This window comes from Plantactinospora sp. ZYX-F-223 (assembly GCF_039649625.1).
Lineage (GTDB): Bacteria > Actinomycetota > Actinomycetes > Mycobacteriales > Micromonosporaceae > Plantactinospora.
Genome location: NZ_JBDJAV010000013.1, coordinates 1 through 56,934 on the forward strand (window position 1 = coordinate 1; position 56,934 = coordinate 56,934).

The 56,934-nt window shown below is 72.0% G+C and carries 51 protein-coding genes (1 of these 51 only partly in view); 32 read left to right on the forward strand and 19 right to left on the reverse strand.

The window, feature by feature from the left end; all coding sequences use genetic code 11:
• Nucleotides 1–227: 227 nt before the first annotated feature.
• Nucleotides 228–1,160, forward strand: a complete 933-nt coding sequence (locus tag AAH979_RS14905; protein WP_346258691.1) for an SCO2521 family protein — start codon at nt 228–230, stop codon at nt 1,158–1,160.
• Nucleotides 1,161–1,208: 48 nt separating this feature from the next.
• On the opposite strand, the gene AAH979_RS14910 is transcribed toward AAH979_RS14905, so the two are convergent.
• From AAH979_RS14910 to AAH979_RS14920, 3 genes are all read right to left on the reverse strand, one after another.
• Nucleotides 1,209–1,445, reverse strand: coding sequence for a hypothetical protein (locus AAH979_RS14910; RefSeq protein WP_318402136.1), 237 nt, complete (start codon nt 1,443–1,445; stop codon nt 1,209–1,211).
• 78 nt (nt 1,446–1,523) lie between these two features.
• Entirely contained in the window at nt 1,524–1,985 is a 462-nt protein-coding gene (gene mscL, locus AAH979_RS14915; protein ID WP_346258692.1) for a large conductance mechanosensitive channel protein MscL, read from the reverse strand.
• Between the two features lie 109 nt (nt 1,986–2,094).
• Nucleotides 2,095–2,448, reverse strand: a complete 354-nt coding sequence (locus tag AAH979_RS14920; protein WP_346258693.1) for an STAS domain-containing protein — start codon at nt 2,446–2,448, stop codon at nt 2,095–2,097.
• A gap of 162 nt (nt 2,449–2,610) precedes the next feature.
• Here AAH979_RS14920 and AAH979_RS14925 point away from each other — a divergent pair, with 162 nt between their 5' ends.
• A complete protein-coding gene (locus AAH979_RS14925) occupies nt 2,611–3,603 on the forward strand; it encodes an NAD-dependent epimerase/dehydratase family protein (protein WP_346258694.1) in 993 nt (330 codons plus the stop codon).
• 67 nt (nt 3,604–3,670) lie between these two features.
• On the opposite strand, the gene AAH979_RS14930 is transcribed toward AAH979_RS14925, so the two are convergent.
• The gene (locus AAH979_RS14930; RefSeq protein WP_346258695.1) at nt 3,671–4,699 is read right to left on the reverse strand and encodes a DUF4352 domain-containing protein; all 1,029 of its coding nucleotides are present in this window, start codon (nt 4,697–4,699) and stop codon (nt 3,671–3,673) included.
• A 156-nt stretch (nt 4,700–4,855) separates the two neighbouring features.
• Here AAH979_RS14930 and AAH979_RS14935 point away from each other — a divergent pair, with 156 nt between their 5' ends.
• The 6 genes from AAH979_RS14935 to AAH979_RS14960 all read left to right on the forward strand — a co-directional run bounded on the left by AAH979_RS14935 (nt 4,856) and on the right by AAH979_RS14960 (nt 11,553).
• Nucleotides 4,856–5,812 (forward strand): threonine/serine dehydratase, encoded by a 957-nt coding sequence (locus AAH979_RS14935; protein WP_346258696.1) that lies wholly within the window; start codon nt 4,856–4,858, stop codon nt 5,810–5,812.
• 54 nt (nt 5,813–5,866) lie between these two features.
• On the forward strand, nt 5,867–6,631 hold the full coding sequence (locus AAH979_RS14940; RefSeq protein ID WP_346258697.1) for an IclR family transcriptional regulator: 765 nt from the start codon (nt 5,867–5,869) through the stop codon (nt 6,629–6,631).
• Between the two features lie 207 nt (nt 6,632–6,838).
• Nucleotides 6,839–8,098: an Ldh family oxidoreductase gene (locus tag AAH979_RS14945; RefSeq protein WP_346258698.1), complete on the forward strand. Its 1,260-nt coding sequence runs from the start codon at nt 6,839–6,841 to the stop codon at nt 8,096–8,098.
• Nucleotides 8,064–9,491, forward strand: a complete 1,428-nt coding sequence (locus AAH979_RS14950; RefSeq protein ID WP_346258699.1) for an MFS transporter — start codon at nt 8,064–8,066, stop codon at nt 9,489–9,491. The genes AAH979_RS14945 and AAH979_RS14950 overlap by 35 nt, the downstream gene beginning before the upstream one ends.
• Complete coding sequence (locus tag AAH979_RS14955) at nt 9,488–10,255, forward strand: SDR family oxidoreductase (RefSeq protein WP_346258700.1); 768 nt, start codon at nt 9,488–9,490, stop codon at nt 10,253–10,255. Before AAH979_RS14950 ends, AAH979_RS14955 begins: the two co-directional genes overlap by 4 nt.
• A 95-nt stretch (nt 10,256–10,350) precedes the next feature.
• Entirely contained in the window at nt 10,351–11,553 is a 1,203-nt protein-coding gene (locus AAH979_RS14960) for a DUF418 domain-containing protein (RefSeq protein ID WP_346258701.1), read from the forward strand.
• On the opposite strand, the gene AAH979_RS14965 is transcribed toward AAH979_RS14960, so the two are convergent.
• Nucleotides 11,531–11,884, reverse strand: a complete 354-nt coding sequence (locus tag AAH979_RS14965; protein ID WP_346258839.1) for a helix-turn-helix domain-containing protein — start codon at nt 11,882–11,884, stop codon at nt 11,531–11,533. The two genes, AAH979_RS14960 and AAH979_RS14965, sit on opposite strands and share 23 nt — an antisense overlap.
• A gap of 226 nt (nt 11,885–12,110) precedes the next feature.
• On the opposite strand from AAH979_RS14965, the gene AAH979_RS14970 reads away from it, so the two are divergent.
• On the forward strand, nt 12,111–13,598 hold the full coding sequence (locus AAH979_RS14970; RefSeq protein ID WP_346258702.1) for an MFS transporter: 1,488 nt from the start codon (nt 12,111–12,113) through the stop codon (nt 13,596–13,598).
• A 57-nt stretch (nt 13,599–13,655) separates the two neighbouring features.
• Here AAH979_RS14970 and AAH979_RS14975 read toward each other — a convergent pair whose 3' ends face one another.
• From AAH979_RS14975 to AAH979_RS14990, 4 genes are all read right to left on the reverse strand, one after another.
• Nucleotides 13,656–14,042 carry a nuclear transport factor 2 family protein gene (locus AAH979_RS14975; protein ID WP_346258703.1) on the reverse strand — a complete coding sequence of 129 codons (387 nt, stop codon included), beginning with the start codon at nt 14,040–14,042 and terminating at the stop codon, nt 13,656–13,658.
• 187 nt (nt 14,043–14,229) lie between these two features.
• Nucleotides 14,230–15,447, reverse strand: a complete 1,218-nt coding sequence (locus AAH979_RS14980; protein WP_346258704.1) for a family 16 glycosylhydrolase — start codon at nt 15,445–15,447, stop codon at nt 14,230–14,232.
• A gap of 521 nt (nt 15,448–15,968) precedes the next feature.
• The gene (locus AAH979_RS14985; protein WP_346258705.1) at nt 15,969–16,445 is read right to left on the reverse strand and encodes a DUF488 domain-containing protein; all 477 of its coding nucleotides are present in this window, start codon (nt 16,443–16,445) and stop codon (nt 15,969–15,971) included.
• Nucleotides 16,446–16,473: 28 nt separating this feature from the next.
• Nucleotides 16,474–18,561 carry a S9 family peptidase gene (locus AAH979_RS14990; protein ID WP_346258706.1) on the reverse strand — a complete coding sequence of 696 codons (2,088 nt, stop codon included), beginning with the start codon at nt 18,559–18,561 and terminating at the stop codon, nt 16,474–16,476.
• Between the two features lie 90 nt (nt 18,562–18,651).
• Here AAH979_RS14990 and AAH979_RS14995 point away from each other — a divergent pair, with 90 nt between their 5' ends.
• The 3 genes from AAH979_RS14995 (at nt 18,652) to AAH979_RS15005 (ending at nt 22,176) form a co-directional block, all read left to right on the forward strand.
• A complete protein-coding gene (locus tag AAH979_RS14995) occupies nt 18,652–20,184 on the forward strand; it encodes an FAD-binding oxidoreductase (protein WP_346258707.1) in 1,533 nt (510 codons plus the stop codon).
• 103 nt (nt 20,185–20,287) lie between these two features.
• Nucleotides 20,288–20,977: a methyltransferase domain-containing protein gene (locus AAH979_RS15000; protein ID WP_346258708.1), complete on the forward strand. Its 690-nt coding sequence runs from the start codon at nt 20,288–20,290 to the stop codon at nt 20,975–20,977.
• Nucleotides 20,978–21,021: 44 nt separating this feature from the next.
• A complete protein-coding gene (locus tag AAH979_RS15005; protein WP_346258709.1) occupies nt 21,022–22,176 on the forward strand; it encodes a glycosyltransferase in 1,155 nt (384 codons plus the stop codon).
• A 29-nt stretch (nt 22,177–22,205) separates the two neighbouring features.
• Here the strand turns inward: AAH979_RS15005 and AAH979_RS15010 are convergent, their stop codons facing one another.
• Nucleotides 22,206–24,296 (reverse strand): SpoIIE family protein phosphatase, encoded by a 2,091-nt coding sequence (locus tag AAH979_RS15010; protein ID WP_346258710.1) that lies wholly within the window; start codon nt 24,294–24,296, stop codon nt 22,206–22,208.
• 342 nt (nt 24,297–24,638) lie between these two features.
• Between AAH979_RS15010 and AAH979_RS15015 the strand changes: the two genes are divergently transcribed.
• Together AAH979_RS15015 and AAH979_RS15020 are read left to right on the forward strand one after the other, a co-directional pair.
• Nucleotides 24,639–29,009 (forward strand): HAMP domain-containing protein, encoded by a 4,371-nt coding sequence (locus AAH979_RS15015; RefSeq protein ID WP_346258711.1) that lies wholly within the window; start codon nt 24,639–24,641, stop codon nt 29,007–29,009.
• 43 nt (nt 29,010–29,052) lie between these two features.
• Nucleotides 29,053–29,607: a response regulator gene (locus AAH979_RS15020; protein ID WP_346258712.1), complete on the forward strand. Its 555-nt coding sequence runs from the start codon at nt 29,053–29,055 to the stop codon at nt 29,605–29,607.
• A 188-nt stretch (nt 29,608–29,795) separates the two neighbouring features.
• Here the strand turns inward: AAH979_RS15020 and AAH979_RS15025 are convergent, their stop codons facing one another.
• On the reverse strand, nt 29,796–30,131 hold the full coding sequence (locus AAH979_RS15025) for an STAS domain-containing protein (RefSeq protein ID WP_346258713.1): 336 nt from the start codon (nt 30,129–30,131) through the stop codon (nt 29,796–29,798).
• A gap of 164 nt (nt 30,132–30,295) precedes the next feature.
• On the opposite strand from AAH979_RS15025, the gene hemL reads away from it, so the two are divergent.
• The 7 genes from hemL (at nt 30,296) to AAH979_RS15060 (ending at nt 37,136) form a co-directional block, all read left to right on the forward strand.
• On the forward strand, nt 30,296–31,633 hold the full coding sequence (gene hemL, locus AAH979_RS15030; protein WP_346258714.1) for a glutamate-1-semialdehyde 2,1-aminomutase: 1,338 nt from the start codon (nt 30,296–30,298) through the stop codon (nt 31,631–31,633).
• A gap of 5 nt (nt 31,634–31,638) precedes the next feature.
• Nucleotides 31,639–32,289, forward strand: coding sequence for a histidine phosphatase family protein (locus AAH979_RS15035; RefSeq protein WP_101368544.1), 651 nt, complete (start codon nt 31,639–31,641; stop codon nt 32,287–32,289).
• 1 nt (nt 32,290) lies between these two features.
• Nucleotides 32,291–32,887 (forward strand): TlpA disulfide reductase family protein, encoded by a 597-nt coding sequence (locus tag AAH979_RS15040; RefSeq protein WP_346258715.1) that lies wholly within the window; start codon nt 32,291–32,293, stop codon nt 32,885–32,887.
• Nucleotides 32,888–32,960: 73 nt separating this feature from the next.
• Nucleotides 32,961–33,803 (forward strand): cytochrome c biogenesis protein CcdA, encoded by an 843-nt coding sequence (locus AAH979_RS15045; RefSeq protein WP_346258716.1) that lies wholly within the window; start codon nt 32,961–32,963, stop codon nt 33,801–33,803.
• Nucleotides 33,804–33,976: 173 nt separating this feature from the next.
• The gene (locus AAH979_RS15050; RefSeq protein ID WP_346258840.1) at nt 33,977–35,539 is read left to right on the forward strand and encodes a cytochrome c biogenesis protein ResB; all 1,563 of its coding nucleotides are present in this window, start codon (nt 33,977–33,979) and stop codon (nt 35,537–35,539) included.
• A complete protein-coding gene (gene ccsB / locus AAH979_RS15055; RefSeq protein ID WP_346258717.1) occupies nt 35,539–36,573 on the forward strand; it encodes a c-type cytochrome biogenesis protein CcsB in 1,035 nt (344 codons plus the stop codon). The genes AAH979_RS15050 and ccsB overlap by 1 nt, the downstream gene beginning before the upstream one ends.
• Nucleotides 36,574–36,704: 131 nt before the next feature.
• Nucleotides 36,705–37,136 carry a VOC family protein gene (locus tag AAH979_RS15060; protein ID WP_346258718.1) on the forward strand — a complete coding sequence of 144 codons (432 nt, stop codon included), beginning with the start codon at nt 36,705–36,707 and terminating at the stop codon, nt 37,134–37,136.
• Here the strand turns inward: AAH979_RS15060 and AAH979_RS15065 are convergent.
• Complete coding sequence (locus tag AAH979_RS15065) at nt 37,102–37,473, reverse strand: hypothetical protein (RefSeq protein ID WP_346258719.1); 372 nt, start codon at nt 37,471–37,473, stop codon at nt 37,102–37,104. The two genes, AAH979_RS15060 and AAH979_RS15065, sit on opposite strands and share 35 nt — an antisense overlap.
• Before the next feature lie 672 nt (nt 37,474–38,145).
• Between AAH979_RS15065 and AAH979_RS15070 the strand changes: the two genes are divergently transcribed.
• From AAH979_RS15070 to mqnP, 6 genes are all read left to right on the forward strand, one after another.
• Nucleotides 38,146–39,021, forward strand: coding sequence for a helix-turn-helix transcriptional regulator (locus AAH979_RS15070; protein ID WP_346258720.1), 876 nt, complete (start codon nt 38,146–38,148; stop codon nt 39,019–39,021).
• The gene (locus AAH979_RS15075) at nt 39,014–39,199 is read left to right on the forward strand and encodes a DUF397 domain-containing protein (protein WP_346258721.1); all 186 of its coding nucleotides are present in this window, start codon (nt 39,014–39,016) and stop codon (nt 39,197–39,199) included. The genes AAH979_RS15070 and AAH979_RS15075 overlap by 8 nt, the downstream gene beginning before the upstream one ends.
• A 143-nt stretch (nt 39,200–39,342) precedes the next feature.
• Entirely contained in the window at nt 39,343–39,972 is a 630-nt protein-coding gene (locus AAH979_RS15080; RefSeq protein WP_346258722.1) for a LysE family translocator, read from the forward strand.
• A gap of 158 nt (nt 39,973–40,130) precedes the next feature.
• A complete protein-coding gene (locus tag AAH979_RS15085; RefSeq protein WP_346258724.1) occupies nt 40,131–40,535 on the forward strand; it encodes a hypothetical protein in 405 nt (134 codons plus the stop codon).
• 148 nt (nt 40,536–40,683) lie between these two features.
• Nucleotides 40,684–42,147: a menaquinone biosynthesis decarboxylase gene (locus AAH979_RS15090; RefSeq protein ID WP_346258725.1), complete on the forward strand. Its 1,464-nt coding sequence runs from the start codon at nt 40,684–40,686 to the stop codon at nt 42,145–42,147.
• Nucleotides 42,144–43,046: a menaquinone biosynthesis prenyltransferase MqnP gene (mqnP, locus tag AAH979_RS15095; RefSeq protein ID WP_346258726.1), complete on the forward strand. Its 903-nt coding sequence runs from the start codon at nt 42,144–42,146 to the stop codon at nt 43,044–43,046. The genes AAH979_RS15090 and mqnP overlap by 4 nt, the downstream gene beginning before the upstream one ends.
• 36 nt (nt 43,047–43,082) lie before the next feature.
• On the opposite strand, the gene AAH979_RS15100 is transcribed toward mqnP, so the two are convergent.
• On the reverse strand, nt 43,083–44,369 hold the full coding sequence (locus AAH979_RS15100; protein ID WP_346258727.1) for a terpene synthase: 1,287 nt from the start codon (nt 44,367–44,369) through the stop codon (nt 43,083–43,085).
• Between the two features lie 190 nt (nt 44,370–44,559).
• On the opposite strand from AAH979_RS15100, the gene AAH979_RS15105 reads away from it, so the two are divergent.
• On the forward strand, nt 44,560–45,189 hold the full coding sequence (locus tag AAH979_RS15105; RefSeq protein ID WP_346258728.1) for a UbiX family flavin prenyltransferase: 630 nt from the start codon (nt 44,560–44,562) through the stop codon (nt 45,187–45,189).
• A 151-nt stretch (nt 45,190–45,340) separates the two neighbouring features.
• Here AAH979_RS15105 and AAH979_RS15110 read toward each other — a convergent pair whose 3' ends face one another.
• Nucleotides 45,341–45,622: a BldC family transcriptional regulator gene (locus AAH979_RS15110; protein ID WP_318400883.1), complete on the reverse strand. Its 282-nt coding sequence runs from the start codon at nt 45,620–45,622 to the stop codon at nt 45,341–45,343.
• Between the two features lie 247 nt (nt 45,623–45,869).
• On the opposite strand from AAH979_RS15110, the gene AAH979_RS15115 reads away from it, so the two are divergent.
• Both AAH979_RS15115 and AAH979_RS15120 read left to right on the forward strand, forming a co-directional pair.
• The gene (locus AAH979_RS15115) at nt 45,870–46,322 is read left to right on the forward strand and encodes an Lrp/AsnC family transcriptional regulator (RefSeq protein ID WP_346258729.1); all 453 of its coding nucleotides are present in this window, start codon (nt 45,870–45,872) and stop codon (nt 46,320–46,322) included.
• Nucleotides 46,323–46,361: 39 nt separating this feature from the next.
• Complete coding sequence (locus AAH979_RS15120; protein ID WP_346258730.1) at nt 46,362–47,453, forward strand: PLP-dependent cysteine synthase family protein; 1,092 nt, start codon at nt 46,362–46,364, stop codon at nt 47,451–47,453.
• A 21-nt stretch (nt 47,454–47,474) separates the two neighbouring features.
• Here the strand turns inward: AAH979_RS15120 and AAH979_RS15125 are convergent, their stop codons facing one another.
• The 3 genes from AAH979_RS15125 to AAH979_RS15135 all read right to left on the reverse strand — a co-directional run bounded on the left by AAH979_RS15125 (nt 47,475) and on the right by AAH979_RS15135 (nt 51,569).
• Complete coding sequence (locus tag AAH979_RS15125) at nt 47,475–48,095, reverse strand: putative glycolipid-binding domain-containing protein (RefSeq protein ID WP_346258731.1); 621 nt, start codon at nt 48,093–48,095, stop codon at nt 47,475–47,477.
• Nucleotides 48,096–48,233: 138 nt separating this feature from the next.
• On the reverse strand, nt 48,234–50,123 hold the full coding sequence (locus AAH979_RS15130) for a DEAD/DEAH box helicase (protein ID WP_346258732.1): 1,890 nt from the start codon (nt 50,121–50,123) through the stop codon (nt 48,234–48,236).
• Nucleotides 50,124–50,363: 240 nt separating this feature from the next.
• The gene (locus tag AAH979_RS15135; protein WP_346258733.1) at nt 50,364–51,569 is read right to left on the reverse strand and encodes a hypothetical protein; all 1,206 of its coding nucleotides are present in this window, start codon (nt 51,567–51,569) and stop codon (nt 50,364–50,366) included.
• A gap of 19 nt (nt 51,570–51,588) precedes the next feature.
• Here AAH979_RS15135 and AAH979_RS15140 point away from each other — a divergent pair, with 19 nt between their 5' ends.
• Entirely contained in the window at nt 51,589–52,065 is a 477-nt protein-coding gene (locus AAH979_RS15140) for a hypothetical protein (RefSeq protein WP_346258734.1), read from the forward strand.
• Between the two features lie 780 nt (nt 52,066–52,845).
• Here the strand turns inward: AAH979_RS15140 and AAH979_RS15145 are convergent.
• The gene (locus AAH979_RS15145; protein ID WP_346258735.1) at nt 52,846–54,372 is read right to left on the reverse strand and encodes an NlpC/P60 family protein; all 1,527 of its coding nucleotides are present in this window, start codon (nt 54,370–54,372) and stop codon (nt 52,846–52,848) included.
• Between the two features lie 253 nt (nt 54,373–54,625).
• On the opposite strand from AAH979_RS15145, the gene AAH979_RS15150 reads away from it, so the two are divergent.
• The gene (locus tag AAH979_RS15150; RefSeq protein ID WP_346258736.1) at nt 54,626–55,795 is read left to right on the forward strand and encodes a radical SAM protein; all 1,170 of its coding nucleotides are present in this window, start codon (nt 54,626–54,628) and stop codon (nt 55,793–55,795) included.
• A gap of 21 nt (nt 55,796–55,816) precedes the next feature.
• On the opposite strand, the gene AAH979_RS15155 is transcribed toward AAH979_RS15150, so the two are convergent.
• Nucleotides 55,817–56,934: the 3' portion of an ATP-binding protein gene (locus AAH979_RS15155; RefSeq protein ID WP_346258737.1), read on the reverse strand. Its footprint extends 100 nt past the window's final position; the window shows 1,118 of its 1,218 coding nt (coding positions 101–1,218); its start codon lies off the right edge, out of view; its stop codon occupies nt 55,817–55,819.

Consider the following 56,934-nt stretch of genomic DNA (forward strand, 5'->3'; position numbering starts at 1 on the left):
GCGGCTGAGCGGCGCGTAACGCAACCGTATCAATAGGACGCAAGAACGTGGTTTCCGCTGGTGGGAGGGGCCGATCGCCGTCTACCGGACGTGTCCGGGCGTACCATGGTGAATTGCCGGTCGCCGATCACCGTGCCCGTCGCGGACATCGGTTACGGTGTCGCTGTCACGGCGACGCGGCCCCGGTGATGCCGGTCACGGTGCCCAAGAGGTTGCGGAGGAGCGCAATGCTAACCCTGGGCGAGGTCCACACCGGACTCCTACAGAACTCCAGCTCGCTCTCGCTGGAGAACACCGCCCAACTCCTCGACTTCCTGGTCGGCCAGCGGGTGCGCCGGTCCGAGCGCCCGATCGCGTACGCGGTCTCGCCGGACCAGCTCACCGGGGTGGACTGCCGGCTGCCGACCCGCTCCGGCAGCCGTACCAGGGGCGTCGGGACGGTGGTCTCGCACGCGGCGGTGACCGGCGGGCACGTGTTGCAGGGCTCCACCTACACCCGGCTGGACCGGGCCGCCAGCAACCGCCGGCTGATCTGGTCGCACTACCTGTCCCGGCCCGGCTGGGTGGAGACGATCGGCAAGGTCGACATCCGGGACGTGGCCCAGGGCTTCCTCGGGCCCACCTACCAGCCGCAGACGCTCAACCTGGGCGCGATCAGCGCCCGGCTGATCGACGCGGTGCAGAGCTCGTCCCGGCTGGACCGCCGCCCGCCGTTCCGGACCAAACGCACCCGGCTGCGCTGGGCGGTGCTGCCGGCCGCCGACCCGGGGACCGAGGCGCACGGAAAGTTCCGGATCGAGTCCGACACGCTGCGCACCCTGGAACTGACGGCGCCGCAGGAGACCGTACCGGCGCTGGTGGAGTTCTGCGAGGACCTCGCGCTGCACGACTGGCTGCTCACCACGCTGCTGTCGCTGATCGAGTTCAGCCTCACCGGGCCCGGCACCCGGACGCAGAAGATCGACCGGCTCCGCCCGGCGATCGACTGCCTGCTGCACCTCTGGATGCCGGCCGCCCGGCTGGACGAGTCGGTGCTGCCGGTCTGGCGGGATCTCGAACACCGGCCGGGGTTCACCCGGCAGTGGCAGACCTCGGTGACCCGGATCCGCGACCAGGTCACGCTCAGCACCATCGCCCTACTGGAGGCTTCGCCCCGCTGACCGCCGGGCCACCAGGTTGACCGCCGGCGTCTGCCCGGCGCCGGTCGGTCAATCGGCGCCGGGCGGGCGGGCGGAGAGTTCCCGCCAGGTGTCCGGCCCGGCCAGCAGGGTCCGGACCACGTCGTACGCCGCGTCCTCGCTGTCGAACTCGTAGAACCGGGAGATCCCTTCAGCTCCGCCGGCGCGCTGCTCCACGTGCCACTGGTCGGCATCCGCCCGGAGGTAGACATCGCGCCGTGCCAGGCGCCCCCACTTGCCGTTCCACCAGTGCTTTCGTTGTTCCATGCCGGGACCTTATCGAACGTACGTTCGAGAAGATCGCCGGGTGCCGGACCCGTCATCCGGGCAGGTGACGCCGCGGGCTCAGGGGCGGCGCGGCGCCGGCGGGTACTGCTGGCCGAAGCGCTCGTCCGGGCCCTCGGGGTGCCGGTTCGGCGCCCGGCCGGCGGCGACCAGCGCGTCACGGATCTCGGTGAGCAGCTTGATCTCCTCGCTCGGCGCGGCCGGTGCCGGCTCCTCGCCCCGCCGGCGCCGCTCGGCGAGCTTGTTCATCGGGAAGACCACCAGGAAGTAGAGCACGGCGGCGGTCATCAGGAAGGTGATGACGCCGTTGATGAAGGCCGCCCAGTCGATCACGGCGTCGTTGGGCAACTCCCAGGTGCCCGCCTCGATGCCTTTGCCGTCACCGAACATGCTGATCAGCGGCTTCAGGAACGAGTTGGTGAACTGGTTGACCAGGCTGGTGAAGGCCGCACCGATGACCACGCCGACGGCGAGGTCGACGACGTTGCCCCGCATGATGAAGTCTTTGAAGCCCTTGAGCATTGGCGTCTCCAGGTTGCCGGATTCGTGTCGGTCGACAACCTAGTGCCCAGTGCGGTGCGGACGAAAAGCGGTGGCCGGCGGCCAGCGGAGGACCGGCGGGATGGTGCCGTCAGTCGGTGCCGGCGGGGCCGCCGGCCACCGCCTCGTCCACCGTGGCGTGGGTCTGGAGCACCTCCACCAGGCCACTGACCTCAAGGATGCGCAGCACCCCCCGGCGCGGCGCGGCCAGCCGGACCATGCCGCCGGCCTCGTCGGCGCTGTTGCGGGCGCGAACGAAGACGGAGAGCCCGGTGGAGTCGCAGAACGTCAGTTCGGCCAGGTTGAACACCAGCCGGGTGTGCCCCTTCTCCAGCAGGTCCGTGATCTGGTCCTGAAGTTTCGGCGCGGTGGCCATGTCGAGTTCGCCCGCGACCGACACGACGACGACGTCGGCCCGCTCCTCGGTGTGCACCGTCAGGGACATTCGCGACCTCCTGGGATATCGGTCGAACCGTACTCCACAACCGGCCCGGTACGCATGACGGGCGGCGGAAGTCAGCCGTCGGCCCGATGCGGGAGTCGGACCTGATCCGCTCTGCGCGAACAGGGGTTACCGGATGTCACCCGAGCCGGGCACCATCGCCGGATGCGAACCCTCGTCCTCGGCGGCACCGTGTTCCTCGGTCGGGCCGTCGCCCGGCAGGCCCTCGCCGCCGGCCACGACGTCACCTGCGCTGCCCGGGGCTCGTCCGGGGACCCGGTGGACGGCGTCCGCTTCGTCCGGGTGGACCGCACCGACCCGGCCGGCCTGGCCGCGCTCACCGGCGACTTCGACGCGGTCGTCGACGTGGCCCGGCGCCCCGACCAGGTCCGGCACGCGGTGACCGCGCTCGCCGGTCGGGTGGGGCACTTCACGTTCGTCTCGACCGCCTCGGTGTACGCGGACACCGCCACCGTCGGCCAGCGGGTCGACACCGCCCCGGTACTGGCACCCGCGGCCCGGGACGCGGAGGACCCGGAGCTCTCCGCGGAGTCGTACGGCGCCTGCAAGGTGACCTGTGAGCAGATCGTGACGGAGGCGTTCGGTGCCGACCGGCTCTTCGTCTGCCGGGCCGGGCTGATCGTCGGGCCGGAGGATCCGAGCGGGCGCTTCGCATACTGGGTCCGGCGGGCGGCCCGGGGTGGCGAGGTCCTCGCGCCCGGCTCGCCGGACGACGCGGTGCAGCTCGTGGACGTACGCGACCTGGCCGCCTGGATCGTCCCGGCCGCTGAACGCGGACTCACCGGCACGTACGACGGCACCGGCGCGCCGATGACCCGGGCCGGGTTCCTGGCCGACGTACTCCCCGACGGCGCCGTCCTGAGCTGGGTGGCCCAGGAGTTCCTGGCGGAGCAGGGGGTGCAGCCCTGGTCCGGCCCGCGGTCGCTGCCGCTCTGGCTGCCGGTGCCCGAGTACGCCGGCTTCCTGGCCCGGGACGTGACTCCCAGCCTGGCGGCCGGGCTGCGGACGCGGCCGCTGGCCGAGACGGCTCGGGACACCGCCGCCTGGCTCGCCACGGCCGGCCCGGAGGCGGACCGGCGGATCGGCCTCACCGAGGCCGAGGAGGCCGAGGTACTGGCCGCGTGGCAGGCCCGCTGACCCGGCCCGGCTCACCACTCCGGCCCGCCCGCTGACCCGGTCCGGTCCGCCACGCCGGTCGCCCCGGCTATCCGGTGCGGACCTGGATTCCGGGTGAGGTGGCGGAGGCGCGTAGCCGGAGCCGGACGATCCGGGCGTCGGGCGGAATGTCGTAGACGACCGCCCCGGTGACCCGGTTGCCGGGGTTGATCTCGCTGAGGAAGCCGAGCTGGTCGGCGTTGGCGAGCAGCCCGGCCGAACTGTCCACCCCGAACCGCTGCCCCGCCGGCCCGTACGCGATCTGCAGGCTGTCCTGGAACGTCACCGGTCGCAGGCCCAGGTTGCGCACCGCCAGGCCGACCACGCAGAACTGCCCGATCGCGAGCTGGCTGACCAGCGGGTCGCCGACCTCGGTGAGCCCGCAGCGCACCTCCTGCACCTGGAACTCGAGATCGCCGTCCCGGGCCGGCTGGTTGAGGCCGACGACCCGGGGGCCGCGGTCGCGCAGCCCGGTGTAGAAGTCCGGCCCCCAGGTCAGCGCGACCACGGCGGCGGCCACGCAGCAGCAGGAGAGGACCGCGGCGACGAGGCCGAGGAGGAACCACCACCGCCGGTCGGTCGGGCGCACGAACTCGGGAGCCTTTGCGGTGCCGCCCGGCGGTGGTCGGCCCGCCTCCGGCCCGGCCCCGCCCTCCGGCCCGGTCGGTCGGGGTGCCCAGATCGGCGGCTGCGGCGTCGGCGGCGGGTACCCGCTCAGCGGCGGGGTGCTGACCCGCGTCTCCGGCGTGGACCAGTCCGGCGGTGCCTCGGCGGGCGGCGAGGATTGCGCTGCGGCGGGCCGTTCGGGACGCGGCGGGGAGGGTGGGCCCGCGCCGGGCGCGACCGTGTCCGGGAAGCGACCGGTCAACGGGAGCGGATCCGGTACCTCGTCGCCCGTCGGTCCGGCCGCCGGATCCGGGGTCGGCTCCCGGGTCGGCCCCTCCGGCGGCGGTGGGTCGATCGCCCAGTCCCACGACTGAGGGACCGGCTCGGTTGGCCGGTCCCCGCCCGTTGGCGGATCGCCGGAACCGGCGCCGGGCCGGTACGGCTGCTCGCCGGGCTGGTCGGCGCTGGTCATCACGATCCTCGTATCATCCGGGGCCTCTGGAAAATAGTAGGCTTTAGCCGTATTCATCCCAGTGGGATCGTCATCTTCGTACCCGACGGCGGGGCGGGGGGGGCTCCGGCCGAACCGCTCCGGACCGGGGGGTGAGCGCAGTGGCAGGATGATCCGGTGGATCTCGTTACCGTCGATGACGTACGGGCCGCGGCGGGGGACCTGACCGGTGTGGTGCTGCGTACGCCCCTGCTGCCCTGCCGCTGGGACGACCAGCTCTGGCTGAAGCCGGAGAGCCTGCAACCGGTCGGCTCGTTCAAGCTGCGTGGTGCGATGCACGCGGTGGCCCGGCTCGACGCCGACCGGCGGGCCCGAGGCGTGGTCACGCACTCCTCCGGCAACCATGGGCAGGCGCTCGCCTACGCCGCCCGGGCCCGGGGCGTGTCGTGCACGGTGGTGATTCCCGAGGGTGCTCCGGCGGCAAAGGTCGACCAGGTACGCGCTCTCGGCGCCGAGGTACGCATGGTCGCCCCGGCCGATCGGCTGGCGGTCGCCGAGTCGATCGCCGCCGATCAGGGGCGGACCCTGATCCCGCCCTTCGACGACCGGCGGATCATCGCCGGCCAGGGCACCATCGGGCTGGAGGTGCTCGACGACCTGCCCGAGCTGGACGTGCTGCTGGTGCCGGTCGGCGGCGGCGGGCTCGCCTCCGGGGTCGCCACCGCGGTCAAGGCGCTGCGCCCGGGTGCCCGGGTCATCGGGGTCGAGCCGGCACTCGCCGCCGACGCCGCCGAGTCGCTGCGCGGCGGCGAGCTGCGCCAGTGGGAACCGGCCCGCACCTATCGGACCAGCGCGGACGGGCTGCGGACCAACCTCTCCGCGCTGACCTTCGCACACCTGCGCGCCCGGCTGGACGGCATCGTGACGGTCAGCGAGGAGGAGATCGCCGCCGCGACGACCCGGTTGGTCCGGGGCGCCCGGCTGGTGGTGGAGCCGAGCGGCGCGGTGGCCACCGCCGCCCGGATGTTCCACGCCGCCGAGCTGCCCGCCGGGCGTACGGTGGCGGTGGTCAGCGGCGGCAACGTCGACCCGGCGGTACTGGCGGCCGCCGTCGGCCGCCCCGACGCGGGCTGACGGCGCGGATGCGGCCCGACCGAGCCGACCGGCGGCATTCCCTACATTGGAACCATGGCTGACCGGACCGGTGCGAGCGCCTCGGACAAGACGTTCGCCGTGTTGGAGGCACTGGTCGAGCACAGCCGGCTGACCGACATCGCGGCGGCGACGAACCTGCCGAAGGCGACCGTGCACCGGATTCTCCAGGTGATGGTCGAGCGCGGGCTGGCCCGACCCACCGGCAACGGGGACTACTTCACCGGCCCCCGGATGCTCGCGCTGGCCGGCCGGGTGATGCACCGGCTGGACCTGCCCGCCCGGGTACGCCCCGAGTTGGAGGAGCTGCAACGGCGCACCGGCCGTACGGTGCACCTGGCGCTGCTGCATGGTGACGAGGCGGTCTACGTGGCCAAGGTGGAGGCGGGCAAGCCGTACCAGCTCGCCTCCCGGGTCGGGATGAGCCTCGACCTGCACAGTACGTCGATCGGCAAGGCGGTCCTGGCGACCCTGGACGACGACCGGGTGGTGGCGCTCGCCGAGCGGACCGGGCTGCGCCGGCACACGCCAGGCACGATCGTCGAGGTCGGGCCGCTACTCGCCGAGCTCGCCACGGTCCGGTCCCGGGGCTGGGCCGAGGACCACGAGGAGAACGAGCCCGGGGTCTCCGCGACCGGTGCGGCGGTGTACGACCACGCCGGGCACGTGATCGGCGGGCTGAGCGCGGCGACGCTCAGCTACGAGGCGGCGGACCAGTCGGCGGACGAGGTGGGCCGGCAGGTGGTCGAGGCCGCCGGAGAGGTCTCCCGGGCCCTCGGCGCCCGCACCGTCCCGAGCTGACCTGGCCGATCCGGCCCGGCCCCTGTCCCGGGCCGATCGGGCCCGGCGCCCGCCTCTGGTGACTCGGCGCCCCGGTGCCTGTCTCGGGTCGATCCGAATTGTTTCCATCCGGTTGCGCTGGTCGGTGTTACGGGCCAGACTGTGACGAAGGTTACTGTGGAACGGTGTTCCGTAGGGCGGAACGGCGTGCTCCGGAGGTGACGCCAGATGGCGCGCGGCGAGGACCGGAACCGGATCGACGACAGCGCGGCGGCGCACCGTCCGCCGTCCTGGTCGACCGTGCCGAGCAGCCACGCGCCGGACCACCCCGCACGGCCGGTCGACGACGAGATGCCGCCGGTCGCCGTACCGGCGGACGAACTGGTGGAGATCGCCGCCCGGATCCTCACCACCGCCGGCAGCCCGGAGCCGCCCGCCCGGGCCGTCGCCACCTCGCTGGTCGAGTCCGACCTGGTCGGGCACGACTCGCACGGGGTACGCCGGCTGATCCCGTACGTCGACGCGGTGCGCGGCGGCATGATCGACCCCTCGGCCGACCCCGTCATCCGACGCCGGCACCGAGCCACCGCGGTCGTCGACGGCCGGCGCGGGTTCGGCCAGCTCGCCGCCCGGCTGGCCGTGACCGAGGCCCGCGAACTCGCCCGGGAGTACGGCGTCGGCGTGGTGACGATCGGCAACTGCAACCACATCGGCCGGCTCGGCGAGTACGTGCAACTGCTCGCCGAGACGGACGCGATCGGGCTGGCCTTCTGCAACATCAACCCGACCGTCGCCCCGTACGGCGGCCGGGAGCGCCGGCTCGGCACCAACCCGCTCGCCTGGTCGGCGCCCCGGGCCGAGGGGCGGCCACCGGTGGTGGTCGACTTCGCCACCTCGGCGATCGCCGAGGGCAAGCTCGCGCTCTCGCTGGCCCGGCAGGAACGGGTCGGTGCCGGCCTGCTGGTCGACGCGGAGGGCCGGGATTCCACCGACCCGTCCGACTTCTACGCCGGAGGCGCGCTGCTGCCGTTCGGCCAGCACAAGGGCTACGGCCTCAGCGTGATGATCGAGATCGTCGGCGGGCTGCTCTCCGGCGCCGGAATCTCCAGCCTGCCCGGCTACGACAACACCAACGGCACCGTACTGATCGCCATCGACATCGGGACCTTCCTGCCGGTGTCCGCCTTCCGGACCCGGTCGGAGGGGTTCTGCCGGCTGCTCGGCGACACCGCGCCCGCCGTCGAGCGCGACCCCGGCCCGGACGGCGTGCTGGTGCCCGGCGAGAAGGAGGCGCACACCCGCGCCGCCCGGATCTCCGACGGGATCCCGCTCGCCCCGTCCACCTGGCGCGAACTGGCCGAACTGCCGGGCGGGCCCGAGCTGCCCGCCGTACCCGTACCCCACCCCCGAAGCCGCGCGGACCGCGCGGCCCCCTCGCCCGAGGAGGATCGTGATGACATCGCCGGTGGACCCCGCGCCCCCGCCTGAGCCCGAGACCGCCTCCGCGCCGTCCGACCAGGAGACCACCCCACCCGCCGAGCTGCGCCGGGTCGTCTCGGCGTCGCTGGTCGGCACCGCCCTGGAGTGGTACGACTTCTTCATCTACGGCACCGCCGCCGCGCTGGTCTTCGACGAGATCTTCTTCCCGGACGCCGAGCCGGCGGTCGGCACGCTCGTCGCGTTCGCCACCTTCGGGGTGGCGTTCCTGTTCCGCCCGGTCGGCGGGTTCTTCTTCGGCCGGCTCGGTGACCGGATCGGCCGGCGCTCCACACTGATCATCACCACCCTGGTGATGGGCATCGCGACCGGGCTGATCGGTCTGCTGCCGACGTACGACCAGATCGGGGTCTGGGCGCCGATCCTGCTGGTGCTGATGCGGATCTGCCAGGGGCTCGGCGCCGGAGCCGAGTTCGGCGGCGCGTCGACCCTGCTCGCCGAGCACGCCCCACCGCAGCGGCGCGGCTACTACGCCTCGTACGCCCAGACCGGGGTGCAGATCGGTCTGGTGCTCGGTACCGTCTCGTTCCTGCTGGTCGGGATGCTCCCCGACGACCAGCTCGAATCCTGGGGCTGGCGGATCCCGTTCCTGGCCAGCTTCCTGATGATCTTCGTGACCGTCTACGTACGGCTCCGGGTCACCGAGTCGCCGGTGTTCCGCCGGCTGGAGCGCAGCCGGACGGTGGTGCGGACCCCCGTCCTGGACACCCTGAGGCTGTACCCCCGCAACTTCCTGGTCGGGATCGGCGCGCACATCTGCGACACCGCGATCGTCTACATCTTCGCCACCTTCAGCGTCGCCTACCTGACCAACGAACTCGACCGGCCGCGCTGGGTGGCGCTGACCGGCGTGATCCTGATGGGCCTGGTGGTGATCGCGGTCCAGCCGGTCTACGGCGCGCTGTCGGACCGGATCGGCCGCAAGCCGCTCAACGTGTTCAGCGTGGTCTTCACCGCCGCCTTCGCCTTCCCGTACTTCTGGCTGCTCAACTCCGAGGTGACGGTGCTGATCTGGCTGGCCCTGATCATTGCCGGTGGCATCGGCTTCGCACCGATGATCGCCGTACAGCCGGCGTTCTATGCGGAGCTGTTCGGTGCCGGGGTGCGGTACACCGGGTTCGCCGCCTCCCGGGAGATCGGCGCCGCCATCTCCGGCTTCTCCCCGCTGGTCGCGGCGGCACTGCTCAGCACCGCTGACGGCTCGCCCTGGCTGGTCGCGCTCTGGATCATCTTCACCGCGGTCGTTTCGCTGGTGGCGTTCGTGGTCGCCCGGGAGACCCGGACGATGGACATCGGCGCCGTGCACGCGTACCAGGAGGAACCGGGCGGGAAGGCGGCGGACGGGCCGCCGACGGCCTCGACTCCGATGGAGACCGCGCGATGAAGCTGGAGAAGACCGTCGCGGTGGTCACCGGCGGTGGTACCGGGATCGGCCGGGCGGTCAGCCTGGCGCTGGCCCGGGCCGGCGCGGACGCCGTGGTGGTCAACTTCAGCCGGTCGCGGGCGGAGGCCGAGGAGACCGCGGCGCAGGCCCGGGAGTGGGCCGGCCGGTCCCGCGCGGTCGCCGCCGACGTCACCGACGACACCCAGGTACGCACCATGGCCGAGCAGGTGCTCGCCAGCTTCGGCCGGGTCGACGTGCTGGTCAACAACGCCGGCGGTACCCGGGCGGTGGAGCACGCCGACCTGGACGGGCTGTCCGACGAGGTCTGGCGGGACGTACTCGACGTCAACCTGCTCGGCGCGTTTCGCTGCGCCCGCGCCTTCGCCCCCGCGCTGCGGTCCTCCGGCGGCGCGATCGTGAACATCTCGTCCATCTCCGGCTACCGCGCCGGCGGCTCCTCGATCGCGTACGGGGTGAGCAAGGCGGCGATGCTCCAGCTCACCCGCAACCTGGCGGTGGCGCTCGCCCCCGAGGTACGGGTCAACGCGGTGGCGCCCGGCACGGTGCAGCACACCCGCTGGCAGCCCGGCCTGCACGGCGAGCAGGGCTTCGCGCAGCGCAGTGCCCGGGAGCGGGAGGTGGTGCCGCTGCGCCGCACCGCCGACCCGGAACACGTGGCGCAGGCGGTGCTCGGGCTGCTCGGCATGGACATGGTCACCGGCGAGGCGGTCATCGTCGACGGCGGAAAACACGTCGTGTACTGATCGAGCCGGTTTCCGCGGCGGGGTGGAGTTAGCTCCACCCCGCCCCGGGACCTGACGCTCCTGACCCGGCGGCCCGCCGCTGGTGTGCTCGACTGGTGAGCACAGTTACCGCCGCCGCAACGGCCGCCCGGACCCGCATCCCCGATCTCGACGCACTGCGCGCCTTCGCGCTGCTCGGCATCCTCGTAGTCAACATCACCTTCGTCGCCACCGGCTACAGCTTGAACGTCACCGACCCGGCGTACGACTCGTGGCTGGACGACGCGGTGCGCTGGTTCAACCTGAGCTTCTTCGGAATGAAGTTCTACCTGCTCTTCTCGTTCATGTTCGGCTACAGCTTCGTGCTCCAGACGGAGGCGGCGGCGCGGGCCGGGGCGGAGTTCCGGCCCCGGATGGTACGCCGGCTGCTCGGCCTGCTCGCCCTCGGTGCGATCAACATGGTGTTCCTGATCAGCGGCGACATCCTCACCGTCTACGCGCTGCTCGGCGCGATCCTGCTGGCGATGCGCGGGGTACGGGACCGCACGGCGCTGATCGTCGCCGCCGCGCTCTACGGCTATCTGCTGCTGGGCATAGGGTCGAGCATCCTGTTCCTGGACACGTCGAGCTACTTCGACCAGGCCAGCCAGATCGCCGCCGCCGAGGAGTCGACCGCGAACCTGGCCGGCGGATTCGGCTCGGTGGTCCACGAGCACATCGCGATCCTGCCGCTCTACGCTCTCTCCCAGGTGACCGTGCAGGGTCCGACCACCCTGGCGATGTTCCTGCTCGGCATGGTCGCCGCCCGCCGGGGGCTGCTGGTCGGGCTCACCGGCCGGGAGCGGTGGCTGCGGATCGTCCAACTCGTCGGTTTTCCGGTGGGGATCGCCGGTGGCGCGGTCTACGCCTCGCTCGGCGGCAACGGCGACACCCTCGGCGTGCTGGTGAGTGCGATGACCGCGCCGCTGCTGGCCGCCGCGTACGCCGCGACGCTGGTCCGGGTGGTGCACAGCGAGCGTGGCCGGTGGCTCGGCACGACGCTGGCCCCGGCCGGCCGGATGGCGCTGTCGAACTATCTCGGCCAGTCCGTCGCCATGCTGCTGATCTTCACCGGGGTCGGCTTCGGCCTGGTGGGTCAGGTGTCGCCGCTGGAGATGCTGGTCTTCGCGGTCGCCATCTTCGTCGGCCAGGTGGTGGTCAGCCGCCGGTGGCTGGAGCGGCACGGGCACGGCCCGGCCGAGTGGCTGCTGCGCTGGTTCACCAACGCGGAACGCCCCGCCTGGCGGCGCCGCCCGCTCAGCCGGCCGCAGGTTGGCTAGTCACCGGGACCGGAGTCGCCGCGCGCTCGTCGTACCTCGCACGGGCCGCAGCGATCTCGTCGAGGTGGGACTCGGTCCAGTGCACCAGCGCCTGGATGGTGTGGTGCAGGGTGACGCCGAGCGGGGTGAGCGCGTAGTCCACCCGGGGCGGTACGACCGGGTGGACGGTGCGGTGCACGAGCCCGTCGCGTTCGAGCTGGCGCAGTGTGACGGTGAGCATCCGCTGGCTGATCCCGTCGACCTCCCGGCGCAACTCGGTGAAGCGCAGGCTCTGCCGGTCGAGCAGGGCGATGACCAGCAGGGACCACTTGTCGGCGATCCGGTCGAGGATCTGGCGGACCTCGCAGTCCTCGCGGCCGTCCCACTGCCTGGCCGTGTAGTCGCCCTCGGTTCCGGTGCAGTAACCGGGTGACTTCGAAGTGCCTTCTTCCACGATGGTCAAGCCTGACCGACGATCTCCTTGGTTACAAGAGGGAACTGGCCAGCCGGGTGGTAACCGAACGACGCGCCCCGGCGGTTTCCTCGCGCGTACCCATCGCCTCACGAGGAGCGGTCCGTTGCCCAGTTCACCGTCAACCCAGCAATCCGGCGCCCCGCACCGGCTCGATCCACGCGCCTGGGGCGTACTCGTGGTGATGTGCGGGGCGATCTTCCTGGAGGGCATCGACGTGGCGATGCTCAACGTCGCCCTGCCGTCGATCCGCGCCGACCTCGGCCTGTCGACCGGCGCGCTGCAATGGGTGATGAGCGCCTATGTCCTCGGCTACGGCGGCTTCATGCTGCTCGGCGGTCGCGCCGCCGACCTGTACGGCCGGCGCCGGATGTTCCTCTGCTGGCTGCTCGTCTTCCTGCTCTTCTCCGGACTCGGTGGCCTGGCGACTGAGAGCTGGATGCTCATCCTGGCCCGGTTCGTCACCGGCGTCGCCGCCGCGTTCATGACCCCCGCCGGGCTCTCGATCATCACCACCAGCATTCCGGAGGGACCGCAGCGCAACCGGGCGCTGCTGGTCTACGCCGGGATCGCCTCCGGCGGCTACTCACTCGGGCTCGTCGTGGGCGGCCTGCTGACGGCGATCGACTGGCGGTGGGTCTTCTTCGCCCCGGTACTCCTCGCGCTTGTCCTGCTGATCGTGGCGGTACCGCTGGTGCCGAGGTCGCCGCGGCCCGGGCCGATTGGCCAGGGGGTCGACCTGGCCGGCGCGGTCACCGTGACCGCCGCCCTGCTGCTGCTCGTGCTGGCGGTCGAGCGGGCCACCCACACCAGCGCCGTGCAGACCGTCGGTACGGCCGCCGCGTCGCTGGCCCTGCTCGGCGCGTTCCTCACCATCGAGGCGCGGTCGCGTGCCCCACTGGTCCGGCTCGGCATCCTCCGCTCCGGAGCGCTGGTCCGGGCGAACATCACCGGGCTGCTCTTCCTCGCCGCCTTCTTCGGGTTCCAGTTTGTCGCCGTGCTCTACCTGCAGGAGCTGCGCGGCTGGTCGACTCTGGAGACGAGTCTCGCCCTGCTGGCCGTCAGCGTGGACATCGTGCTCGCCCCGCTGTTGACGCCCCGGCTCGTCGCCCGGTACGGCAATCCCCGGGTGATCCTCGGCGGCCTGCTCCTCGCCGCCGTCGCGTACGCGCTGTTCCTGCGGATCGGCCCGGACACGACGTACGCGGCGATGTTCCCGACGGTGATCATCCTCGGGGTGGCGTTCGCGCTGGTCTACGGACCGCTCACCATCGCCGCCACCGACGGGATCGAGCATCGGGAGCAGGGCCTGGCCGGTGGGCTGCTCTACACGTCGATCCAGTTCGGTGCCGCCCTCGGGCTCTCCGTGGTGGCTGCCGTCAACGTCGCCGCCACCGGCGCCGGCGCCAGCCCGGCGGCGATGCTCGACGGCTACCGCGCGGCCCTGGTGGTGCCGCTTGCCGCCATCGTCGTCGCGGCCGTGGTCACCGCCTTCGGGGTCCGCCGCCGAGCCGATGCGGGAAATGTCGGCCCGGGGGACGGGGCCGACCTGCCGGCCGCCGCCGTCAGGGCACCGGCGGAATCCGGCCGCTGACCTCTATCGGGTACGGGCCAGCCTCGGCCTCGCGGCTGGCCCGTACCCATTGGGACGTCACCGGGTTGCCGTTGCCGGGTCAGATGCGACGGGTCGGGAGACGGGGGCACCGGCCGGAGGTGGGCCGCCCGTGAAGTACGAACGGGACTCGGCGGTGCCGGCCGCCTCGTCGACGTCGGCGATGACATTGGTGGTGACGTGTCTGGTCCGCGGCGTCCCGTCGTCGTACAGCCGCAGCGTGTCGTGGGCCAGTCGCTCGACCGCGTCCCGACCGTCCATTGTCTCGCCGCTGCCCAGCGTGAAGCTGGCGTCGGCGAGCAGGTCGGCGAGCCCGGCGAAGTCCCCGGTGTCCACGAGTTCGGCATACGTGAAGATCAGATTCTCGATCGCCCGGTGGCTGGGCAGCTCGACGGGCGGGGCGTCGGCGAAACGGTCGGTGTCCATCTGGCTGCCTCCGGGCAGGTGAGATGCCGGGCGGAGGTGGCCGAGGTCAACTGTACTGTCGCGCGGCTGGCCATGCCTGGGGGTCGGCCGTGCCGATGGACCGGGCGTACCAGCGACCGGCCCCGCACCGGGATCGGTGCGGGGCCGGGGTCGCGGCGGGTCGGCGTGCCGCCGCGCGTCTGACGGGTCAGGCACGCCGCCACTTCTGGTTGGCGCCGCCCGTGCACTCCCAGAGCTGGAGCTTGGCGCCGTTGGCCGTGCTCCAGTCGCGTACGTCGACGCACTTGTTCGCCTGCGGGTTCACCAGGTCGCCGGCCGCACTCAGCACGAACTGCTGGGCCGGATTGCCGTTGCAGCCGACGATCTGGATGTTGGCGCCGTTGGCCGTCGAGCCGTTCGCCACATCCATGCACTTGCCGAGGGCCCGGACCGTACCGCCGGTGAAGGTCCAGCGCTGGGCGGCGGTGCCGTTGCAGTCCCAGATCTGCAACTGGGTGCCGTCGGCCGGGTTCGCGCCCGGTACGTCGATGCACTTGTTGCCGATTCCGATGAGCTGGCTGCCGGTGCCCGGGTTGCCGCCGCCGGTGTTCCAGGCCCAGACCCGGACGTAGTCGACCAGCATCTGCTGCGGGAACGTGGTGCTGCCGTCCGGGTACCCCGGCCAGTGGCCGCCGACCGCGATGTTCATGATCATGAAGAACGGGTGGTCGTAGACCCAGCGGTTGCCGTTCAGGTCGGCCGGGGTCTTGCGGCCGTACTGGATGCCGTCGACGTACCAGGTGATCGAGTCCGGCGCCCAGTCCACGGTGAAGGTGTGGAAGGCGTCGGCGAACGCCTGGCCACCAGGGAGCGTGTAGCGGGAGCTGATCGCGCTGCCGCCGGAGTAGCCGGGGCCGTGCAGCGTGCCGTACACGTTGCCGGGCTCGCGGCCGATGTTCTCCATGATGTCGATCTCGCCCATGTCCGGCCAGGGCATGCCGCCGAGCATCCAGAACGCCGGCCAGATGCCCTGACCGCGCGGCAGCTTCATCCGGGTCTCGAACCGGCCGTACGTCTGGGTGAAGCGGTCCGCGGTGAGCAGCCGGGCCGAGGTGTACTGGCAATAGCCGTAGTGGCACTGGTAGTTCGCCGGGTTCTCCCGGCGGGCGGTGATCACCAGGTTGCCGTTGCCGTCGTGCGCCGCGTTGCTGGTGCTGTTGGTGTAGTACTGCTGCTCGTTGTTGCCCCAGCCGCCGCCGCCGATGTCGTGCTTCCACTTGCTGCCGTCGGGCGGGGTGCCGGCTGGCGCGTTGAACTCGTCGCTCCAGGTGAGCGCGCCCGGCTCAGCGACGGCCGGGCTCGGTGGGGTCACCACCAGCGTCGCGGCCAGCAGGGCCAGGACGAGGGTGGCTCGGCGTGTACGCATGTCAATGTTTCTACGCCAGAGAGCGCTTTCTTGCAAGGTTGTTAACTAAAAAGAAGGTTGCGGAGCCGCAGTCTGTCGAGAGGACCGCCCCTGGATCGAATCGCCCTGCTGTGCGAGCGAGGTCCGTCGTAGACGGTGGCCCGCTTGTGGGGCATCGGCAAGGGCTAGCCAGGTATCGCCGCCCACGAAAATATCTCTCGGAGTAGTTGCGTCGACACCCACAGCTCTCTCGGCTGGAGGCGCCACGACGCAACTCGACCTGCTCGATAGCCGCGACCGGACGCCACTTGAGGCACCCCGATTTCGAGCGGCTTACCACTACCACTGCCACGAACCGGGCTGCGGTGGGCACCGGCAAGGAATCCTGGACTGGGAACTCGTCGTCCTGCAACGCAATCTGCGGGGCCGCTCCGACGACGAGGTGCGGCGAGCCGTGGAACAGAAGTTCCTGCACGAACTCTGCGGGCCTGGTCGCGATGTCGCCTTCTACGTCGGCAACCAGGCCAAGCGGGTCGATACGTTCAGCGTCCTCGGGGTCTACTGGCCGCCCCACCGATAGGACGCCGCTCGTGTGCCGCTTGGAGCACCAGGTCCCGGTGACACTGCCGCTGGTCAGCCTCGAAACAGAGCAGCGCGACGAGTTCCCGCTGGCTCGCGGCGGCGAGTGCGTCGAGTGCGTCGACGGCCTCCGGCCGGGCGAGCAGTCCGGCGTAGATCGCCCGGGCCTGGGCGAGCGTTTCCGGAGAGCCGGTGAATCCAGGCCGGTTGTCCTTCGGATTTCCCAGCTCACGTCGGTGTTCGTAGGCGATCCCCGCCTCGCCGAGCGCCTGCCCGAGCGCTGACTTGCTGAACCCCCGCTTCCGGGAGATCGGGGTGAGCCGTACGTCCACCAGACGTGACACGCCCATCGTGACCAGGTCTGCCACGAAGTCCCCGATGTCCCGGCCCTCGTAACCCACGCCGACCAGTCCGGAGCGGTCGTCCGTCAAGACCGTCATGCGAGTCACCCTTCCACAACCTTGCGCTTTACGCGGCCACGCCCAGCCGGTCGAGGATCCAGGCGGCGACGAACGCCTCCTCCTTCCAGGAGTCGTAGCGCCCGCTCGGGCCGCCGTGCCCGGCACCCATCTCCGTCTTGAGCAGGTACGACCCCTGCGGTGCGACGGCCCGGAGCCGGGCGACCCACTTCGCCGGCTCGTGGTAGAGCACCCGGGTGTCGTTCAGGCTGGTGACGGCGAGGATCGGCGGGTAGTCCTGCGCGGTGACGTTCTCGTACGGCGAGTACGACTTCATGTACGCGTACACCTCGGGGTCGGCCAGCGGGTTGCCCCACTCCTCCCACTCGGTGACGGTGAGCGGCAGCGACGGGTCGAGGATCGAGTTGAGCGGGTCGACGAACGGCACCTGCGCGACGATCCCGGCGAAGGCGTCCGGGGCGATGTTCGCCACCGCGCCCATCAGCAGCCCGCCGGCCGAGCCGCCCCGGGCGACCAGCCGGTCCGCCGAGGTCCAACCGGCCTTGACCAGGTGCCGGGCGGTGGCCACGAAGTCGGTGAAGGTGTTCTTCTTGCTCAGCAGCTTGCCGGTCTCGTACCACCGGCGGCCCAGTTCACCGCCGCCGCGCACGTGCGCCACGGCGAAGACGACGCCCCGGTCCAGCAGGGAGAGCCGGGGGATCGAGAACCACGGGTCCATGCTGGCCTCGTAGGAGCCGTAGCCGTAGAGCACGCACGGGGCCGAGCCGTCCCGGGGGGTGCCGACCCGGCAGACCAGCGAGATCGGTATCCGGGTCCCGTCGTCGGCCAGCGCCCAGTCCCGGTGCTGCTCGTAGCCGGCCGGGTCGAAGTCGCCGAGCACCGGCTTCCGCTTGCGCAGCACCATCTCCCGGGTGACCAGGTCGTAGTCGTAGACCGAGTCGGGGGTGGTCAGCGAGGCGTAGTGCAGCCGGACGCTGGTGGTCTGGTATTCGGGGTTGCTGTCCAGCCCGACGTTGTAGAGCGGTTCCGGGAAGTCGATGTCGTACGACTCGGTGCTACCCACCGGCAGCACCCGGATCCCGGTCAGCCCGGCCGTACGCAGCGACACCACGATGTGGTTGGCGAAGGCGTCGACCGCCTCCAGCCGGGTGCCGGGAGTGTGCTCGATCATCGGCACCCAGTCCCCGGGCGCGTCCGCTGAGGTGTACGCGAGCGCGAAGTCCTCCGCGCCGTCGTTGTGCAGGATCAGGAGGCGATGCCCGTGGTGCTCGACCGAGTATTCGACGCCCTGCCGGCGGGGCGCGATCACCGCCGGCTCGCCCGTCGGGTTGCTGGCCGGGATGACCCGTACCTCGCTGGTCACCTTGCTGTGCGAGTCGATGACGACGAAGTTCTCCGAACGGGTCAGCCCGACGCCGACCCAGAACCGCTCGTCGTCCTCCTGGTAGACGATCTCGTCGGCATCCGGTGCCGTGCCGACGGTGTGCCGCCACACCCGGTAGGGCCGCCAGCTCTCGTCCACGGTCAGGTAGAACAGCGTGGAGCCGTCGGCCGACCAGGCGCTGCCGTAGAAGGTGTCCGGTACCTCGTCGGCGAGCACCTCGCCGGTGGAGAGGTCCTTGACCCGCAGGGTGAACCGCTCGTCGCCGGCGAAGTCGGTGGAGTAGGCGAGCCAGCGCCCGTCCGGGCTGACGTCGAAGGTGCCGAGCGCGAAGAAGTCGTGCCCCTGCGCCAGTGCGTTGCCGTCGAGCAGGATCTCCTCGCCGTCGAGTGGTGCGCCGTCCTCCGGCATCGGCGGGGCCGTCTCGCCGTCCCGTACCGATCGGCGGCAGTGGATGCCGTACTGCTCGCCTTCGACCGTCCGGGTGTAGTACCAGTGGCCGTTCTTGCGGGTCGGCACCGATAGATCGGTTTCTTTCGTCCGCCGCTTCGTCTCGTTGAACAGCGTCTCCCGCAGCAGGCCGAGCCGGGCCGTGGTCTGCTCGGTGTAGGCGTTCTCGGCGGTCAGGTAGCCGATCGTGTCCGGGTCGTCCTTGTCGGCGAGCCAGGCGTACTCGTCGATCACCGTGTCGCCGTGGTGGGTGCGCTCGGTCGGCACCCGCTTGGCGACGGGGGCGGCGGTCGTCTCAGTGGTCACCCGGTCACGTTACCCGTCCGGCTGGCCGGTGGGCGGCCCGGTGCGGCCCGGGGCGTTGCCGAAAATTAGTACATGTGTACGATGACCAAGGTGGGGGAGATTTCGATAGAACGGCGCGGGGGCGCTGACATCGCACGGCGACTGGCGGGCATCTGCGGTGCCCACTTCGCCCGGGCCGCGGGAGCGGCCGACGGGGTGGCCGGCGCGGCGGCCCGCTGGGTCGCGGCGCCGGGCAGTCCGGAGGCGGTCACCGAGGTGGTCCGGCTCGCCGCCGAGCACGACCTCTCGGTGGTCGCCCGGGGGGCCGGCACCAAACTCGACTGGGGCATGCCCCCGTCACAGGTCGACATCGTGCTGGACACCGGGCGGCTCGCCGGGGTCTGGCAGCAGCCGGAGGGCGAGCTGGTCGCCGAGATCGGGGCCGGCACACCGGTCCGGGCCGCCGAGGCGATCCTGGAACGGACCGGCCGCCGGCTGCCGATCGACGTGCCCTCGGTCGGCGCCACCGTCGGGGGCGTGGTCGCGGCCGACGAGAGCGGTCCGCTGCGGCACCTGCACGGCCGGCCCTGCGACCAACTCGTCGGGGTGAGCTACGTGGACGCCTCGGGGGTGCTCGCGCACGCCCGGGCCGGCGCGACCGGCCGTCCCGGGGAGCGGCCCGATGCGGTGCCGGCCCATCCCGACGTCGCCCGGCTGCTCTGCGGGTCGCAGGGTGCGCTCGGCGTGCTGGTCTCGGCGACCCTGCGGGTGCAGCCGATCCCGGCGAGCCGGAGTTGGGTGGTCCGTTCGGTCTGGACCCCGCTGGAGGTGCACGACCTGGTCCGTGCCGTCCTCGACGCCGAGCTGCGGCCGACCGCGATCGAGGTCGACCTGCCCGGCGGCCGGGCGCCGACGACCGGCCGCGGCGTCCGGCGCCCCGGCTCCGGCGGGCACCTTCCGCCGGACGGGCCGGGTGCCACGGGGGCACCCGGCCCGTCCGGACGGGCCGGCGGGCGAGGTTGGTTCGAGGCCCCGGGCCGGCCCGGCGTGCGAAGCCGATCCTCGGGCGCAGGTGGATCCGGTGATCGGGGACAGCCCGGGCTCGGCGGCGGTCCCGGGCCGCGCGGCCAGTTCGGCGAGCCCGGTTCCGGCAGCCTGGCCGTATTGCTCGAAGGCGGGCCGGCAGAGGTGGCCGAACGGACGGCCCGGTTGACCGCGCTGCTCGGCGGCGACGCCCAGGTGGTCGGGGCGGCGCCGGGGTGGTGGCGCCGCTATCCGTTCCAGCCCGACCAGGTGGCGCTGCGCATCGAGGTGTCGATCGGCGACCTGCACGCCGCCATCTACGCGCTGCGGGACGCCGCCGGGGCGCCGGTGCCGGTACGCGGCTCGGCCGGGCTCGGTGTCGTGCACGCCGCGCTGTCGGCCGACTCGTCACCGGAGCGGGTCGGCGCCATCCTGGACGGCGTACGCGCGGTGCTGCGCGCCCGTTCCGGCCGCTGCGTGGTGGTCGCCGCTCCGGCCCGGATCCGCGAAGCCGTGGATGTCTGGGGCGAACTGCCCGACCTGCCGATGCTGCGCCGGGTCAAGGAGTACTTCGATCCGGCCCGACGACTCGCCCCCGGGCGCTATCCGGGCGGCATCTGACCCGATAGCCGAACCCGCGCGTCGCCGGTGTGCGGCGTGGACGCCGCCATGAGACGGCAAGTAGCCCTCGGGCCGCGTCCCCTTGTGGTTACTATGCGTGCTTATGGGACTAACCAACCTTTCGACAACTCATGAGACATTCTTGGGAAAACAGGCAGATATTCGCCTCAACCTGGGCTGTGGACTACGGGCTCCGGCCGGCTGGATCAACATCGACAGGTCACCAAGTTTGACTCTGGCGCGCGTACCGGGTGCCAGATCGTTCCTCCGCCGAGCCGGCGTCCTCAGCGAGGAACACATGGTCCCCTGGCCACGGTCCATCAAGCAGTTCGACGTAACCGAGCCGCTGCCGTATCCAAACGGCTCGGTCTCCGCGATCTACTCATCGCACACACTGGAACATCTCTATTACGACCAGGCCCTCCTGCTCCTGCGTGAGTGCCATCGGACGCTCCGTCCAGGCGGGATAATCCGGCTCGCTCTGCCCGACGCCCAGGTACTGGCCCGTCGACTCCTCTCCGCCGCAGGCGACGAAGCCGCCGCTGCCGGCCTGGAGTTCACCAAGAACCTGCTGATGGGTCCACTCTCCCGGCCGACCCGCAGACAGCGAGTGGTCACCCGGTTCTCCAGCTCGTCCCATCGTTGGCAGCCGACGCCGGCATTGGTGCACGAGATGCTGCGCCAGGCCGGATTCCCGAAGCCACAACCACGCGAGTTCCTGGTCGGCGCCCTACCCGGGCTGGCCGATGTGGAGCACCGACCGGACAGCCTGTTCGTGGAGGCCATCCGCTGATCCCGAAGACCCTAGCCGAGAAGGAACAGGGGAAAGATCCGATCATGATCGTCTTCGTCGTCGAGTGTCCCAGCCCGTATCACACGCCGGTGCTCAACCGGCTACAGGAGGAGCTGGGCGACCAGCTATGCGTGTTCTACCTCTACGGCGCCGACACCTCCCACGGCTGGGGCCATGTCGCGGCGACGCACCGCTACATCGTGCTCGACCACCTCCGCGGCCAGGTCGCACTCGCCAAGGCTCTCCTGTCGCCGAAGCTGCGGGCGGTAGGCGTGTACGGATACCGCGGCCTGGCCAGGCTGGTCTCGGCGAACGTCGCCCGGTTGCGTGGTCTCCCGCTCGTGTTGCGGGGTGCGGCCAACGTCCGCGACGAATCGTCCCGGCCGGCGTTCCGCCGACTACTCAAACGCTGGTACCTAAGGATGCTGTTGGGGCAGCCGGAGGTGTGGACGAACGGATCGGCCAACACCGCATACTGGCGGCTGTTGGGCCTGCGACGGCACCATCTGATCCCGTACGCGCTGCAACAACTGCCGGGAAACGAGTCAGGAGCCGCGGCGCTACGAGCCGGGCTCGGGCTCACCGAGCGTTTCGTCTTCACCTTCGTGGGCAGGCTTGAACCGATCAAGGGCGTCACCGACCTTCTGCAGGCGTACGACGTCGTACGCCAGACGGTGCCCGACGGCACCACCGCTCTCGTCATTGTCGGTAGTGGGTCGCTGGAACCGCAGGTCCGCCAGTACGTCGACGCCCACGACGACTGCCGCTACCTTGGCACGATTCCCCAGCAGCGGCTGGGTGCCGTGTACGCCGCGGCGGACGTCTTCGTGGCTCCGTCCCACCGCGAGCCGTGGGGTTGGGTGATCAACGAGGCACTGGGTTTCGGCACGCGGGTCATCGCGTCGGTCGAAATGGCCTCCGCGGACGATTTGTGCACCGAGGAGACGGGCCGCCGCTGCCCCGTGGCGGACCCGCCCGCGCTCGCCTCCGCGATGCTCGCCGAATACCGGACCGGTCCGCGACGCGCGCGACGGCTGGAGTGCATGGACACCGCCCGGCTCATGGCGGACCGACTGCGCGAGCTGACCGGACACCGGATCTCCGTGCGGTTGCCACGGCCTCACGACAATGGCTCTGCCTCAGACACCGCAACCGGCCCGGATGTGTCGCTACCCCCGGAGGGTGCCCGCCACCTCTGACGACATCGGGCTCGCCGGCCCCGTGCCGGTCAGCCGGTCGAGTCGTTGCGCAGCACCAGGATGGCGATGTCGTCCCGGGGCGACTCGACCGAGAAGTTGATCGCCGCCGCGCGCAGCCGGGCGGCCACCACCTCCGCCGAGTAGCCGGCCAGCGGCGCCGCCGCGTCCCGAAGCCGCTCGATGCCGAAGAGCTCCCGGCCGCGCCGCCGCTCGGTCACCCCGTCGGTGTAGAAGACCAGCGCGTCGCCGGGGCCGAGCCGCACCTCCGCGACCGGCGAGGTGATCGAGTCGAGCAGGCCGAGCGCCGTACCCCCGGAACCCACGAACGACGCCCGCCCGTCGGCGCGGACCAGCACCGGCCGGTCGTGACCGGCCAGATAGAGCGAGACGGTGAGCCGGCCGGTCCGGTCCCGGTCCACAGCGGCCAGCGCCAGTGTGCAGTACCGGCCGCCACCCCGCTCCACCAGCGTGCCGTTGAGCCGGGCCAGCGCCTCCGGCAGCGGCTTGCCGTCGCCGACCAGGACCCGGATCACGTCCCGGACCAGCCCGGTCACCGCCGCCGCCTGCACGCCCTTGCCGGAGACGTCCCCGACCACCACCAGCCAGCGATCCTCGGACAGCGGTACGACGTCGTAGAAGTCACCGCCGACCTCGGCCGCGTCCCCGGTCGGCACGTACTCGGCGGCGAACCCGATCCCCTCCACCACCGGCAGCACGGGCGGCAGCAGCGACTGCTGGAGGGTGTGCGCGACCTTGCGCCGCTCGTCGTGGATCCGGGCGTTCTCGATCGCCAGCGCCGCCCGCCGGGCCACGTCCTCCAGTACGGCGATCTCGTCCGGGTCGTGCCGGTGCCGCTGGTGCCGCCCCACCGCCAGGGTGCCGAGCCGCTGCCCCCGGGCGACCAGCGGGATGGCGAAGCCGTCCATCGGAGCGCCGATCGGTACCTGCCCCTGGCTGCGGGACGCCTCGCGCAACCGGGACTGCACCGACTCCGGACCGTCCTCCTTGAGCATCTTGTGTAGTTGCGGCAGCACCGCCTCGTCGGCGTGGGTGGCCGCGGCCAGCTTCAACCGCCCCCACTCGTCGGTGACGTGCACCGCGCACCACTGGCCGAGCCGGGGGACCACGAGCTGCGGGATCAGCGCCATCGTCAGCTCGACGTCGAGCGACTGGGCGAGCAGTTCACTTGCCTCGGCGAGGAAGGTCAGCCAGGTCTGCCGGCGTACGTCGGCCCGGCGCAGCCGGTCGTTCTCCAGGTGCAGGGAGAGCCGCTCGGCGACCAGTGCGGCGAGCGGGCGGGCGTACCCCGACGGCGCGGCGTCGAGTTCCAGCTCCCCGGCGTACGGCCGGTGCACGGTCAACGGCACCCGGAGCAGTTCGTCGCCGGGTCGGGGCTGCCGGCCGTACCGGGCCAGGAGTTGCCAGCCGGCGCCGTCGCCCCGGTCGAGGCGTACCGCCCCGCCGGCCGCGCCGACCATGTCGCCGACCCGGACCAGCAGGTCGGCGGCGAAGGTGGGCAGCGGATCGTCGGCGTACGGATCGGGGGCGGTCTGCATCAGCGCGCTCATCGCCCCGGCGCTCGGCGCGGACGGGCCGGGCGGGCCGCCGGCGCCGCCGGTGGACCCCGTCTGCCCCGCCTCCAGCGCGTGCGACCCCACGGCCGGGTCCTTGCGGTCCAGCCGGAACCAGACGCCCTTGCCGGTGGCCTGGTGGGTGGTGCCCCACCGGCTGGCGAAGTGGTCGACCAGGAGCAGCCCCCGGCCCCGCTCGGAGACCTGCGAGATGTCCGTCAGGTCGTTCCTGGGCCGGGCCGTCACGTCGTCGATCGGTCCGGCCGCGAAGTCGGAGACCGTCACGGTCAGGCCCGAGGGGTCCGCGACGACCTCGATGTCCAGTTCGGTGCGGGCGTGCTCGACCGCGTTGGTGGAGAGTTCGGTGGTGAGCAGCAGTGCCTCGTTGAGCAGTTCCTCGAGGCCGGTCTCGGCGAGTACCGACCGGACCAGGGCGCGGGCAGCCGCCGGGGTACGCCGGTCGGCGGGTAGCCGTACCCGGCGCAGTTGATCGCCGGTGCCCCCGGTGGCCGCTCCGCCGGTGCCCGTGCCGCCCGCCTCCGCTGACACCTTCCGTATCCTCCACCGATCCGAGATCCAGGCCACCCTATCCGGGCCGGGCACGTCTGCGCCGCGCTCGTGCCCGGCAGGCGGTCGGAGCGGGGCCGCGCTACGCTGAACCGTGCCCCACTTGACCGTTCTGCCCGCTTTACCTCCTGGTTGGTCCCGCCGACTGCCGCTCCCGACTCCGGTGTGCGCCGAGGGTGGCATTGGGTGGACGAAAGGCACAATGATGGGTGTGGTCGCCGCCCGCGCGGAACCGCGCGGGCGCGGCAGAGCGGATTCGCCGACCACCTGGCGGCGCGGGCCGGCCGGGCTGGCCCACCTCCTTCGAAACCTGAGCGAGGAACGATGACCACGGCGAAACAGATCTCTGCCGAGGAGCGGTCCGCCAGCGAGGACGCGGTGCTGCTCAGCGAACTCGCCGACGCGTTGCGCCGGGTCCGTCGCGGCGATCTGAAGGTACGGCTGCCCCGCCGGGCCGGTGTCGCGGGCGAGGTGGCCGACGCCTTCAACGAGGTGGTCTCCCTCCAGGAACGGCAGCACCTCGACCTGCGCCGGATCAGCCGGATCGTCGGTCGGGACGGCCGGCTCACCGAGCGGTTGGACGAGGAGGGGCTGGACGGCGCCTGGGCCGAGGGGCAGCGGGCGATCAACCAGCTCATCGACGACCTGGGCCGGCCGACGACCGAGATCGCCCGGGTCATCGTGGCGGTCGCCGACGGCGACCTCTCCCAGCACATGGCGCTGGAGATCGACGGCCGGCCGCTGCGCGGTGAATACCTGCGGATCGGCCGCACCGTCAACACGATGGTCGACCAGCTTTCGTCCTTCTCCAACGAGGTGACCCGGGTGGCCCGGGAGGTGGGTACCGAGGGTGAGCTGGGCGGCCAGGCCGACGTACGCGGCGTCGCCGGCACCTGGAAGGACCTCACCGACTCGGTGAACACCATGGCGTCGAACCTGACCTACCAGGTGCGGTCGATCTCGCAGGTGACCACGGCGATGGCCCGGGGCGACCTGTCGCAGAAGATCACCGTTTCCGCCAAGGGCGAGGTCGCCGAGCTGGCGCACACCATCAACGGGCTGACCGACACGCTGCGGCTCTTCGCCGAGCAGGTGACCCGGGTGGCCCGGGAGGTCGGCACCGAGGGCAAGCTCGGCGGCCAGGCCGAGGTGCCGAACGTCGCCGGCACCTGGAAGGACCTCACCGACAGCGTCAACTCGATGGCGTCGAACCTGACCGCCCAGGTGCGGAACATCGCCCAGGTGTCGACGGCGGTCGCCCGGGGCGACCTGAGCCAGAAGATCACGGTGGCCGCGCAGGGCGAGATCCTGGAGCTGAAGGACACCGTCAACACCATGGTGGACCAGCTCTCGTCCTTCGCCGACGAGGTGACCCGGGTGGCCCGGGAGGTCGGCATCGAGGGCAAGCTCGGCGGCCAGGCCCAGGTACGCGGCGTCTCCGGCACCTGGCGGGCGCTGACCGAGAATGTCAACCAGCTCGCCGGCAACCTCACCTCGCAGGTGCGGAACATCTCCCAGGTCTCCACCGCGGTGGCGAAGGGCGACCTGTCGCAGAAGATCACCGTCGATGCGCAGGGCGAGATCCTGGAGCTGAAGTCGACGGTGAACACGATGGTGGACCAGCTTTCGTCGTTTGCCGACGAGGTGACCCGGGTGGCCCGGGAGGTGGGTACCGAGGGCAAGCTCGGCGGTCAGGCCGAGGTGAAGGGGGTCTCCGGCACCTGGCGGGATCTCACCGACAACGTGAACTCGATGGCGTCGAACCTGACCGCCCAGGTCCGCAACATCGCCTCGGTCACCACGGCGGTGGCCAAGGGCGACCTGTCGCAGAAGATCACCGTCGATGCCCGGGGCGAGATCCTGGAGCTGAAGTCGACGGTGAACACGATGGTCGACCAGCTTTCGTCGTTTGCCGACGAGGTGACCCGGGTGGCCCGGGAGGTGGGCACCGAGGGCAAGCTCGGCGGCCAGGCCCAGGTGCGCGGCGTCGCCGGCACCTGGCGGGATCTCACCGACAACGTGAACTCGATGGCGTCGAACCTGACCGCCCAGGTGCGGAACATCGCCCAGGTGTCGACGGCGGTGGCCCGGGGCGACCTGAGCCAGAAGATCACCGTCGACGCGCAGGGTGAGATCCTGGAACTCAAGCAGACGGTGAACACCATGGTCGACCAGCTTTCGTCGTTTGCCGACGAGGTGACCCGGGTGGCCCGGGAGGTGGGCACCGAGGGCAAGCTCGGCGGTCAGGCCGAGGTGAAGGGGGTCTCCGGCACCTGGCGGGACCTGACCGACAACGTGAACTCGATGGCGTCGAACTTGACCGCCCAGGTCCGCAACATCGCCTCGGTCACGACGGCGGTGGCCCGGGGTGACCTGTCGCAGAAGGTCACCGTCGACGCCCGGGGCGAGATCCTGGAGCTGAAGGGCACCGTCAACACGATGGTGGACCAGCTCTCGTCGTTCGCCCACGAGCTGACCCGGGTCGGCCGGGAGGTCGGCGTCGAGGGCAAGCTCGGCGGTCAGGCCCAGGTCAAGGGCGTCTCGGGTACCTGGCGGGACATCACCGAGAACGTCAACCAGCTCGCCGCCACGCTGACCACCCAGCTCCGGGCGATCGCCCAGGTCTCCACGGCGGTCACCACCGGCGACCTGACCCAGCGGATCGCCGTACAGGCGCAGGGCGAGGTCGCCGAGCTGAAGGACAACATCAACCAGATGATCGTCACGCTCCGGGAGACCACCAAGAAGAACGCCGAGCAGGGCTGGCTCGACTCCAACCTGGCCCGGATCGGCGGTCTGCTCCAGGGGCAGCGGGACCTCGGCGAGGTCTGTCGCATGATCATGACCGAGGTGACCCCGCTGGTCGACGCGCAACTCGGCGCGTTCTTCCTGGCCGACACCGACGAGGCGGTGATGCGGTTGCGGCTCACCGCGTCGTACGGCTACGTGGCCCGGCACCACGACGTCACGTTCGGCCCCGGTGAGGGGCTGGTCGGGCAGGCGGCGTTGTCCCGGCGGACGATCCGGGTCGGCGCCCCGCCGAACGGCAGCCTCACGGTCCGCTCCGGACTGGCTGCCACGGCACCGGCCGACCTGGTGGTGCTGCCGGTGCTCTTCGAGGGGGAACTGCTCGGCGTCATCGAGTTCGCCAGCGTCTCGCCCTTCTCCGACCTGCACCTGGCCTTCCTGGAGCGGCTGGTCTCGACCATCGGCGTCGCGCTGAACACCATCCAGGCCAACCGGCGTACCGAGGAACTGCTCTCCCAGTCCCAGCGGCTCGCCCACGAGCTGCAGGAACAGTCCGCCGAACTCCAGCGCACCAACGCCGAGCTGGAGGACAAGGCGCAACTGCTCTCCGAGCAGAAGGGCAACATCGAGACCAAGAACCGGGAGATCGAGCTGGCCCGGATCGGTCTGGAGGACAAGGCGCAGCAGTTGGCCCGCGCCTCGGCGTACAAGTCGGAGTTCCTGGCCAACATGAGCCACGAGCTGCGTACGCCGCTCAACTCGCTGCTGCTGCTGGCCCGGTTGCTGGCGGACAACTCGGAGGACAACCTGACCGAGAAGCAGATCGAGTTCGCCCGCACCATCCACAGTGCCGGCTCCGACCTGCTCTCACTGATCGACGACATCCTCGACCTGTCCAAGATCGAGGCGGGCCGGATGGACGTCGAGCCGACCGAGGTGCGGTTCTCCGAGATCCGCAGCTACGTCGAGCAGGCGTTCGCGCCGCAGGCCGAGGAGCAGGGCCTGGACTTCCAGGTACGCATCTCCAAGGAGCTGCCGCCGACCCTGGTCACCGACGCGCAGCGGTTGCAGCAGATCCTCCGCAACCTGCTCTCCAACGCGGTCAAGTTCACCGACAACGGGGCGGTGACGCTGCGGATCGGTCCGGCGCCGGAGGGAGCGTTCTTCGACGTACCGGCGTTGGCGACCGCGCACCAGGTGGTGGCGTTCACCGTCATCGACACCGGCATCGGCATCTCGGACGACAAGCTCGGGCTGATCTTCGAGGCGTTCCAGCAGGCCGACGGCACCACCAGCCGGCGGTACGGCGGCACCGGGCTCGGGCTGTCGATCAGCCGCGACCTGGCCCGCCTGATCGGCGGCACCATCACGGTGTCGTCGGCACCGGGGCAGGGCTCGACGTTCACCCTCTTCGTACCGGACGTACTGGCCCCGGACGCGGTGGTCGCCCCGGTGCCGGTGCCGCCGATGCAGACGCCCCGGGGCGGGCTGCCCGCCATGCTGCGTACCCAGAACGAGCCGGACCGGCCGATCACCCCGGCGGCCCGGCAGCTCGACGGCGCCACCGTGCTGATCATCGACGACGACGTCCGCAACGTCTTCGCCCTGACCAGCGCGTTGGAGCTGCACGGCATGACGGTGCTCTACTCGGACAACGGGGTGGACGGGGTGCGCCTGCTTGCCGAGCATCCGGAGGTGGACATCGTCCTGATGGACGCGATGATGCCCGACCAGGACGGCTACGAGACAACCCGGGCGATCCGCCGCAACCACCGCTTCACCGACCTGCCGGTGGTGTTCCTGACCGCCAAGGCGATGCCGGGGGACCGCGAGTCGGCACTCGGCGCCGGTGCGAGCGACTACATCACCAAGCCGGTGGACCTGGACGAGTTGATCGAGCTGATGGCCTCCTGGGTCAACGGGGGCGGACGGGAGGTCGAGGGGTGAGCGCGGATGATGCGGGCACGATCCGAGGCGGGGGGACGTTCGAGTGAGCGAGCTGGCCAAAGCCCTGCTGGTCGACGACCGGCGGGAGAACCTGATGGCGCTCGAGGCGATCCTCCAGGGGCTGCCCGTCCAGTCGGTCGCGGTGGAGAGCGGCGAGGCGGCGCTGAAGCAGCTCCTGGTGGAGGACTTCGCGGTCATCCTGCTGGACGCCCAGATGCCGGAGATGGACGGTTTCGAGACCGCCAGTCACATCAAGCGGCGGGAGCGTACCCGGCACGTGCCGATCATCTTCCTCACCGCCGCCGACCGGGACGCCCAGCTCGCCCTGCGCGGGTACGCCGTCGGTGCCGTCGACTACCTGACCAAGCCGTTCGATCCGTGGGTGCTGCGGGCCAAGGTCTCGGTCTTTGTCGAACTGTGGGTGAAGACGCGGCAACTCGCCGCACAGTCCGAGCTGGTCCGGGAACGGGACAACCAGTGGCGGACGATGGCCGAGGCGGTGGACGACGCGGTGGCGCTGCTGCGCTCGGACGACCCGGCGGGGCGGGAGCGGGCGGTGGAGGTACTGGAGCAGGCGCGTTGGGGTGCGGTGGCCTGAAGGGGCCGGGTGCCTGACAAGGCCGTAGGTCGCTTCCGCGCCGTCGTGCGGGGGTTGGGGGCCGGATCACCCGCTCCGGGCGGTCAGGCTTGATCCCGACGCGGGCGATCCGGCCCCCAACCCCGACGTGGTCGGGGTGGTCGCGTCGCCGGTCGGGTGGTCGCGTCGCCGTCGGGCCGACGGTGGCGTCAGCCGGTGGCCTGTTCGTTGCGGATCATCAGGGCGGAGCGCAGGCCGGTGATGTCCAGCACCCGGAGCAGGAAGTCGCCGACGTTGGTCAGCACCAGCAGACTCTGCGCGTGGCTGGCCTTGCGACTGAGTACGACCAGGGTGCCGAGGCCCTGCGAGTCGCAGAACGTGACATCGGTGAGATCCAGCACGATTCGGGACGGTGCGTCGCCGAGCACCTCGTTGACGACGCTGGACAGCCTGGCGGCGGTGAGCATGTCGATCTCGCCGGCGAGGATGAGTGTCACCTCGTCGGTGCCGCGCTGCACGCCGATGGTCAGGTCCGCCCGGTTCACCCGTTCAGCCTATCGCGACCTAGCCGAACCGGCCTCTGACGGCCGGTCGCCCCGCCGGACGGTAAGGGGACCGGGCTCGGGTTATCGGCTGTCGGCGTGACGTGCGCGACGGCCCGAGGGGTGGGTGCCGGGCGCACAGGTAGCGCTGACAGAATGGCGGCACCGTGAGTGAGACGTACCCCGCCGGCCCCGGTCGCTATCCGGCTGCGGCACCGGCCTCCCAGGCCCTGTTCGACCGCGCCCGCACCCTCGTGCCGGGCGGGGTTAATTCTCCCGTGCGCGCGTTCCTGGCCGTCGGCGGCACGCCCCGGTTCATGGCCCGGGGCGAGGGCGCGTGGCTCTTCGACGTGGACGGGCGACGTTACGTCGACCTGGTCTGCTCATGGGGGCCGCTGATCCACGGGCATGCCCATCCCCAGGTGGTGGCGGCGGTGCAGGCAGCGGCCGCCGACGGGACCAGCTTCGGCGCCCCGACCGGGGCCGAGGTCGAGCTGGCCGCCGAGATCGTCGCGCGTACCCCGGTCGAGCAGGTCCGCCTGGTCAACTCCGGGACCGAGGCGACCATGTCGGCGATCCGGCTGGCCCGGGGCTTCACGGGCCGGGGCAGGATCGTCAAGTTCGCCGGCTGCTACCACGGGCACGTCGACGCGCTGCTCGCCTCGGCGGGGTCCGGGGTCGCTACGCTCGGCCTGCCGGACTCGCCCGGGGTCACCGGCGCGGCGGCGAGCGAGACGATCGTGCTGCCGTACAACGACGTGGCGGCGGTGGAGGCGGTCTTCGCGGCCCAGGGGTCGGAGATCGCGGCGGTCATCACCGAGGCCGCTCCGGGGAACATGGGTGTGGTGGCACCTCGGGACGGCTTCAACCAGGCACTGGCCCGGATCGCCCACGCGCACGGCGCGCTGCTGATCCTGGACGAGGTGATGACCGGGTTCCGGGTCTCGGCGGGCGGCTGGGCGCGGCTCGATCCGGTCGACGCCGACCTCTACACCTTCGGCAAGGTGATGGGTGGCGGGCTGCCGGCGGCGGCGTTCGGCGGCCGGGCCGAGGTGATGGGGCGGCTCGCCCCGGCGGGCCCGGTCTACCAGGCCGGCACGCTCTCCGGCAACCCGCTGGCCACCGCGGCCGGGCTGGCCTCGCTGCGGCTCGCCGACGCGGCGACCTACCGGCGGCTTGATGAGACGGCCGCCACCGTGGGCAAGCTGGCGAGCGACGCGCTGGCCGCCGCCGGGGTGCCGCACCGGCTCTCGTACGCCGGGAACATGTTCTCGGTCTTCTTCACCGACGCGGACGTCTACGACTACGACACCGCGCGGACCCAGGACGTGGCGGCGTTCCGGGCGTTCTTCCACGCGATGCTGGCCGGCGGGGTCTACCTGCCGCCCAGTTCCTTCGAGTCGTGGTTCGTGTCGACGGCGCTGGACGACGCCGCGCTGGAGCAGGTCGCGGCCGTGTTGCCGGTCGCGGCGGAGGCTGCGGCGGCGGCCGGTCACGGGGGGTAGGGAACGTGGGCAGCACAACGGTCGTGCACGTGCTCCGGCACGGTGAGGTGTACAACCCGGAGAAGATCCTCTACGGCCGGCTGCCCGGCTACCGCCTCTCCGAGCTGGGTGTGCAGATGGCGAAGGCGGCCGCCCAGGCGCTCGCCGAGCGCAACGTCACGCATGTGGTGGCGAGTCCGCTGGAGCGGGCCCAGCAGACGGCGGAGCCGATCGCGGCGCAGTTCGGGCTGCCGGTCGGGGTCGACGAGCGGCTGATCGAGAGCGCCAACTGGTTCGAGGGCAAGCGGGTCTCGCCCGGCGACGGTTCGTTCCGGGACCCGCGCAACTGGTGGGTACTGCGGGACCCGGTCACCCCGTCCTGGGGCGAGGCGTACACCCTGATCGCCGAGCGGATGTTCGCGGCCCTGCACGCGGCCCGGATCGCCGCCGAGGGGCGGGAGGCGGTCTGCGTCTCGCACCAGCTTCCGATCTGGACCCTGCGCCGGTACGTCGAGCACAAGCGGCTCTGGCACGACCCGCGCAAGCGGCAGTGCGGGCTGGCCAGCCTGACCTCGTTCCACTTCGACGGTGCCAAGATCGTCGGGATCGGCTACACCGAACCGGCCGCGCACCTGGTCGCCATGTCGCCGACCGCCCGGACGGCCAAGGGGGCATGAGGTGAGTCGCCCCCGATGGTCCGCCGGCCTCGGCGCGCTGCTCGCCGTCGCCGTGGCGCTGGCCGTGGCCGGCTGCTCGGGCGGCGACGGAGGCGGGAACGACTGGAAGGACGACTGCACGACCACGGACGGCATCGTCGAGTGCGCGCCGGAGCACCGCCCGGCGGCTCCGCCGGTCTCCGGTGAACTGCTGACCGGCGGGACGTACGACCTGGCCGGGGAGCGCGGCCGGGTGGTGGTAATCAATTTCTGGGGTTCCTGGTGCGCGCCGTGCCGGGCCGAGGCCGACGACCTGGAGGCGACCTACCAGGCGACCAAGGGCCGGGACGTCCGCTTCCTCGGCATCAACATCCAGGACGGGCGGGACAAGGCGAAGGCGTTCGAGGCGGCCTACAAGGTGAGCTATCCCAGCCTCTTCGACCCGCCGAGCCGGCTGGCGCTGGCCTTCGACATCCCGCCGAACTCGATCCCGGCCACCATCGTCCTCGACCGGGAGAACCGGATCGCGGTGGTGATCCGGGCCGGCACCACCCGGGACAGGCTGGAGCCGATCGTCGCCCGGGTGGCCGACGAGAAGCCGCCGGGCGGGCCGAACTGATGGCCGGGCCGGGTGCGGATCGGCGGCTGGCGCGGGCGGGCCGGAACTGCACGGTGCCGGGCGGGGCGGGCTGATGGGCGAGACCTTCGCCGAGCTGGCCGAGAGCGGGCCGGTGCTGCTGGCGATCGGGGCGGCCGCGCTGGCCGGCCTGGTCAGCTTCCTCTCCCCGTGCGTGCTGCCGTTGGTGCCCGGCTACCTGTCGTACGTGACCGGGTTGGCCGGCAGCGACCTGGAACAGCGCCGCGCCGCGACCGACCGCGCTCCGGACGGGCCGGGCGGGGAGGCGGCCGGCGGCGCAGTGGCGGTGGCGACCCGGCCGGTCCGGACGCCCCGGGCGGTCCGGGGTCGGGTGCTCGCCGGCACGCTGCTCTTCATCGCCGGCTTCACCGTCGTCTTCACCCTGACCGCGGTGCTGGTCACCGCCGTCGGGCAGGCGCTGTTCGCGCAGCGGCGACCGCTGGAGATCGGCATCGGCATCGTGATCATGGTGTTGGGGCTCTCCTACCTCGGGCTGGTCCCCGGGATGCAGCGGGAGTTCCGGATCCGCCGGCTGCCCTCGGCCGGCCTGCTCGGTGCGCCGGTCTTCGGGGCGGTCTTCGCGCTCTCCTGGGTACCCTGCGTCGGGCCGACCCTCGGTGCGGTGGTCGGGATGGGCACGGCGAGCGGTCAGGCGGACCGGGCCGCGCTGCTCGCCGTCGCGTACTGCCTGGGGCTGGGGTTGCCGTTCGTGGTCTTCGGGCTCGGCTTCTCCCGGCTGCTCGGGCTGTTCCGGGCGGTGCGCCGGAACAGTCGCTGGGTCACCCGGGTCGGTGGCGCGCTGCTGATCGCGATCGGGCTGGCCCTGGTCACCGGCGGCTGGCAGGACCTGGTCATCTGGTTGCAGACCACGTTCGGGGTCGGCGAGGTGAGCATCTGATGTCGACCGAGGAGGGGGAGGCCGTGACCGGGTCGGGTGCCGCGCCGGCCGGCGTCGCCGAGGCCGAGTCGCCGGCGGCCGGCGGCCCGACCGGGGGTGGCCAGCCGTCCCGGGTACGCCGTACCCCGCTGCCGCTGGCCCTGCTGCGCAACTCGTGGCGGCAGCTCACCAGCATGCGTACCGCGCTGATCCTGCTCTTCCTGCTGGCCCTGGCCGCGATCCCCGGCTCGGTGCTCCCACAGCGCAACATCAACATCGAGAACGTCAACCGGTACGCCGCCGAGCATCCCGACCTCTTCCCGATCCTGGACCGGCTCGGCGGCTTCGACGTGTACGCCTCGCCGTGGTTCTCGGCGATCTACGTACTCCTGTTCACCTCGCTGGTCGGCTGCATCGTGCCCCGGCTGCGCGACCACGTCCGCGCGCTGCGCGCCGCCCCGCCGCCCACGCCGAAGCGGCTGGACCGGCTGCCCCGGCATGCCGTGCTGACCGACTCCGACGGGGACCTGGCCCGGATCGCGGCGGTGCTGCGCAGGCGGCGGTGGCGGGTGGTGGTCCGCGGCGACACCGTGTCGGCGGAGAAGGGCTATCTCAAGGAGACCGGCAACCTGCTCTTCCACTTCTCGCTGATCGGGGTGCTGCTCGGCATCGGCCTCGGCTCCTGGTACGGCTGGCACGGCAACCGGCTGCTGGTCGCCGGCCAGGACAACGCGTTCTGCAATACGCTCCAGCAGTACGCGGAGTCCAAGCTCGGGCACCGGGTGGACAGCAGCGACCTGCCGCCGTTCTGCCTGGAGCTGACCGACTTCACCGCGAGCTTCCTGCCGACCGGGCAGCCGTCGTCGTTCCGGGCGACGACGCTGGTGGAGCAGGGCGACCGGGCGCCTTACCAGGCGAGCTTCTCGGTCAACGACCCGTTGCGGCTGGACGGGGCCAGCGTCTATCTGCTCGGGCACGGATACGCGCCGATCCTGCAATACACCGACCGCAACGGCGAGTCGGTGGAGAGTGACGAGGCGTTCCTGACCATCGACGGCAACCTGACCAGCGAGGGCGTGGCGTTGTTCCCGGACGTCAACCTCGACCCGGTGACCGGGGCGCGCAACCCCGACCTTCAGGTCGCCTTCGAGGGGCTGTACTTCCCGACCGCGCCGGACGCGCCGCCGTTCGTCCGCTCCACGTACCCGGCGGAGCGGTCTCCGGCGGTGATGCTCTTCGCGTACCGGGGCAACCTCGGGCTGGACGCCGGGATCCCGGGCTCGGTCTACCGGCTGGACCAGCGCCAGGTGAGCAGCGGCAAGCTCAAGCAGCTCGGCGACGGGAAGCTGCTGCGCCCGGGTGAGAAGTGGACGCTCGACGACGGCACGTCGGTGGAGTTCGTCGGCACCCGCCAGTACGTCACCATCTCGGTCCGGTACGACCCCGGCGAACGGATCGTGCTGATCAGCTCGGTACTGCTGCTGGTCGGGCTGATGCCGTCGCTGTTCGGGCGGCGGCGCCGGGTCTGGTTCCGGATTTCTCCGGCACCGGCCGACGCGACCACGACAGGTCGTAGTAGTTTGGTGGAGGTCGGTGGCCTGCCGCGTACCGAGTACGCGGGGTTCGCCGACGAGTTCGACCGGCTCGTCGCCGCGACGCGATCCGGCGGGGCGCCAAGCGACGACGTGCCGCGACCCGGCGGGGCGCGACCGGACGGGTCGCGACGTGACGGGGCGACGGAAGAGGGGACCGACTGATGGCCGCGCTGTCCGACCAACTCCTGGTGGTCACGATCCTGGGCTACCTGCTGGCGATGATCTGCCACGCCGTCGAGTACGCCTTCGGCACCCGCAGCGTCATCGGCCGGGCGGCGGCGCGACCCGAGCGCGAGCGCGAGCGCGAGCGGGTGCTGGTCGGGGCGGGTGTCGGCGCGGCCGGCGGATCCGGTCCGGTCGACGCTCCGGCGCCGGTCGCCGGGACCGGGCTCCCCGTCACCGACCCGCCGGTCCCGTCCGCCGGGCCGCGGTCGCCCCGGGCGGTGCTGGCCGGGCGGGCCGCCGTCGCGCTCACCGTGCTCGCCGCCGTGGTCCACCTCGCCGTGCTGACCACCCGGGGCATCGCCGCCGAGCGCATGCCGTGGGGCAACATGTACGAGTACCTGCTCTCGGTCACCTTCGTCGGGGTGGTCGGCTGGCTGGTGCTGCTCTACCGGCGTTCGACGCTGCGGCACCTCGGACTCTTCGTCGCGCTGGCCATGGTCCTGCTGCTGGCCGTCGCCGGGCTGGTGCTCTACGTACCGATCGTCCCGCTGGTGCCGGCGCTCGACTCGTACTGGTTCGTCGTGCACGTGGCGACGATCGCCACCTCGTCCGGCATCCTGCTGCTCGGTGCCGTGCCGGCGGTGATGTACCTGATCCGGCACGGCTACGACCAGGGCAAGCGGAGCTTCCCGTACAGCCTGGGCGCTCGGGTGCCGGCCGCCGACACGCTGGAGCGGCTGACCTTCCGGCTGCACGCGTTCGCCTTCCCGATCTTCACCTTCGCGGTGATGGCCGGCGCGGTCTGGGCCGAGGCGGCCTGGGGGCGGTACTGGGGCTGGGACCCGAAGGAGATCTGGGCCTTCATCTCCTGGGTGGTCTACGCCGGCTACCTGCACGCCCGGGCCACGCCGAGCGTGAAGCGCCCGGTGGCGACCTGGATCGCCGTACTCGGCTTCCTGACCATGCAGATGAACCTGTACGGCGTGAACATCTTCTTCGAGGGCCTGCACTCGTACGGCGGCCTCGACTGAGGCTTCCAACTCCTCCAGCGCGCGGCTATCTTCAGCCTTGACTTATATAAGCGAGGCGTAGAAGATCGGTTGTGCGTGCGGCGAACCGCGCGTGCCCACCCTGCCGCCGTGCCACGAAGGAGTTCCGCGAAGTGTCTGCGATCGCGTCCCAGAAGGTCACCCCGTTCCTGATGTTCCAGGACGGCAGGGCCGAGGAGGCGATGGCCTTCTACACGTCGCTCTTCGACGACGGCGAGGTGCTCGCCGTCGACCGGTACGGCCCCGGCGAGGACGGTGCCGAGGGGACGGTGCGGCACGCCACCTTCCGGCTCGGCGGCCAGCAGTACATGGGCATCGACAGCAGCGTCACGCACGGGTTCGGCTTCACCCCGGCGGTCTCGCTCCATGTGACCTGCGAGTCGGAGAAGGAGATCGACCACCTCTACGGTGCGCTCGTCGAGGGCGGCCAGGAGCTGATGCCGCTCGGCTCGTACGGCTTCAGCGCCAAGTTCGGCTGGGTCAACGACCGCTTCGGCATCTCCTGGCAGCTCACCCTGCCGACCGAGGCGGCCGTCGCGCAGTAGCGCCGGCTCTCTCGGCGGGTGTCGGGGGCAGCCAGCCGAGCAGGCGTACGGCCAGGGTGACCGCGTCGCTCTGTGGCTGGTCGGCCAGCGCGGTCAGCAGTTTGCGGCCCAGGTGCAGGCGCAGGCCGTGCGGATCGTCCCGGTACATGAACAGCAGGGTCAGGCGTGCGGGCTGGCACGGCCACCTGGCGCCGCAGGCCCGGCAGCGGAACAGCGGACGGATCGCGGTGTGCGCGCGGAAGCGGGCGAACGGTCGCGTCCAAGGCCCGGCCGGCCTTTCGGTCGACGGCGACCGCAACCCCGGCCGGACCACGTCGTCGGGTGGCGGCGGGCTCATGGCAGCGCCCGACCGGTCGGCCCCGGTCGCTCCGGTCGCCCTGATCGCTCCGCCTGGTCCGTCCGCCTGCTCCGGGCTGGTGTCGGCGCCGCTGCGCGGCCGATCCCGTGCGAGCCGGTCGGCGCGTTCCGGAACGGAAATCGGCTGTTCACGGCCCTGACCCTGGCCGGCGGTGGCGGCGGGTCACCGGGCACGAGCACGCTACCTCCGGCGGTCGGGAGCGGTGGCTCGGGCGTCACGACCGCAGTGCGTCCGGCGGCGGTCGGCGGTGGTGGTGGCGGATACGGCATCGGCACCAGCTCCACCGAGTCCGGGCAGCGCCAGCGCCAGCCGCACCGGCAGTACCGCCACAACCGGCGCCAATCCCGGCGGTGTGCTGCCTGGGGTCGCTGCCGACGCAGTCTCATGCCTTCTCTCCTTTGAACGGCCGGCGCCGGAGCTGAGGCCCGGTCGTTTGCGTCAGCTCCGACACCGGATCTTGTGGGCCTGGCGGCCGGCGGATGTGGAGTGCCGCAAACCGCCTCGCCACCAGCAGCTTTGTCCGGTGCGAATTGTCGGTGCAACGAATTAGGGTGAGACGGCGGTGAATTGGTTGTCCATATAGCGCGAGCGATGGCGTCGATGTCTCACTTGGACGCTGTCGAGTGCGTCATTTTGAGACAGGAGCTGACAATGGTCGAATCCGGATCGTCCGTGCCGCGTCGGCAGCTCGGTCGCCACCTGCGCCAGGCTCGGGAGGAGGCCGGGGTGACCTTGGAGGCGGCAGCCCAGGAGCTGGAGTGGTCAAGGGCGAAGATGTATCGCATCGAGGGCGGCCAGACGCTGATGCGCAAGCACGACGTACTCGCGATGTGCACTGTGTACGGCGCGACGACCGAACTCACCGAGGCCCTGGTGGCGCTCTCGGTGGAGTCGAAGTCCAAGGGCTGGTGGCACGCGTACGGCGACGTCATCCCCGCCTGGTTCGAGCTGTACGTCGGTCTGGAGGCCGCTGCCTCCCGGCTGCGCTTCTTCCAACTGGCGTTGATTCCGGGCCTGCTCCAGACCCCCGAATACGCGGCGGCGATCTTCCGGATTCAACCGGGGATCACCGAGCAGGAGGTGGCGCAGGCGGTCGCGCTGCGGATGGAGCGGCAGCGGCTGCTCACCCGCCGCAAGCCCAAGGCCCCGACGGTGGAGGTCATCCTCGACCAGGCGGTGCTGTATCGGCAGGTCCCCGACCAGGAGGCCATGCGGGCGCAGCTCGCGCACCTGGTCAACAACGCCCAGGCGACCGGGGTGCGGGTGCGGATCCTGCCGGCGAACGCGGGCGCGATGGCGGCCAATGCGGGCAGCTTCGCGATCCTGGACTTCCCGCCGGTCGGCGGCCGGCAGGTCGACCCGTCCACGGTCTACATCGAGGAGCTGACCGGCGCGCTCTATCTCGAAAAGCCGAGTGAGCTGGCCGCGTACGCTGATCGATGGGAGATGCTGAGCGCGACGGCGCTCAGCGCGGACGAGTCGGACGACCTGATAGCAACGGTGATCAAGGAGAGTTACGATGAGTGACCTGGCCGGCGCCCGGTGGCGCAAGAGCACCCGGAGCAACCAGGGCGAGTGCGTCGAGGTCGCCGACAACCTGCCCGGTGTCGTCGGAGTCCGGGACAGCAAGGACCCCTCCGGTCCCGCGCTGATCTTCACCCCCGACGCCTGGCGCACCTTCACCCGGCACATCGCGACCCGCTGACCCCGACCGCCGAACAGCAGCACCATGATTCTTGGCTAACTGTGGTTAGCGGCGCGCTGTTCAGTCCCGTGCGGCACGGCTCTGAACTGGGCACATCCGCCCGCCGGCTGCCGCGGCGGGAGTGCGGTCGTAGGCTCGGAATCATGTCCTGGACGACCTATGGCAGCTTCCTGGTCTTCGCGGTGGTGCTGATCGTGGTGCCCGGCCCGGACTTCGCGGTGGTCACCCGGAACACCCTCGCCGCCGGTCGTGGGCGGGGCTGGTGGAGCGCGGTCGGCGTCGCCTGCTCCAACGCCGTACAGGGCAGTGCGGCCGCAGCCGGGCTGGGCGCGGTGATCGTACGGTCCCAGCCGCTCTTCCAGACGATCAAGTGGGTGGGGGTCGGCTACCTCGCCTTCCTGGGCCTCCAGGCGCTGCGCTCGGCCTGGGTTGGCCGGTACGCCCCGATCGGCGGGGACCAGCCCGACCCGTCCGGGCAGGCACTCGCCGGCTGGCGGCAGGGCTTCCTGTCCAACATCACCAACCCCAAGGTGCTGGCCTTCTATCTCGCGGTGCTCCCGCAGTTCGTCGGGGAGCACGCCCCGCTGGCCGTACTGCTGCTCTTCGCGCTGAGTCACGCGGTGCTCTCGCTGCTCTACCTGCTGACGCTGGTCGGGCTGCTGCACCGGGCACGCCGGGTGCTGTCCCGGCGTCGGGTACGCCGGGCGATGGACGCCGGCACCGGTGTCGCGATGCTCGGCTTCAGTGTCCGGCTCGCCACCGAACGGGCCTGACTACCGCACCAGCCCCGCCCGCGCGGCTGAGCGGGGACGAGCCGGCCCCGGCGGAGAGCAGCCGTCCGGCAGTCTTGTTGTTGACAAGATGGGCCGTCGACAGGCAATCTTGACGGTGCCAAGTTGTGCTCCGTCGCACCGCCTCGGGGAGCCCTGTGATGTCGCCCGCCACCCAGACCACCGCCGCCATCCTGCTGATCACCGTCTCGACCATCGCCTTCGGCGGGTTGTCCCTGCTGATGCACCTGGTCCGGCGGATACCCGGCTATCTGGACAATCCCGTCCGGCGGGCGCTCTGGACCGCCGGGCACGCCCACGCGGGCGTACTCGTGCTGTTCGCGCTCGTCGCACTCCTCTACCTGGACCGGGCCGACTACGGCGACGGCATGCGGACGCTGATCCGGGTCCTGCTGGTCGCCCCGCCGATCCTGATGCCGATCGGCTTCTTCCTCTCCGTCGTACGCCCCTCCGACACCCGACCCAACAAGCTGATCTGGTTGGTGGGAGTCGGCGGGGTGAGCCTGATGGCCGGCACTCTCCTGCTCGGCGTCGGCCTGCTCTGAGGCCTCGGCCCGGGTCGGGCTGACTCGCCGTCCGGGGTCGGCACAGGCCCCGGACCGGCCGTGCCGGTGGGACCCATCGACGGGAGCCCGGTCACGGCGGGGGACCCGGCCGCGCCGCCCCGACCGGCGGTGCGACAGACTAGCGGCCATGGCGGCTCGTGGCTTCCCGTACACCGATCTCCGGGAGTTCCTCACCGCGCTGGAGGGCGCCGGCGAGTTGCGCCGGGTCCCGGTGCCCGTCGACCCGACGCTGGAGATCAGCGAGGTGGTCACCCGTACCGTCCGGGCGAACGGGCCGGCCCTGCTCTTCGATCGCCCCACCCGGGGCGAGATGCCGGTCGCCATCAACCTGTTCGGCACCGAGCGGCGGATGGCGATGGCGCTCGGCGTCGACCGGCTGGACGAGATCGGCGAGCGGATCGGCGCGCTGGTCAAGCCGGAGTTGCCGGTCGGCTGGTCCGGCATCCGCGAGGGCCTGGGCAAGGTGATGCAGCTCAAGTCCGTACCGCCGAAGAAGGTCAAGACCGCCCCCTGCCAGCAGGTGGTCTACCGGGGCGCCGACGTCGACCTGAACCGGCTGCCCGGCCTCCAGGTCTGGCCCGGCGACGGCGGGATCTTCCACAACTACGGGCTGACCCACACCAAGCACCCGGAGACCGGCAAGCGCAACCTCGGGCTCTACCGGTTGCAGCAGCACTCGCACAACACCCTCGGCATGCACTGGCAGATCCACAAGGACTCCACCGCACACCACGCGGTCGCGGAACGCCTCGGCCAGCGGCTACCGGTGGCGATCGCGATCGGCTGCGACCCGGTGGTCAGCTACGCCGCCTCGGCCCCGCTCCCGGGCGACATCGACGAATACCTCTTCGCCGGCTTCCTGCGCGGCGAGCGGGTCGAGATGGTCGACTGCCTGACCGTGCCGCTCCAGGTGCCGGCGCACGCCCAGGTCGTGCTGGAGGGCTACATCGAGCCCGGTGAGCGGCTGCCCGAGGGGCCGTTCGGCGACCACACCGGCTTCTACACCCCGGTCGAGCCGTTCCCGGTGCTGCACGTCGAGGCGATGACCACCCAGCGGGAGCCGGTCTACCACTCGATCATCACCTCCAAGCCGCCGCAGGAGGACCACGGGCTCGGCAAGGCCACCGAGCGGATCTTCCAGCCCCTCCTCAAACTGCTGATCCCGGACATCGTGGACTACGACCTGCCGGCCGCCGGCGTCTTCCACAACTGCGCGATCATCTCGATCCGGAAGCGCTATCCGAAGCACGCCCAGAAGGTGATGAACGCGATCTGGGGCGCCCACCTGATGTCGCTGACCAAGCTGATCGTGGTGGTCGACGAGGACTGCGACGTGCACGACTACGCCGAGGTGGCCTGGCGGGCCTTCGGCAACGTCGACTACGCCCGGGACCTGCTGCTCACCGAGGGCCCGGTGGACCACCTGGACCACTCGTCGTACCAGCAGTTCTGGGGCGGCAAGGCCGGGGTGGACGCCACCCGCAAGCTGCCGACCGAGGGCTACACCCGGGGCTGGCCGGAGGAGATGACCATGTCGCCGGAGATCCGGTCCCTGGTGGACAAGCGCTGGAAGGAGTACGGCATCTCATGACGGCCGTGGCGGAGTCGCCGGGGCGGGTCAAGTCCTTCCTCCGGCTGGTGACGATCGAGCACTCGGTCTTCGCGCTGCCGTTCGCGTACCTCTCCGCGCTGACCGCGATGCAGCGGCACGGCGGGCAGGTGCGCTGGCTCGACCTGCTGCTGATCACCATCGCCATGGTCGGGGCGCGGACCTTCGCCATGGCGGCGAACCGGATCATCGACCGGCGCATCGACGCCCGCAATCCGCGTACCGCCGGGCGGGAACTGGTGACCGGGGCGGTGAGCGTCCGGACGGCCTGGACCGGCGCGATCGTCGCACTGCTGGTCTTCCTCGGTGCCGCCGCGGCGCTCAACCCGCTCTGCCTGGCCCTCGCCCCGCTCGCCGCGATCCCGCTGGTGGTCTATCCGTACGGCAAGCGGTTCACCGACTGGCCGCACGCGATCCTGGCCCTGGCCCAGGCGGTCGGCCCGGTCGGCGCCTGGCTCGCGGTGACCGGCACCTTCGACGGCTCCGACCCGGCCTGGCTGCTCGGCGCGGCGGTCGGGCTCTGGATCGGCGGCTTCGACCTGATCTATGCCTGCCAGGACATCGAGGTCGACCGCCGGATCGGGGTACGCAGCGTCCCCGCCCGCTACGGCCTCCGGTTCGCGCTGCACGCGTCGACCGTCGCCCACGTGGCGACCTTCGGCCTCTTCTTCTGGTACGGGCAAATGGTCGGGCTGGGCTGGCTCTGGTGGGTCGGGCTGGCGCTGACCGCGCTCGCCTTCGGCTACCAGCACGTGCTGGTCACCCCGACCGACCTGTCCCGGGTCAACCGGGCCTTCTTCACCGCCAACGGTTTCGTCGCGATCGCCCTGTTCGTCTTCGCCCTGCTCGACCTGGTGATCCGGCTCCACCTCGCCGGCTAGCGGAGAGCGGCCCCGGCGAGCGGAGAGCGGCCCCGGCTAGCTGGACGGCTCGGTCCGGGCGCCGATGCCGTTCGGCGGCCGGTCGGGGCGGCGGCGCGGCTCGGCCCGGCCGAGCGCTCCCGCCGGGCGGGCGCCGGCCAGGGCGTCCCGGTAACGGGCACTCTCCATGGACCAGTCCATGGTGCCGCGCACCGAGTTGCCGAGCCCGTCCAGGTATTGCCGAAGGGGCCCGTCCAGGGCCGGCCCGAACGACGGCACGGCGTCGCGCAGTTCGACGAACCGTCGCATGCTGCGCTGCCAGCGCCGGACCACCGCCTCGATCGCCGCCTCGACCGGGATCCCTTCCTCCCGGGCCACCGCCAGCACCAGGTTGTGCCCGCCGGAGGTGGCCACGTCCCGCTCCAGGGAGAGCAGATCGTTGAACCAACTGAGCAGGTCGTTGGCGGTGTCGGCGACCTCGCGTACCGCCGGGTGGTGGTAGATCGCGTCCGGCACCGGCCGGCCGGTGGCGAACTCGATCAGGGCGTACGAGACGTACGCGGCGGAGGTCGCCCGGCGCAGCGGGATGTACTCGGCGACGCCGGGCAGCCGCCCGCTCGCCTTGTTGATCGCCTCGGTGACCACGCCGGCGAGGTGGTGCGCCACCGCGTCGACGAAGCGGTCCCGCCAGGCCGCCGACATCCGCTGGTACGGGGTACGCCAGGCATCCGCCAGCATCCGCCGGAGCGGCCCGTCGAACGCCTCCGGCCTCGGTGCCGGCTGGTTGGCCGCCCGGCTCTGCGGCGGGGTGGTGAGCCGGGCCGCCGGCTGGTTGGTCGACCGGGCACCTGTCGCGGCCGGCGGGTGGTGCGCGGGCCGGGACTGCGCCGCCGAGGGGTGTCCGGTCCGGGGGCCCGGGGCGGCGGCGTGGGACGGGCGGCCGGGGGTGGCCGCCGGTGCGGGCTGCCCCGACCGGGACGGCGACCCGGGCGGCGGCGGCCCGGCCGGCGTAGAGCGGAGCAGCCGCAGCACCCCGTCGCAGAGCGCGGAAACCTCGGCCGGCCGGGGGCGCCGGGTCGCGTCGCAGGCGTCGTCGAGCAGGAAGAACCAGGTGAAGAGGGCCGCGATGACCCGCAGGTCGGCCTCGCTGGCGTCCGGATACAGCCGGCCGGCGTACCGGGCGACACCGCCCCGGGCGAGCCGGTCCCGGGCCGCCGCGTCGAGCGGGCCGATGATCAGGTCTGCCCAGTCGACCAGCCACTCCTGCACCTCGTCGGCGTGCGGGCAGAGGCGTGCCGGTATCGGACACCTCAGCTCGGCCGCCCACGAGCTGATCCCGTACATGCCCGGCCCCCTTCGTCCATGCCGCGCGGGCAGACGTGAGCAGCATTGCAGTTTCCGGCCGGTCTGTGACTGCCGTCGGGTACGTCCTATTTCGCAGTAAGTGATGATCCGGTCGCTCTGCGGGCCGCCCCGCAGGTCGCGGCCGGGGCCGGTCGGCGCCGGCTCCGGTGCTTGCGGCAGGCTGGTGGGCATGAGAAGGCCGTGGGTGGTCGGCGTCTCCGGGGCATCGGGTACGCCGTATCCGGCCGCCGTGCTCGGCGGGCTGTTCGACGCGGGTGAACCGGTGGACCTGGTCGTCTCCCGGGCGGCCCGGCTGACGATCCTGGACGAGACCGGCCGCCCGTTCCGGGACGCGCACTGGAAGGACGACCTCGCTGCCTGGCTGGGCCGGGACCTGGCCGGCGCCGACGTGGCGTACTGGCCGGCCGGAGATCTCGCGGCCGGGCCCAGCAGCGGGTCGTACCCGGCCCGGGGCATGGTGGTGGTGCCGGCGAGTACGGCGGCCTGCGCCGGAATCGCGATCGGCCTCTCCAAGGACCTGCTGCAACGGGCCGCCGAGGTGAACCTCAAGGAGCACCGGCCGGTGGTGGTGGTGCCCCGGGAGACTCCGGTCACCCGTAGCCACCTGGAGCACCTGATCACCCTGCACGACGCCGGAGCGGTGGTGTTGCCGGCGAGTCCCGGCTTCTACGGTGCCGGGGCCGCCGCCTCCGCGCGGCAGCTCGTCGACTTCGTGGCCGGAAAGGTGCTCGACGCGCTCGACGTGCCGCACTCCCTGTTCCGGCGCTGGTCCGGCGAGCTGGGGGCCGATCGGGGCTGAGCGCCCCGGTGCCGACCCCCTGCCCGGTGTCGGTCAGTGAACCCTTCGACCTCAGCGTGCGGTCGTCGTGGCCGCCTCAAGCGTGCGGTCGTCGTGGCCGCAGGCTGGACGTCGGGGCGCATGCGCCGCGTTGTCCAGGCCGGAAGAAGGTTCAGTGCAGGCCGACGTTTCCGGCGCCGGCCGGGCCGGGGCCACTCGGGGTGGCGGGTCCGGCGTTGCGCGGCCGGTTCGCGAGGCCCTCGTCCACCTCGTCGAGCATGCCCTCACCCTCAAGCAGCGCGCGTACCTCCGACTCGCGGAAGCGGCGATGTCCGCCCGGTGTTCGGATGCTGCCGATACGCCCGGCCGCGGCCCAGCGTGTGACGGTCTTCGGATCGACGCGGAAGAGCGCTGCCACCTCGCCCGGCGTCAGCAGACGATCTCCAGTGTCCACAGCCCCCTCCTCGCGTCTACGAAGCCCCCGGACTGGTAGGACCGCCCCCAGAACACATGCTTGCCAGAGCCTTCGTTTAAGGGACGTACGGCAATTACAACACCGCCGGAGTGCCGTGTCCGGCAAACGCGAAACGTACCGTGTGTGAGGTTAGCCGAGACGATTTACGGCATTTAAGCGCTATGTCGGCAACAATGCTGCCGACCCCGGGCGGCCCGTTCACCCACCCGGACTAGGGTCTCAGAACGTGGACGCGATCGACCTGAGCCTCGTCGAGCTGCTGCGCGGCAATGCCCGCCTTTCGTACGCCGAGCTGGCCCGGCAGGTCGGCCTCTCCGCGCCGGCAGTGCACGAGCGGGTGGGCAAACTGGAGGCCGGCGGCATCATCCGGGGCTATCGGGCGGACGTCGAGCCGGAGGCGATCGGGCTCGGTGTGACGGCGCTGATCGGCATCGTGCAGGACTCCGGCGGGGACACCGACGACGTACTCGAGGCGATCCGGGGCATGCCGGAAATCGAATCCTGTTACTTCATGGCCGGAGTGGAATCGTTCCTGCTCAAGGCGCGAGTTGGCACAATTGCCGAGTTGGAGCAGCTCATCCTGCGGCTGAACCGGACCGCCGGAGTCGCCTCGACCCGGACGGCCGTCGCACTCTCGACGAAATGGGAGAACCGCCCCCAGCCGGTCAGCCCGTCCTGACCCGGCCGGCCGCCGGGGCGGCTTGCTACGTTCCTGGTCATGGAACAGCTCGACCGGTGCGACGACGCCGAACGCGCCTGGGTCACCGAGGCGATCGCGGCGGTGGAGGCGGACGCGAACCGATCCGCCGACACCCATCTGCTCTGCTTCCCGCTGCCCCGCCAGTGGGGGATCGAGCTCTATCTCAAGGACGAGTCGGTGCACCCGACCGGGTCGTTGAAGCACCGGCTGGCCCGGTCGCTGTTCCTCTACGGGCTCTGCAATGGCTGGATCGGGCCGCGTACCACCATCGTGGAGGCGTCGTCGGGCTCGACCGCAGTCTCGGAGGCGTACTTCGCCCGGATGCTGGGCGTGCAGTTCATCGCCGTGATGCCCGCCGCCACCTCGCCGGAGAAGATCGCGCTGATCGAGTTCCAGGGCGGAAAGTGCCATCTGGTGGACGATCCGGCCGCCGTCGTGGTCGAGGCCCGCTGGCTCGCCGAGGACCTGGGCGGGCACTTCATGGACCAGTTCACGTACGCCGAACGCGCCACCGACTGGCGGGGCAACAACAACATCGCCGAGTCGATCTACGCACAGCTCGCCCTGGAACGGCACCCGGTGCCGGACTGGATCGTGGTCGGCGCCGGTACCGGCGGCACCAGCGCCACCATCGGGCGCTACCTCCGCTATCGGCGGCTGGCGAGCCGGCTCTGCGTGGTCGACCCGGAGAACTCCGCGTTCTATCCCGCGTGGACCTCGGGCGACTGGTCGGCCACCACCGATGCCGGATCCCGGATCGAGGGGATCGGCCGGCAGCGGGTCGAGGCGTCCTTCCAGCCGAGCGTCGTCGACCGGATGGTGCGGGTGCCGGACGCGGCCTCGCTGGCCGCCATGCGCGTCGCGTCGACCGTGCTGGGCCGGCGAGTCGGCGGGTCGACCGGCACCAACCTGTGGGGCGCGTTCGGCCTGATCGCCGAGATGCGGGCCGCCGGCCGGACCGGGTCGGTCGTGACGCTGCTCTGCGACGGCGGCGAACGCTACACCGACACGTACTATTCGGACGAGTGGGTGGCCGACCGGGGCCTCGACCTGGCCGCACACCGATCCACAGTGGAACGTTTCCTGGTGACCGGCGAGTGGTCCGGATGACGGACGACCGGCCTGCTCGGGTCAGTGCCGGTGCGCCAGCCCGGGATAGTGCAGCACGTAGCCGTCGGCGTCGAGGGTCAGGTCGGCGGTGAAACCCTCGCTGGTGAACCGGACGTTGCCGCCCTCCAGCACCGTGTAGGTCTGCTCGGCCGGCACCACCTGGAGGCTGGGCACCAGCACCCAGACCGCGACGATCCGGTGCGAGCTGCCCGGTGTGGCCTCGCGCAGCCGGAGGCGGCGTACCGGAAGGGTGTTGAACAGCGGCGAGGCGCTCAGGTCGACGTCGACCGCCTCGGCGAGCCGCTCCGGCTCCTCGGTGCCGGGTAGGCCGGCGCCCGGCTGGCCGGCGGCGGCCAGCGCCGCGTCCAGGTCGCCCTGCTCGGCCGTGCTCGCCCGCCAGCGGCCGGCCGCCCGCTCCAACCGCAGCGTGCGCAGCCAGCCGGCGCCCTCGCAGCTCACCTCCAGCCCCTCCGCCGCCCAGTGCTCGTCGGTGCGCAGCTCGTAGCGGCAGGTGAAGGCGATCGGGTCGACGGCGAGCGCGGTGCCCCGGGCGGTCAGCCCACGGTGGTCGGTGGCGAGCGTGTGGTCGGCACCGGGCACGTCGGTGCGGCTCCAGAACAACGTCTTCGGCATGCTCGGCATGTCCATGGACGTTACCGCCACCGACCGACAGGAATGCCCGAGCCGCCCGAATCACTCACGCCGGTCGCAGGACCCGGCGGCCCGACCAGCCGATGGGTGACCGTCAGCGGGCCGGGCCGACCTGCGGATGCGGACCGTTCAGCGGGTTGGGGTCGGCCGCCGGCCGTCGAAGCGGTGGTCGCGGTGGCCCCGCCGGTCGTCCGGCCGGTCCCCGGGGGCCCGGTCGTCGCGCGGGCGCTCGTCCCGGGATCGGTCCCAGACCGGCCGGTCGGCGTGCGGCCGGCCCTCGTGCCGGAAGCCGCCCTGCCGCCCGCCGGAGCGCCACTCACCGCCCCGCTCGGCGCGCCCGCCCTGCGGCGGAGCACCGCCGTCGCCGAACCGGCGGTCGCCGTAGCGGCGCTCGGACTGCGGCCGGTCGCCGTAGTGGCGCTCACCCTGGAAGCGGTCGCCGTAGCGGCGCTCACCCTGCGGACCGTCGCCGTGCCGGCGCTCGGACTGCGGCCGGTCGCCGTAGCGGCGGTCAGCCCGGGGCCGGTCGCCGTACCGGCGGTCGGAGCGGGGACGGTCCGGGCGCGTACCGGACCCGCGGCGCGGTGCCGGCTCGTCGACCACGGGTACGCCACTCGGCTCCCGGGCACCCGTCACCTCGGCCAGCGCGGCGTCGCCGGAGCGTACCCGGGTCTGCTCCGGCTCGACACCGGCCTTCTGCAACATGGCCAGGGTGGACCGGCGCTGCTTCGGCAGTACCAGCGTGGCGACCGCACCCGACTCGCCGGCCCGGGCTGTACGGCCGGCCCGGTGCAGGTAGTCCTTCGGGTCCTTCGGCGGGTCCACGTGCACCACCAGCGAGACGCCGTCGACGTGGATGCCCCGGGCCGCCACGTCGGTGGCGACCAGCACGTTCGTCCGGCCCTCCTTGAACTCGGCCAGGGTGCGGGTGCGTACCCGCTGGGTCTTGCCGCCGTGCAGCGCGCCGGCCCGGACGCCGACCGCCGCCAACTGCTCGACCAGCCGGTCGACGCCCATCTGGGTCCGGGCGAACATCATGGTCCGGCCCTGCCGGGCCGCGATCGAGGCCGCCACCGCGAACTTGTCATGCGGCGGAATCAGCAGCATGTGGTGGTCCATCGTCGACACGGCGGCGGTCGGCGGTGCCGTCGAGTGGGTGACCGGATCGGTCATGAACCGCTTGACGAGCGCGTCGACGTCGTTGTCGAGAGTGGCGGAGAAGAGTAGCCGCTGGGCATTGGCCGGCGTCTTGGCGAGCAGCTCGGTGACGTCCGGCAGGAAGCCCATGTCGGCCATCTGGTCGGCCTCGTCCAGCACGGTGACCTCGATGTCGTCGAGGCGGCAGACACCCCGCTCGATCAGGTCGGCCAGCCGGCCCGGGGTGGCCACCACGATCTCCACGCCACGGCGCAGCGAGTCGATCTGACGGTCGTACGGCACACCGCCGACAGCGGTCTTGAGGAACACCCCGACTGCCCGGCCGAGCGGCATCAGCGCATCGTTGACCTGCATCGCGAGTTCCCGGGTCGGCACCAGGATCAGCGCCCTCGGGTGGTGTGCCCGGGCCTTGGGGCCGGCCGCCATCCGGGCCAGTACGGGCAGCCCGAAGGCGAGCGTCTTGCCGGAGCCGGTCTGCCCCCGGCCGAGTACGTCCCGCCCGGCGAGCGCGTCCGGCACGGTGGCCCGCTGGATCTCGAACGGCGTGTCGATGCCCTCCCGGTGCAGCGCCCGGACGAGCTGCCGGGGCAGCCCGAGGGCGGCGAAATCAACCGGCTCGGACTCGGTCGGCTCGGCCTCGGCGGGCTCGGAAATGACCGGCCCGGAAATGGCGTCGTCCTGCCCGGCAATCGCGTCCGGGGCGGCCACGGTGAGCGTGCCGGAATCGTCGACGGTCACCGTGTCGGCGGAATCAGCGTGCGCATCGGCAACAGCCGGCACAGTCAAAACGGCTTGCTCATCAGACCCGGAGGTCTCTGCGGCAACGGAACCGGATTGTGCATCGAATACGGACGGAAACATGCTGGGGTCAGCAAAGGTCGTCAAAGATACCTCTCAAGCGGGGCGCATCTTCGCGATGGCCCGCCGCGACGAGGTCGCCGCTGAATCGCCCGCAAGATCGCCCAGAGGCGCGTGGCACGCGCCAGGTCAACAATCCATCCGAGTGTACGGGGGCCAGCCGCCACCGCCACCTCGCCGCGCACGCCAGTGGGCAGGCTCACCACCCGCGCCCGCCGAACCGCCGACCGCCGGGCGGCTCCGTCAACTGCTCAGCATGCCGTCGAAGAGGCTGCTGAACGCGTCCCCGGCCAGCAGCACCACCATCAGTCCGACCGCGACCAGGATGCCGAGCCCGATCAGCAGTACCAGCACCACCTTGCCGGTGTTCGCCTTCTGCGCAGGGGTGTCCGTCCAGCCCTGGGCCAGGATGTGCCCGGTCAGCGAGCCCGAGTTCTCGAGCTGGTTGGTGGGCATCGAGACGGTGACATGGCCCTCGGGGCCGCCGTACACGGTGCCTTCCGCCCGCTGGTCCCGGGCCCAGTCCCGGTAGCCGGGGGAGTGCGGTGTCGTCGCGCCGGCGCCCGGCTGGTGCGGTGAGGCCGGGCCGGCGCCCGGCGGGCGGCCACCGGTCGGGGGCCGCCCGGCCGGTTCGGCGGCGACGGCCGGGCCCGGGTCGGCGGTGGGCAGCGAGTAGCCCGGCGTACCGCCGCCGACCAGGTTGGCCGAGGACATCGGGTTGGTCGGTGGTGGCCAGCTCGGCAGGGCGGGCGCCGGAACCACCAGCGGGGCCGGTGCCGGTGGATCCGCCGGCCGGCCAGCCGGCCCACCGGAGACCGGCGTGGCCGGGTACGCCACCGAGGCCGCCGCCGACGTCGGCGGGTACGGCACCGGGCCTGGCGGCACCGGGCCGGGGTTCGGCGGGTACGGACCGGGGCCCGGGGGTACCGGACCGGGTGGAGTCGGGCCGGGGTTCGGCGGGTACGGGGCGGGGCCCGGGGGTACCGGGCTCGGGCCCGGCGGCACCGGAGCGGGCCGGGGCGGCGCGGGCGGGTACGGCGACGGAGCCGGTGGCACCGGGTCGGGCCGCGGCGTGGGCACCGGAGGCACCGGTGCCGGGAAGGGCGTGGGTGCCGGGTTCGGGTCCGGCGGTTCGGGTGCCGGTGGCGCCGGCGGATGTGCCGGCTCGGGCGGTCCGGCCGGCTCCGGCGGACGTGCCGGTGCGGGCGGGCCAGCCGGATCCGGTTCGGTACTCCGGTAGACCTTCGCCACTCCCGGCACCGCGGCCACGGCGGCGGCCTCGTTCGGCAACACCGGAGACAGTCCCGGCACCGAGGCACTGGCCCGGGTCGTACCGGCACTGCTCCGCGGAGCGCTGCGCTGCGGCGGCACCGTGTACGACGGGGTGCCGCCAGCGGGCGACCCGGCGTCCCGGGACAACTGACCGGGGGCGGCCGGCGGTGCTGACACGCTGGCTTCGGGCGGGGCCGTGAAGTGCACGGCCCCGGGCCGCTCCCGGGTCTGGCGTACCGGCTCGGCCGAGGTCGACCCGGAGAGTCCGGTGACGGCCGGCGAGACCGATGCCGACCCGACGGGCGGGACGGATGCCGAGCCGGCCGCCGACACGACGGCCGATCCGCTCGACGGGGCTGGCGGGGACTTGACGGCGTTGGCAAACGCCGACCACGGGGAGTCGAGTGCCGGAGTCTGCGGACGCCGTCGTTGTAGCGGCGGCACCGGAGTCCCCGGGGGCGCCGGGGCCAGCACCGGTGCCGGTGAAGCGGCGGCCGGTGCGGAGGAGTCGGCCGCCGCAGTGCCCGGTGTCGAGGACGCGGCGACCGGGGCGCTCGGTGTCGAGGAGTCGGCGGTTGTAGTGCCCGAGGCCGGGGAGACGGGTGCCGGGGACGCGGGTGCCGGGGTGGCGGCCGCCGGGTTGGCGGGTGCGGCCAGTTCGCCGGCGCGGTAGGTGCGGCTGCCCGAGGAAGCGGCGGGCATGGCGGCGATCTCCGCTGCGGTAGGGGTGGTGGCCGCCCTACTCACAGCGCGGCCGCGGACCGGCTCTGCCGTGGCGCTGTCGTCGGCCTGCTCCGGTGCGTCGGACGAGTCGCCGGAATCGTCGGACGGGTCGCCAAAACTCGTCTGGGCGTCCGGGACGGCATCCGCGTCCAGCTCGCCGGATGGGTCGGCGGACGAGCCGACGGACGGGTCGGCGGTGCGGCTCGCCTCCCCGTCCGGCACCGAGCCTGGATCGTCCCGGATCGAGCGGGAAGCGTCCCGGGCCGAGTCGGAGCCTGTGGAACCGGCCGGGCCTGCTGCGGGCAAGTCCGGTGCGGTCGGGTCTGCTGCGGTCGGGTCTGCTGCGGGCAAGTCCGGTGCGGGCGGGTCTGCTGCGGGCGGGTCCGGTGGCGCGTCCGTCCAGAGTGCTCCGGCGGCGGGCGGCGGAGGCGGCTGGTAGACCTCGGGGAGCTCCTCCTCGGCTGGCGGTTCCGGCAGCGCGGTACCGACCGGCGGGGGCGGCGGCAGCGGGGACAGTTCGCTCTCGTCCACGCCGTCCCGTCCGGACCGGGTGGCCGCAGCCCGACCGTCAGTATCCGGGGATGCCTCCCCGACAGCCGGTCTGACCTGCGATTCGTCCATTGTTGCCTCCCGCGCCCACACCCGGGCCGGTAGGCCGGGTCGGAAGTACGTCAACCCTCACCGTGCCACATCTCAGCACGAGCGCACAGTCGGCCGGTGACCGGCACCCTCAGTCGCTGTCGGAGCTACCCTCCGCAGCCGGAGCCGACCGGCTGGCGTCGGACGTACCCGCGGTCGGCTGGGCGCCCGAGGTGGTGACCGGCGGTGTCTGTGGCGTGGAGGTATCCGGTGGGTTCGGGGTCGGTGCCGGCGTCACCGGCGGGGTCGCCGGAGGCGTGGTGGGCGGAGGCGTGGTGGGCGGAGGCGTGGTGGGCGGCTTGGTCGCCGGAGGCGTGGTCGGCGGGGTGGTGGGTGGCTTGGTCGGCGGCGTCGTCGGCGGCTTGGTGGTCGGCGGCGGCGTGGTCGGTGGCCGAGTGGTCGGCGGCGGGGTGGTCGCGTTCGGGGCCGGCACCGCCGGGAAGATCCGGGTCGCGGCGTAGAACCGCGACCACCAGACGGTGGAGACCTTGACCACATCGCCGGTGGTCGGCGCGTGCACCATCTTGCCGCCGCCGATGTACATGCCGACGTGGTGGATGCTGGTCCAACTGCTGCCGGAGGCGAAGAAGACCAGGTCGCCGGGGAGCAGGGCCTCCCGGGCCACACTCTGGTTGCGGGTGCCGTTGTACTGGTTGCGGGAGACCCGCGGGATCCGCTTGCCCACCGAGAGATAGGAGGCGAGCATCAGCCCGGAGCAGTCGAACCGGTTCGGACCCTCGGCGCCCCAGAGGTAGGGGTCGCCCCGCTGGGCGAGCGCGTAACGCATCGCGGCCAGCGCCTTGGGGTGCGCGACCATCCCGGCGACGCTGTCGCTGCCGATCGTTGCGCCGATGCGCTGCTCGGCGGCTTCCCGGGCGCGCTCGATCGCCTTGAGCTGGTCCGCGTTGTCGCGCTTGAGCTTCAGCAGGGCGGCGGAGCGTTCCTTGTACCGCGTCTCCGCGGTCGTGAAGGCGGCGACCTTCTGCTGGTAGGTGCTGGACGCGGTCTGGTATGCCGCCTCCGCCTGCTGTTCGGCCTGCTGCGCTCGGGCCACCTCACCGGCGGCCAGTTCGGTGTCGCCGGCACGCTCCTCGCCGCGCTGGATCCGGCCGAGCAGGTCCAGCCCGTGCAGGTCGGAGCCGAACGCACCCGGTGGCAGCCCGGCGGCGTCCTTCAGCGCACCCGCCGCCGCGTTGTCGGCCGCCGTACGGGCGTTGGCCAGCTCCAGCCGAGCCGTCTGCCGTACGCCGTCGGCGGTGGTCAGCTCGGTGGTGGCCTGGTCCCGCTCCTGTCGTAGTTGCAGCAGTTGGTCGCCGAGTTGGGCGACCTCGACCTCCAGCGCCATGATCTGGCTGGCCAGTGGACCGTTCACGCTCGGCGGCAGCGGATAGGGCGTCGTCGGTGCGCCGGTGCCGGTGGGCACGCCGGGCGCTCCGGCCGGCAGCGGGCGTACCCCGGCGTCGGGAACCGTGTTCGGCAGCGGCGGTTCGGCGTAGACCGGGGTCGCCATCGCGCCCGCCACGATCGCGCCGACCAGGGCTGACCAGACCAGCGGGCGTAGCACCGGCGAAACCGCGTTGACGGGCCGGTCCGGTCGTCCGCGCCTGCTGTTGGCCATGCCGCTCCCGTCCGTGCACAGCAGCGCGCCCGGCGCTGCTGTGGTATCGCCATTAGTGGTGCATCGCGTCCTACTTTGTCTTACCTCAATGCGCCGGGGATGTCGATGCGACGTCGGGTAACGAGACGCTGAGAAGCAGGTTAAGGGTACCTGGGCAAGGTGAACCAGACCGCTGCCGCCACCGCCTTCGCCGGCACCTCGGGCGCTCCACGTAGGCTCGTCGCGGAGATCGTGCCTGGAGGGACGTGCTGCGATGGACGCCGGACGCAAGCGTGAGCTGGAAGAGAAGGTCTACGCGGGAGTTCGGCTCAGCCGTGCCGACGGCGAGGCGCTGTACGCCAGCGACGACCTGGTCTGGCTCGGCCGGCTGGCGCACCACCGGCGTACCGGGGCGGGGGGCGACGGCCGGGTGCTGTTCGTCGTCAACCGGCAACTGAAACTGGCCGACTTCTGCGCGGCCGGCTGTGCGTACTGCTCTTTCCGCCCGGAACAGGGCGAGACGGACCCGATGCCGGTCGACGAGGCCGTCCGGCAGGCCACCGCGCTGGCCGCTGACGGGCTCACCGAGCTGGACCTCGTCAACCCGGTGCACCCCATGCTGCCGTGGCGGCACTATCCGGAGCTGCTGCGCGCGCTGACGGCGGCGTTGCCGGACGTCCGGCTGACCGGCTTCGCCGCGACCGAGCTGCGCTGGCTGGAGCGGAGCACCGGACTGCCGGCCGACGAGATCCTCGACGAACTCGTCGCCGCCGGGCTCGCGTCGCTCAGCGGCGGCGGGGCCGAGATCTTCGACCCGGAGGTACGCCAGCGGCTCGGCCTCGGCGACTGCACCTGGGAGGACTGGTCCCGGATCCACCGGCTCGCCCACGCCAAGGGGCTCGGTACCCCGGCGACGATGCGCTTCGGTCACGTCGAGGAGCCCGGGCACCGGGTCGACCACGTACTGCGGCTGCGCGAACTACAGGACGAGACCGGCGGCTTCACCAGCTTCCTGCCGCTGCGCTACGAGCACGACCTCGTGGCCCCGGCCGGCGGCGGACTCCGGCCGCAGCCGCCGACCGAGACGGCATCGACGGCATCGCCGGCCGAGTCGCTGAAGACCTTCGCGGTGTCCCGGCTGCTCCTCGACAACGTGCCGCATCTGACGTGCTGCTGGGCGACCCAGGGGCCTTCCGTGGCGCAACTCGCGCTGCACTTCGGCGTGGACGACCTGGCCGGCGCGGCGGCCGAACACCGGATCGGCCACGGCGCCGACCCGGCCGGTACGCCCGCCGCGCTGTCCCGGGAGGAACTGCTCCACCTGATCTGGGACGCCGACTTCCGTCCCGCCGAACGGGACAGCCGGTACGCGGTGCTGCGCGAGTACGACGCCCCGCCGAGCCTGGCCGAACGTCGGGCCGAGCCACAGCAGGTCTGGGCCTGATCCGGGGCGCTCCGGGACGGCTCAGCCGAGGGCCAGGTCGGCCCGTACGCCGCCGCCGGGGCGGGGGGTCAGGGTGAACCGGCCGCCGTGCGCGCGGGTCACCGCGTCCACTATGGCCAGTCCGAGGCCGGCGCCACCGCCGCCGTACACCCGGTCCTGCCGGCCCCGCCGGAACGGTTCGACCAGTTCACCCAGGCGCTCGGCATCGACCTCGTGGCCGGTGTTCTCGACCACGATGGTCGGCCCGTCGGTGCGGATCCAGACGGTACCCCCGGGATGGTTGTGCCGGACCGCGTTGCGGACCAGGTTGTCCACCAGCAGCTCCAGCAGGACCAGATCACCGGAGACGGTGCTGGCCGGCAGCCCGGCCCGCACCTCGATCGACCGCTCCGCCAGCTCGGCCGCGCGCCGGTCGAGCGCCTCCCGGGCCAGCCGGTCCAGCCGGACCGGGCAGAGCGTACTGGTGCCGTGCTCGCTGCGGGCCAGCGCGAGCAGCCCGGTGACGATCCGGTCCTGCCGGTCCAGCACCGTACTCAGTTGCCCGGCTAGCACCGCCAGGTCCGGGCTGGCGCCCGGCGTCGCCGCCGCCACCTCGACCAGGGTCCGTGAGGTGGTCATCGGGGCGCGCAGCTCGTGCGAGGCGTTCGCGGCGAACCGGCGCTGCGCCTCGAACGCCGTCTCCAGCCGGTCCAGCATGCCGTTGAAGGTCTCGGCGAGTTCCCGCAACTCGTCGTCGGGCCCGGAGACCGGGATCCGCTGGTCGAGGTTGCGTTGGGAGAGCCGCCGGGCGGTACCGGAAACCAGGTGTACGGGCCGGAGCACCCGACCGGCCATCAGCCAGCCCAGCCCGGCGGAGGCGAGCGTCATCACCCCGATGGTGAGGGCGGAGTTGCGGACCAGCCGCTCCCGCAGCTCCCGGCGGGCCGCCTCCTTGGCCTGGAGCACTCCGTCCGCCTGGTTCAGCTCGTCCAGCGTCGCGGTGAACTTGGCCGGTGGCGGCGACGCGCTCTTCCGCAGCTCGACGGCCTTCTGCAGCGGCTGGCTCTGCGACGACGGGGCGAAGGTGAGGGTGATGATCAGCGTGGCGACCGCGGCCCCGGAGAGCGCGAAGAGGGTGGCGTAGAGCAGGGTGAGCCGGG

Coding starts and splice junctions, on each gene's coding strand:
- AAH979_RS15070 (WP_346258720.1), top strand. CDS start 38,146: ATGGTCGAATCCGGATCGTCCGTGCCGCGTCGGCAGCTCGGTCGCCAC.
- AAH979_RS15015 (WP_346258711.1), top strand. CDS start 24,639: ATGACCACGGCGAAACAGATCTCTGCCGAGGAGCGGTCCGCCAGCGAG.
- AAH979_RS14925 (WP_346258694.1), top strand. CDS start 2,611: ATGCGAACCCTCGTCCTCGGCGGCACCGTGTTCCTCGGTCGGGCCGTC.
- AAH979_RS15125 (WP_346258731.1), bottom strand. CDS start 48,095: ATGCCGAGCATGCCGAAGACGTTGTTCTGGAGCCGCACCGACGTGCCC.
- AAH979_RS15085 (WP_346258724.1), top strand. CDS start 40,131: ATGTCGCCCGCCACCCAGACCACCGCCGCCATCCTGCTGATCACCGTC.
- AAH979_RS14985 (WP_346258705.1), bottom strand. CDS start 16,445: ATGACGGTCTTGACGGACGACCGCTCCGGACTGGTCGGCGTGGGTTAC.
- mscL (WP_346258692.1), bottom strand. CDS start 1,985: ATGCTCAAGGGCTTCAAAGACTTCATCATGCGGGGCAACGTCGTCGAC.
- AAH979_RS15090 (WP_346258725.1), top strand. CDS start 40,684: ATGGCGGCTCGTGGCTTCCCGTACACCGATCTCCGGGAGTTCCTCACC.
- AAH979_RS15150 (WP_346258736.1), top strand. CDS start 54,626: ATGGACGCCGGACGCAAGCGTGAGCTGGAAGAGAAGGTCTACGCGGGA.
- AAH979_RS14955 (WP_346258700.1), top strand. CDS start 9,488: ATGAAGCTGGAGAAGACCGTCGCGGTGGTCACCGGCGGTGGTACCGGG.
- AAH979_RS15005 (WP_346258709.1), top strand. CDS start 21,022: ATGATCGTCTTCGTCGTCGAGTGTCCCAGCCCGTATCACACGCCGGTG.
- AAH979_RS15000 (WP_346258708.1), top strand. CDS start 20,288: ATGGGACTAACCAACCTTTCGACAACTCATGAGACATTCTTGGGAAAA.
- AAH979_RS14940 (WP_346258697.1), top strand. CDS start 5,867: ATGGCTGACCGGACCGGTGCGAGCGCCTCGGACAAGACGTTCGCCGTG.
- AAH979_RS15105 (WP_346258728.1), top strand. CDS start 44,560: ATGAGAAGGCCGTGGGTGGTCGGCGTCTCCGGGGCATCGGGTACGCCG.
- AAH979_RS15120 (WP_346258730.1), top strand. CDS start 46,362: ATGGAACAGCTCGACCGGTGCGACGACGCCGAACGCGCCTGGGTCACC.
- AAH979_RS14920 (WP_346258693.1), bottom strand. CDS start 2,448: ATGTCCCTGACGGTGCACACCGAGGAGCGGGCCGACGTCGTCGTCGTG.
- AAH979_RS15045 (WP_346258716.1), top strand. CDS start 32,961: ATGGGCGAGACCTTCGCCGAGCTGGCCGAGAGCGGGCCGGTGCTGCTG.
- AAH979_RS15080 (WP_346258722.1), top strand. CDS start 39,343: ATGTCCTGGACGACCTATGGCAGCTTCCTGGTCTTCGCGGTGGTGCTG.
- AAH979_RS14930 (WP_346258695.1), bottom strand. CDS start 4,699: ATGACCAGCGCCGACCAGCCCGGCGAGCAGCCGTACCGGCCCGGCGCC.
- AAH979_RS15145 (WP_346258735.1), bottom strand. CDS start 54,372: ATGGCCAACAGCAGGCGCGGACGACCGGACCGGCCCGTCAACGCGGTT.
- AAH979_RS15050 (WP_346258840.1), top strand. CDS start 33,977: ATGCGTACCGCGCTGATCCTGCTCTTCCTGCTGGCCCTGGCCGCGATC.
- AAH979_RS14905 (WP_346258691.1), top strand. CDS start 228: ATGCTAACCCTGGGCGAGGTCCACACCGGACTCCTACAGAACTCCAGC.
- AAH979_RS15065 (WP_346258719.1), bottom strand. CDS start 37,473: ATGAGCCCGCCGCCACCCGACGACGTGGTCCGGCCGGGGTTGCGGTCG.
- AAH979_RS14975 (WP_346258703.1), bottom strand. CDS start 14,042: ATGGACACCGACCGTTTCGCCGACGCCCCGCCCGTCGAGCTGCCCAGC.
- AAH979_RS14945 (WP_346258698.1), top strand. CDS start 6,839: ATGGCGCGCGGCGAGGACCGGAACCGGATCGACGACAGCGCGGCGGCG.
- AAH979_RS14950 (WP_346258699.1), top strand. CDS start 8,064: ATGACATCGCCGGTGGACCCCGCGCCCCCGCCTGAGCCCGAGACCGCC.
- AAH979_RS14910 (WP_318402136.1), bottom strand. CDS start 1,445: ATGGAACAACGAAAGCACTGGTGGAACGGCAAGTGGGGGCGCCTGGCA.
- AAH979_RS15075 (WP_346258721.1), top strand. CDS start 39,014: ATGAGTGACCTGGCCGGCGCCCGGTGGCGCAAGAGCACCCGGAGCAAC.
- mqnP (WP_346258726.1), top strand. CDS start 42,144: ATGACGGCCGTGGCGGAGTCGCCGGGGCGGGTCAAGTCCTTCCTCCGG.
- AAH979_RS14980 (WP_346258704.1), bottom strand. CDS start 15,447: ATGCGTACACGCCGAGCCACCCTCGTCCTGGCCCTGCTGGCCGCGACG.
- AAH979_RS15130 (WP_346258732.1), bottom strand. CDS start 50,123: ATGTTTCCGTCCGTATTCGATGCACAATCCGGTTCCGTTGCCGCAGAG.
- ccsB (WP_346258717.1), top strand. CDS start 35,539: ATGGCCGCGCTGTCCGACCAACTCCTGGTGGTCACGATCCTGGGCTAC.
- AAH979_RS15100 (WP_346258727.1), bottom strand. CDS start 44,369: ATGTACGGGATCAGCTCGTGGGCGGCCGAGCTGAGGTGTCCGATACCG.